The organism is Guyparkeria sp. (assembly GCF_046545975.1).
Classification (GTDB): domain Bacteria; phylum Pseudomonadota; class Gammaproteobacteria; order Halothiobacillales; family Halothiobacillaceae; genus Guyparkeria.
Map to the genome: position 1 here is coordinate 1 of NZ_JBKGYT010000001.1, position 54,924 is coordinate 54,924.

At 66.7% G+C, this 54,924-nt stretch carries 56 protein-coding genes and 1 pseudogene (1 of these 57 only partly in view); 30 read left to right on the plus strand and 27 right to left on the minus strand.

Annotated features, from left to right (window positions below; translation table 11 throughout):
• Window positions 1-119: 119 nt before the first annotated feature.
• The gene (locus ACLFMY_RS00005) at window positions 120-845 is read left to right on the plus strand and encodes a YdiY family protein (RefSeq protein WP_410762455.1); all 726 of its coding nucleotides are present in this window, start codon (window positions 120-122) and stop codon (window positions 843-845) included.
• Window positions 846-926: 81 nt separating this feature from the next.
• On the opposite strand, the gene ACLFMY_RS00010 is transcribed toward ACLFMY_RS00005, so the two are convergent.
• From ACLFMY_RS00010 to hemH, 9 genes are all read right to left on the minus strand, one after another.
• Window positions 927-1,316, minus strand: a complete 390-nt coding sequence (locus tag ACLFMY_RS00010; RefSeq protein ID WP_410762456.1) for a RidA family protein — start codon at window positions 1,314-1,316, stop codon at window positions 927-929.
• A 25-nt stretch (window positions 1,317-1,341) separates the two neighbouring features.
• Window positions 1,342-3,528: a RelA/SpoT family protein gene (locus tag ACLFMY_RS00015; protein WP_410762457.1), complete on the minus strand. Its 2,187-nt coding sequence runs from the start codon at window positions 3,526-3,528 to the stop codon at window positions 1,342-1,344.
• 25 nt (window positions 3,529-3,553) lie between these two features.
• Window positions 3,554-3,871, minus strand: a complete 318-nt coding sequence (rpoZ, locus tag ACLFMY_RS00020; RefSeq protein WP_410762458.1) for a DNA-directed RNA polymerase subunit omega — start codon at window positions 3,869-3,871, stop codon at window positions 3,554-3,556.
• 133 nt (window positions 3,872-4,004) lie between these two features.
• A complete protein-coding gene (gmk, locus tag ACLFMY_RS00025) occupies window positions 4,005-4,643 on the minus strand; it encodes a guanylate kinase (RefSeq protein ID WP_410762459.1) in 639 nt (212 codons plus the stop codon).
• 29 nt (window positions 4,644-4,672) lie between these two features.
• Window positions 4,673-5,131 (minus strand): glycine zipper 2TM domain-containing protein, encoded by a 459-nt coding sequence (locus ACLFMY_RS00030; protein ID WP_410762460.1) that lies wholly within the window; start codon window positions 5,129-5,131, stop codon window positions 4,673-4,675.
• An 82-nt stretch (window positions 5,132-5,213) separates the two neighbouring features.
• Window positions 5,214-5,981 carry an exodeoxyribonuclease III gene (locus ACLFMY_RS00035; protein WP_410762461.1) on the minus strand — a complete coding sequence of 256 codons (768 nt, stop codon included), beginning with the start codon at window positions 5,979-5,981 and terminating at the stop codon, window positions 5,214-5,216.
• Window positions 5,982-6,172: 191 nt separating this feature from the next.
• Window positions 6,173-7,579 (minus strand): DegQ family serine endoprotease, encoded by a 1,407-nt coding sequence (locus ACLFMY_RS00040; RefSeq protein ID WP_410762462.1) that lies wholly within the window; start codon window positions 7,577-7,579, stop codon window positions 6,173-6,175.
• Window positions 7,580-7,717: 138 nt separating this feature from the next.
• A complete protein-coding gene (locus ACLFMY_RS00045) occupies window positions 7,718-8,494 on the minus strand; it encodes a competence/damage-inducible protein A (RefSeq protein ID WP_410762463.1) in 777 nt (258 codons plus the stop codon).
• 1 nt (window position 8,495) lies between these two features.
• Entirely contained in the window at window positions 8,496-9,608 is a 1,113-nt protein-coding gene (hemH, locus tag ACLFMY_RS00050; RefSeq protein WP_410762464.1) for a ferrochelatase, read from the minus strand.
• 211 nt (window positions 9,609-9,819) lie between these two features.
• On the opposite strand from hemH, the gene trxB reads away from it, so the two are divergent.
• From trxB to ACLFMY_RS00065, 3 genes are read left to right on the plus strand one after another with little or no spacing between them, the layout of a single operon-like run.
• Complete coding sequence (trxB, locus tag ACLFMY_RS00055; protein ID WP_410762465.1) at window positions 9,820-10,779, plus strand: thioredoxin-disulfide reductase; 960 nt, start codon at window positions 9,820-9,822, stop codon at window positions 10,777-10,779.
• A 57-nt stretch (window positions 10,780-10,836) separates the two neighbouring features.
• Complete coding sequence (locus ACLFMY_RS00060; RefSeq protein ID WP_410762466.1) at window positions 10,837-11,196, plus strand: hypothetical protein; 360 nt, start codon at window positions 10,837-10,839, stop codon at window positions 11,194-11,196.
• The gene (locus tag ACLFMY_RS00065; RefSeq protein WP_410762467.1) at window positions 11,196-12,101 is read left to right on the plus strand and encodes a hypothetical protein; all 906 of its coding nucleotides are present in this window, start codon (window positions 11,196-11,198) and stop codon (window positions 12,099-12,101) included. The genes ACLFMY_RS00060 and ACLFMY_RS00065 overlap by 1 nt, the downstream gene beginning before the upstream one ends.
• A gap of 14 nt (window positions 12,102-12,115) precedes the next feature.
• Here ACLFMY_RS00065 and yfbR read toward each other — a convergent pair whose 3' ends face one another.
• On the minus strand, window positions 12,116-12,730 hold the full coding sequence (gene yfbR / locus ACLFMY_RS00070; RefSeq protein ID WP_410762468.1) for a 5'-deoxynucleotidase: 615 nt from the start codon (window positions 12,728-12,730) through the stop codon (window positions 12,116-12,118).
• Between the two features lie 57 nt (window positions 12,731-12,787).
• Complete coding sequence (gene dgt / locus ACLFMY_RS00075) at window positions 12,788-14,224, minus strand: dGTP triphosphohydrolase (RefSeq protein ID WP_410762469.1); 1,437 nt, start codon at window positions 14,222-14,224, stop codon at window positions 12,788-12,790.
• Between the two features lie 238 nt (window positions 14,225-14,462).
• Between dgt and ACLFMY_RS00080 the strand changes: the two genes are divergently transcribed.
• Both ACLFMY_RS00080 and purH read left to right on the plus strand, forming a co-directional pair.
• The gene (locus ACLFMY_RS00080; protein WP_410762470.1) at window positions 14,463-15,320 is read left to right on the plus strand and encodes an NAD(P)-dependent oxidoreductase; all 858 of its coding nucleotides are present in this window, start codon (window positions 14,463-14,465) and stop codon (window positions 15,318-15,320) included.
• A gap of 121 nt (window positions 15,321-15,441) precedes the next feature.
• Entirely contained in the window at window positions 15,442-17,004 is a 1,563-nt protein-coding gene (gene purH, locus ACLFMY_RS00085) for a bifunctional phosphoribosylaminoimidazolecarboxamide formyltransferase/IMP cyclohydrolase (RefSeq protein ID WP_410762471.1), read from the plus strand.
• 64 nt (window positions 17,005-17,068) lie between these two features.
• On the opposite strand, the gene ACLFMY_RS00090 is transcribed toward purH, so the two are convergent.
• Both ACLFMY_RS00090 and ACLFMY_RS00095 read right to left on the minus strand, forming a co-directional pair.
• The gene (locus ACLFMY_RS00090) at window positions 17,069-17,248 is read right to left on the minus strand and encodes a hypothetical protein (RefSeq protein WP_410762472.1); all 180 of its coding nucleotides are present in this window, start codon (window positions 17,246-17,248) and stop codon (window positions 17,069-17,071) included.
• 5 nt (window positions 17,249-17,253) lie between these two features.
• The gene (locus ACLFMY_RS00095) at window positions 17,254-18,111 is read right to left on the minus strand and encodes a metallophosphoesterase (RefSeq protein WP_410762473.1); all 858 of its coding nucleotides are present in this window, start codon (window positions 18,109-18,111) and stop codon (window positions 17,254-17,256) included.
• A gap of 364 nt (window positions 18,112-18,475) precedes the next feature.
• On the opposite strand from ACLFMY_RS00095, the gene glnE reads away from it, so the two are divergent.
• Window positions 18,476-21,340 carry a bifunctional [glutamate--ammonia ligase]-adenylyl-L-tyrosine phosphorylase/[glutamate--ammonia-ligase] adenylyltransferase gene (gene glnE, locus ACLFMY_RS00100; RefSeq protein ID WP_410762474.1) on the plus strand — a complete coding sequence of 955 codons (2,865 nt, stop codon included), beginning with the start codon at window positions 18,476-18,478 and terminating at the stop codon, window positions 21,338-21,340.
• Between the two features lie 9 nt (window positions 21,341-21,349).
• Here glnE and xth read toward each other — a convergent pair whose 3' ends face one another.
• From xth to dnaA, 7 genes are all read right to left on the minus strand, one after another.
• On the minus strand, window positions 21,350-22,141 hold the full coding sequence (xth, locus tag ACLFMY_RS00105; protein ID WP_410762475.1) for an exodeoxyribonuclease III: 792 nt from the start codon (window positions 22,139-22,141) through the stop codon (window positions 21,350-21,352).
• Window positions 22,142-22,205: 64 nt separating this feature from the next.
• Window positions 22,206-23,153 (minus strand): GIDE domain-containing protein, encoded by a 948-nt coding sequence (locus ACLFMY_RS00110; protein WP_410762476.1) that lies wholly within the window; start codon window positions 23,151-23,153, stop codon window positions 22,206-22,208.
• A 31-nt stretch (window positions 23,154-23,184) separates the two neighbouring features.
• Window positions 23,185-23,757 (minus strand): LemA family protein, encoded by a 573-nt coding sequence (locus ACLFMY_RS00115; protein WP_410762477.1) that lies wholly within the window; start codon window positions 23,755-23,757, stop codon window positions 23,185-23,187.
• Between the two features lie 45 nt (window positions 23,758-23,802).
• Window positions 23,803-26,214, minus strand: a complete 2,412-nt coding sequence (gene gyrB, locus ACLFMY_RS00120; protein ID WP_410762478.1) for a DNA topoisomerase (ATP-hydrolyzing) subunit B — start codon at window positions 26,212-26,214, stop codon at window positions 23,803-23,805.
• 112 nt (window positions 26,215-26,326) lie between these two features.
• Window positions 26,327-27,403, minus strand: a complete 1,077-nt coding sequence (recF, locus tag ACLFMY_RS00125; RefSeq protein ID WP_410762479.1) for a DNA replication/repair protein RecF — start codon at window positions 27,401-27,403, stop codon at window positions 26,327-26,329.
• A 10-nt stretch (window positions 27,404-27,413) separates the two neighbouring features.
• Complete coding sequence (dnaN, locus tag ACLFMY_RS00130; RefSeq protein ID WP_410762480.1) at window positions 27,414-28,523, minus strand: DNA polymerase III subunit beta; 1,110 nt, start codon at window positions 28,521-28,523, stop codon at window positions 27,414-27,416.
• A gap of 262 nt (window positions 28,524-28,785) precedes the next feature.
• A complete protein-coding gene (gene dnaA / locus ACLFMY_RS00135) occupies window positions 28,786-30,186 on the minus strand; it encodes a chromosomal replication initiator protein DnaA (RefSeq protein ID WP_410762481.1) in 1,401 nt (466 codons plus the stop codon).
• Window positions 30,187-30,459: 273 nt separating this feature from the next.
• On the opposite strand from dnaA, the gene rpmH reads away from it, so the two are divergent.
• The 13 genes and pseudogenes from rpmH (at window position 30,460) to cmoB (ending at window position 41,753) form a co-directional block, all read left to right on the plus strand.
• A complete protein-coding gene (rpmH, locus tag ACLFMY_RS00140; protein WP_058574926.1) occupies window positions 30,460-30,594 on the plus strand; it encodes a 50S ribosomal protein L34 in 135 nt (44 codons plus the stop codon).
• A 4-nt stretch (window positions 30,595-30,598) separates the two neighbouring features.
• Window positions 30,599-31,021 carry a ribonuclease P protein component gene (rnpA, locus tag ACLFMY_RS00145; RefSeq protein ID WP_410762482.1) on the plus strand — a complete coding sequence of 141 codons (423 nt, stop codon included), beginning with the start codon at window positions 30,599-30,601 and terminating at the stop codon, window positions 31,019-31,021.
• Window positions 31,006-31,212 (plus strand): annotated as a pseudogene (yidD, locus tag ACLFMY_RS00150) (membrane protein insertion efficiency factor YidD); the annotation flags it as partial. The gene rnpA and the pseudogene yidD, both read left to right, overlap by 16 nt.
• 117 nt (window positions 31,213-31,329) lie before the next feature.
• Window positions 31,330-33,030, plus strand: a complete 1,701-nt coding sequence (gene yidC / locus ACLFMY_RS00155) for a membrane protein insertase YidC (RefSeq protein ID WP_410762483.1) — start codon at window positions 31,330-31,332, stop codon at window positions 33,028-33,030.
• Window positions 33,031-33,073: 43 nt separating this feature from the next.
• On the plus strand, window positions 33,074-34,423 hold the full coding sequence (mnmE, locus tag ACLFMY_RS00160) for a tRNA uridine-5-carboxymethylaminomethyl(34) synthesis GTPase MnmE (RefSeq protein WP_410762484.1): 1,350 nt from the start codon (window positions 33,074-33,076) through the stop codon (window positions 34,421-34,423).
• Between the two features lie 108 nt (window positions 34,424-34,531).
• Complete coding sequence (locus tag ACLFMY_RS00165; protein WP_410762485.1) at window positions 34,532-35,086, plus strand: PAS domain-containing protein; 555 nt, start codon at window positions 34,532-34,534, stop codon at window positions 35,084-35,086.
• Window positions 35,083-35,676, plus strand: a complete 594-nt coding sequence (locus ACLFMY_RS00170; protein ID WP_410762486.1) for a GNAT family N-acetyltransferase — start codon at window positions 35,083-35,085, stop codon at window positions 35,674-35,676. Before ACLFMY_RS00165 ends, ACLFMY_RS00170 begins: the two co-directional genes overlap by 4 nt.
• A gap of 84 nt (window positions 35,677-35,760) precedes the next feature.
• On the plus strand, window positions 35,761-36,498 hold the full coding sequence (locus ACLFMY_RS00175; RefSeq protein ID WP_410762487.1) for an EAL domain-containing protein: 738 nt from the start codon (window positions 35,761-35,763) through the stop codon (window positions 36,496-36,498).
• Window positions 36,499-36,550: 52 nt separating this feature from the next.
• Complete coding sequence (gene selD, locus ACLFMY_RS00180; RefSeq protein WP_410762515.1) at window positions 36,551-37,588, plus strand: selenide, water dikinase SelD; 1,038 nt, start codon at window positions 36,551-36,553, stop codon at window positions 37,586-37,588.
• Window positions 37,589-37,590: 2 nt separating this feature from the next.
• Window positions 37,591-38,721 (plus strand): tRNA 2-selenouridine(34) synthase MnmH, encoded by a 1,131-nt coding sequence (mnmH, locus tag ACLFMY_RS00185; RefSeq protein WP_410762488.1) that lies wholly within the window; start codon window positions 37,591-37,593, stop codon window positions 38,719-38,721.
• 103 nt (window positions 38,722-38,824) lie between these two features.
• Window positions 38,825-39,661 (plus strand): carboxy-S-adenosyl-L-methionine synthase CmoA, encoded by an 837-nt coding sequence (gene cmoA / locus ACLFMY_RS00190; RefSeq protein ID WP_410762489.1) that lies wholly within the window; start codon window positions 38,825-38,827, stop codon window positions 39,659-39,661.
• A gap of 56 nt (window positions 39,662-39,717) precedes the next feature.
• Window positions 39,718-40,755 carry a DUF2860 family protein gene (locus ACLFMY_RS00195; protein WP_410762490.1) on the plus strand — a complete coding sequence of 346 codons (1,038 nt, stop codon included), beginning with the start codon at window positions 39,718-39,720 and terminating at the stop codon, window positions 40,753-40,755.
• Between the two features lie 2 nt (window positions 40,756-40,757).
• Window positions 40,758-41,753 carry a tRNA 5-methoxyuridine(34)/uridine 5-oxyacetic acid(34) synthase CmoB gene (gene cmoB, locus ACLFMY_RS00200; RefSeq protein ID WP_410762491.1) on the plus strand — a complete coding sequence of 332 codons (996 nt, stop codon included), beginning with the start codon at window positions 40,758-40,760 and terminating at the stop codon, window positions 41,751-41,753.
• A gap of 20 nt (window positions 41,754-41,773) precedes the next feature.
• Here the strand turns inward: cmoB and ACLFMY_RS00205 are convergent, their stop codons facing one another.
• Window positions 41,774-43,279, minus strand: a complete 1,506-nt coding sequence (locus tag ACLFMY_RS00205; RefSeq protein ID WP_410762492.1) for a YifB family Mg chelatase-like AAA ATPase — start codon at window positions 43,277-43,279, stop codon at window positions 41,774-41,776.
• 68 nt (window positions 43,280-43,347) lie between these two features.
• Entirely contained in the window at window positions 43,348-43,641 is a 294-nt protein-coding gene (ubiK, locus tag ACLFMY_RS00210) for a ubiquinone biosynthesis accessory factor UbiK (protein WP_410762493.1), read from the minus strand.
• 355 nt (window positions 43,642-43,996) lie between these two features.
• Here ubiK and ACLFMY_RS00215 point away from each other — a divergent pair, with 355 nt between their 5' ends.
• The 3 genes from ACLFMY_RS00215 to ACLFMY_RS00225 are packed head-to-tail and all read left to right on the plus strand — an operon-like array spanning window position 43,997 to window position 46,376.
• Window positions 43,997-44,719, plus strand: coding sequence for a TorF family putative porin (locus ACLFMY_RS00215; protein ID WP_410762494.1), 723 nt, complete (start codon window positions 43,997-43,999; stop codon window positions 44,717-44,719).
• Window positions 44,720-44,777: 58 nt separating this feature from the next.
• A complete protein-coding gene (locus ACLFMY_RS00220; protein ID WP_410762495.1) occupies window positions 44,778-45,116 on the plus strand; it encodes a P-II family nitrogen regulator in 339 nt (112 codons plus the stop codon).
• Between the two features lie 15 nt (window positions 45,117-45,131).
• Window positions 45,132-46,376, plus strand: a complete 1,245-nt coding sequence (locus ACLFMY_RS00225; protein ID WP_410762496.1) for an ammonium transporter — start codon at window positions 45,132-45,134, stop codon at window positions 46,374-46,376.
• Between the two features lie 91 nt (window positions 46,377-46,467).
• Here the strand turns inward: ACLFMY_RS00225 and ACLFMY_RS00230 are convergent, their stop codons facing one another.
• The 4 genes from ACLFMY_RS00230 to ACLFMY_RS00245 all read right to left on the minus strand — a co-directional run bounded on the left by ACLFMY_RS00230 (window position 46,468) and on the right by ACLFMY_RS00245 (window position 50,601).
• Window positions 46,468-47,085 carry a YigZ family protein gene (locus tag ACLFMY_RS00230; RefSeq protein WP_410762497.1) on the minus strand — a complete coding sequence of 206 codons (618 nt, stop codon included), beginning with the start codon at window positions 47,083-47,085 and terminating at the stop codon, window positions 46,468-46,470.
• Window positions 47,086-47,148: 63 nt separating this feature from the next.
• Entirely contained in the window at window positions 47,149-47,703 is a 555-nt protein-coding gene (locus ACLFMY_RS00235; protein ID WP_410762498.1) for a DJ-1 family glyoxalase III, read from the minus strand.
• Between the two features lie 45 nt (window positions 47,704-47,748).
• Entirely contained in the window at window positions 47,749-49,089 is a 1,341-nt protein-coding gene (locus tag ACLFMY_RS00240; protein ID WP_410762499.1) for a S41 family peptidase, read from the minus strand.
• Between the two features lie 315 nt (window positions 49,090-49,404).
• On the minus strand, window positions 49,405-50,601 hold the full coding sequence (locus tag ACLFMY_RS00245) for a murein hydrolase activator EnvC family protein (protein ID WP_410762500.1): 1,197 nt from the start codon (window positions 50,599-50,601) through the stop codon (window positions 49,405-49,407).
• 172 nt (window positions 50,602-50,773) lie between these two features.
• On the opposite strand from ACLFMY_RS00245, the gene ACLFMY_RS00250 reads away from it, so the two are divergent.
• From ACLFMY_RS00250 to ACLFMY_RS00280, 7 genes are all read left to right on the plus strand, one after another.
• Window positions 50,774-51,103, plus strand: a complete 330-nt coding sequence (locus ACLFMY_RS00250; protein ID WP_410762501.1) for an ArsR/SmtB family transcription factor — start codon at window positions 50,774-50,776, stop codon at window positions 51,101-51,103.
• Between the two features lie 90 nt (window positions 51,104-51,193).
• On the plus strand, window positions 51,194-51,406 hold the full coding sequence (locus ACLFMY_RS00255; RefSeq protein ID WP_410762502.1) for a DUF2892 domain-containing protein: 213 nt from the start codon (window positions 51,194-51,196) through the stop codon (window positions 51,404-51,406).
• Between the two features lie 131 nt (window positions 51,407-51,537).
• Window positions 51,538-51,966: a rhodanese-like domain-containing protein gene (locus tag ACLFMY_RS00260; protein ID WP_410762503.1), complete on the plus strand. Its 429-nt coding sequence runs from the start codon at window positions 51,538-51,540 to the stop codon at window positions 51,964-51,966.
• Window positions 51,967-51,975: 9 nt separating this feature from the next.
• Entirely contained in the window at window positions 51,976-52,290 is a 315-nt protein-coding gene (grxC, locus tag ACLFMY_RS00265) for a glutaredoxin 3 (protein WP_410762504.1), read from the plus strand.
• A gap of 57 nt (window positions 52,291-52,347) precedes the next feature.
• Window positions 52,348-52,785 (plus strand): thioredoxin TrxC, encoded by a 438-nt coding sequence (gene trxC, locus ACLFMY_RS00270; protein WP_410762505.1) that lies wholly within the window; start codon window positions 52,348-52,350, stop codon window positions 52,783-52,785.
• A gap of 50 nt (window positions 52,786-52,835) precedes the next feature.
• A complete protein-coding gene (gene secB / locus ACLFMY_RS00275) occupies window positions 52,836-53,330 on the plus strand; it encodes a protein-export chaperone SecB (protein WP_410762506.1) in 495 nt (164 codons plus the stop codon).
• A 21-nt stretch (window positions 53,331-53,351) separates the two neighbouring features.
• Window positions 53,352-54,362, plus strand: a complete 1,011-nt coding sequence (locus ACLFMY_RS00280) for an NAD(P)H-dependent glycerol-3-phosphate dehydrogenase (protein WP_410762507.1) — start codon at window positions 53,352-53,354, stop codon at window positions 54,360-54,362.
• Between the two features lie 13 nt (window positions 54,363-54,375).
• Here the strand turns inward: ACLFMY_RS00280 and tsaA are convergent, their stop codons facing one another.
• Window positions 54,376-54,924, minus strand: the 3' portion of a protein-coding gene (gene tsaA / locus ACLFMY_RS00285; RefSeq protein ID WP_410762508.1) for a tRNA (N6-threonylcarbamoyladenosine(37)-N6)-methyltransferase TrmO. 153 nt of this gene lie beyond the right edge of the window; the window shows 549 of its 702 coding nt (coding positions 154-702); its start codon lies beyond the right edge, outside the window; the stop codon is at window positions 54,376-54,378.

A 54,924-nucleotide genomic window follows, 5' to 3' on the forward strand; every position in this document is an offset into this window, starting at 1 on the left:
TGCTTCCTGGCGATCGATGACCAGGGAACCTCTGTACGGATGCCATACCGCTCTGGCCTGGCGAGTCGCCCGTCGAGCGGGCGGCCGTGACCGTTTCACGCTCATCCCGGAGTTCAATCATGCAAGCGAGACACCTTCATGCCGTCATCCCGCTGGTGGCCGCGCCACTGGTCGTCGGCTCCGCCCTGGCGGAGGAAGCCGACGGACCCTGGAGCGGCTCGGCCGAGTTCGGCGCGGCCATGACCACCGGCAACAGCGACACCTCCAGCCTCAACGGCAAGCTGCGCCTCAAGCACGAGGCCATTCCCTGGGAGAACAAGTTCCGTCTCGAGGCCTACCAGGCGGACGAGGACGGCGAGGAGACGGCCAGCCGCGTGCTGGGCGAGCACGAGACCAACTACGCCCTGAGCGACCGGGACTACCTCTTCGGCGTGCTGCGCGGCACCTACGACGAGTTCTCCGGCTACGACTACCAGGCCAGCGCGGCGGCGGGCTACGGTCGGAAGATCTGGGTTTCCGAGAAGGGCTACTGGGATGCCGAGATCGGCCCGGGTGTCCGGGTCGCCGAGACCAACGACAACGTGCGCGAGACCAACGCGATCGCGCGACTGAGCAGTGGCTTCGAGTACCGGCTGTCGGACAACGCCCGCTTCAACCAGGACGTCACCGTGCTCTCCGGTTCCGACAACACCGAGATCGAATCGATCACGGGGGTCAGCGCCTCGATCACCGACACCCTGGCCATGAAGCTGGCCTACACCGTGCAGCACAACACCGACGTGCCGGCCGACACGGAAAACACCGACACCTACACCTCGGTGAACCTGGTCTACGACTTCCAGTAACGCGGTGCCCGGTGCCCCGAGACGCAAAAAGGCCCGGTCGGCAATCGCCACCGGGCCTTTCCTGGTCGCGGGCGGGGACGATCAGCCCGGCAGGACCATCACCCCGTCGATCTCCACCTCGGCGCCCTTGGGCAGGGCACGCACGCCCAGGGCCGCGCGGGCGGGATAGGGCTCGGCGAGGTACTCCTTCATCACCGCGTTGACCTTCTCGAAGTGGGCCAGGTCCGGCAGGTACACCTGCAGCTTGACCACGTCGGCGAGATCGCCCCCGGCGGCCCGGCAGACAGCGGTGAGGTTGTCGAACACGCGCCGCGTCTGCGCCTCGATGCCGCCCTCGACGAGTGTCATGGTCGCCGGATCGAGGGCGATCTGCCCCGAGAGGTAGACGGTGTCGCCGACCCGCACGGCCTGCGAGTAGGGGCCGATGGCGGCGGGGGCGTCGTCGGTGTGGATGATTTCACGTCGGCTCATGGGCGCTCCTGGAATACGGTTTGGTTCAGTGGCGTGTGACGCGATTCACGTCCCGCAGGCGCTTGATCGATCGCATGACGCGCGCCAGGTGTGTCCGGTCGGTCACGCGCACGGTGATGTCGATGATGGTGAGATTGACGTCGCGGTCGTCGAAGCGCACGTCGTCGATGTCCGAGCCGGCATCCGACACCGCCGCGGCGATCCGGGCCAGCCCCCCGCGCACGTTGTTCGCCTGGATGCTGATCTGGGACTGGTATTCGCCCGTGGGCTGCGCGTCCCAATCCACGGCCAGCCAGCGCTCGGGGTGTTCGCCGGCGTCACTGGCATTGGGACAGCCCTGCCGGTGCACGACGATACCGCGCCCGGTGGACAAAAACCCCACCACCGCGTCACCCGGCACGGGGTGGCAGCACTTGGCGAAGCTGACCACCAGGCCCTCGGTGCCGCTGATGATCACCGGGGCCTGCTGGCGCTCGTCCTCGCCCCACCGGACCTCGTCCGGATCGAGCTTGCCCGCCTCGACCTTCAGCAGCCGCACCACCAGCGGGGCCATGCGGTTGCCCAGGCCGATCTCGCGCAGCAGGTCGTTGAAGCTCTCCTGGTGGTACTCGCGCAGGATCGTGTCGATGCGCGCCTCGTCGAGTTCCTCGATATCGCAGCCCTCGGCGAGCATGGCCTTGGTGAGCAGGCGATGCCCCAGCCGTATCGCCTCGACATCCTGAAGGTTCTTGAGGTGGGCGCGGATGCTCGCCCGGGCCCGCGCGGTGACAACGAACGAGAGCCAGCTCGGGTTGGGCGCCGCGCCCGGGGCGGTGATCACCTCGACGGTCTGGCCGGATTCCAGCGGGGTGGACAGCGGGGCGAAGCGGCGGTCGATCTTGCAACCCACGCAGGTGTTGCCCACGTCGGTGTGGATCGCGTAGGCAAAATCCACCGCCGTGGCCCGGCGCGGCAGCTCGATGATCTCGCCCATGGGCGTGAAGACGTAGACCTCGTCGGGGAACAGGTCGACCTTGACCGACTCGAGGAACTCCTGCGGGTTGCCCGCCTTCTGCTGGATTTCCAGCAGGTCGCGCAGCCATTCGCGCGCCCGGGTCTGCGTGACCGAGCCCTGATCGCCCTGGGCCTTGTACAGCCAGTGGGCGGCGATACCCGATTCGGCGAACTGGTCCATCTCGTGGGTGCGGATCTGCACCTCCAGCGGTATGCCATGCGGGCCGAACAGGATGGTGTGCAGCGACTGGTAGCCGTTCGCCTTCGGGATGGCGATGTAGTCCTTGAAGCGCCCGGGAAGCGGCTTGTAGAGGTTATGAACGATGCCAACCGCCCGGTAGCAGTCGTCGACGGAATCGACCAGCACCCGTACCGCGAAGACGTCGAACACCTCCTTGAAGGAAAGGTGCTTGCTCTTCATCTTGCGATAGATGGAATAAGGGCGCTTCTCGCGCGCCAAGGTGTCCGCGGCCAGGTTCTCGTGCTCGAAGCGCTGCTCGAAGCGCTCCTGGATGCCGGCGACGATCTCCTTGCGGTTGCCGCGTGCCCGGCGCACCGCCTCACTCAGGATGCGATGGCGCAACGGATAGAGGGCGGCGAAGCCGAGGTCCTCGAGTTCGTGGCGGATGGCGTTCAGGCCGAGCCGGTTGGCGATCGGCGTGTAGATGTCCAGCGTCTCGCGCGCGATGCGCCGTCGCTTGTCCGGGCGCATGACACCCAGCGTGCGCATGTTGTGCAGGCGATCGGCGAGCTTGATCAGGATGACGCGGACATCCTCGATCATCGCCATCATCATCTTGCGGAAGTTGGCCGCCTGCGCCTCGGCCCTGGACTTGAAGCGGATCTGGTCGAGCTTGGAGACACCGTCGACGAGATGCGCGATTTCCTCGCCGAACTCCTCGACGATCTCGTCGTGGACGATGTCCGTGTCCTCGATGACGTCGTGCAGGATGGCCGCGACCACGGTGGCCTCGTCCATGCGCAGGTCGGCGAGGATGTGCGCCACCGCGATCGGGTGGCTGATGTAGGGTTCGCCGCTCTTGCGGGTCTGGCCGGCGTGGGCCCGGGCACCGAACTCGAAGGCGGTCCGGATGTGGGCGATGCCCTCGGGCTCGATGTACTCGGCCAAGTGGTCCGCCAGCGGGGCGAAGAACTCGTCCGTCAGGTCGGTCTCACTCCCGACCCGACCCGGTTCGGCTGCCGTCTGCTGGTCCGTCATCCCCGCGGCGACCCGGCCCCTCGGCTCAGGCTTCCTCGCGGCTGGCCGAGGCCGACGGGGCGCCGCTCTCGTCGGCAAACTGCGCCAGCTCGGCCCGGATCTCGGCCTCGGTGATCTCGGAACGCGACAGGGTGATCTGGTTCTCGATCTCGTCGATGCGCTGGCGGTCGATCTTGCCATCGCCCAATTCCCGCAGGGCGATGACCACCGGCTTTTCCTTGCCCATCGGCACCAGCGGCTCCGCGCCGTGCTCGATCTGGCGTGCCCGCTTGGCCGCGGTCAGTACCAGTTCGAAGCGGTTGGGGATACGGGCCAGGCAGTCTTCTACGGTTACGCGTGCCATCAGTAGTGAACCTCGGTAGTCAAATCAGCGGGGACGGCCCGACGATCCACGCGGGACGGTCGGGCCGTGCTCGAATCGGATGTCGTCCGGTCGGTCGCTCTCGAGTGGAAAAAAGCGCCGAATATCCGACAGTTTACGGCGTGGCGGGCTCACCCAGCAAATCGGCGAGCAGTTCGGGATGTCTTTGCCGCTGGCGATCGGTCTCCAGGGAGGCGGCGACGAAGATCGCCTCGAGCTCGTTCAGGGCCTGGTCGAAGTCGTCGTTGATGACGAGGTAGTCGTACCAGCCGCACTCGGCCATCTCGCGGCGCGCCTCGGCCAGGCGGCGCTCGATCACCTCGTCGTCGTCCTGGCCGCGACCGCGGAGGCGAGCCTCCAGCGCGGCGCTGCTCGGCGGCAGGATGAAGGCGAAGATCGCCTCGGGAAACAGTTTCTTGACCTGGGCGGCACCCTGCCAGTCGATCTCGAGGATCAGGTCGCGGCCGCGCTCAAGCTCCTCGGTGATCGCCGCCTTGCTGGTGCCGTAGTAGTTGTCGAAGACCTTGGCATGTTCGACGAACGCCTCCTGCGCCAGCATCACCTCGAACTGGGAGATGTCGACGAAGTGGTAATGCTCGCCGTTGACCTCGCCGTCGCGCCGGGGCCGAGTGGTGTGGGACACCGACAGGGCCAGTTCCGGGCGCCGCTCGCGCAGCGCCTTGATCAGGCTGGTCTTGCCCGCCCCGGAGGGCGCGGAAATCACGAAAAGTTGTCCACTCGGCGTTGCCGTCATCTTGCCTCCCATCTCCTAGCGTTCCCGAATCAGCGGGTCACCCGGGTCGTGCCGTCACGCGCCTCGACCACCCGCACCCGCTCGCCCGGGGAGAAGGCGATGTCCGCGGCCTGCACCACGCTGACCGTGCGGCCGTTGTCCAGGCGGACGGTGATCTCGTAGCCCGTCTGACGGGTGATGCCTTCTTCGGCCGCCGAGCCGGCCAGGCCACCGAGGACCACGCCGCCGACGGTCGCCAGCGACCGGCCGGTGCCACCACCCACCTGGCTGCCGAGTATGCCACCGCTGACCGCGCCGGCACCCGTGCCGATCGGCGTCTTGGTACCCTCGATCTGAACCGTGCGTACATCCTGGACCGTGCCGTAGTAGACCGTCTGCATCTGGCGGGCGGTATCCCGCGAGTAGGCGCCGCTGGACATGCTGCTCGCGCAGCCGGCCAGGAACACGGCACCACCCAGGGCAATGACGGCGAGGAATAGACGATTCATGGCGGTACCTCCTTCTGGCAACGGCCTGTAAGCACAAGTATAAGTCAGATAGCGCCGTCGCCCGAGGGTTCCCGGCCACGATTCAGCGGTAGTCGATGATCAGGGGGGCGTGGTCGGAGAACTTCTCCTCGCGGTAGACCTGCACCTCGGCCAGGCGGTCGCTCAGGTCGGGGGTCACGATCTGGTAGTCGATCCGCCAGCCGACGTTGTTCGCCCAGGCATTGGCGCGATTCGACCACCAGGTGTACTCGGCTTCCTCGGGCTTCAGGGTCCGGTGGGCATCGACGAAGCCGAGGTCGTCGAACACCCGATCCAGCCAGGCCCGTTCGTGCGGCAGGAAGCCCGAGTTCTTGCGGTTGGCTCGCCAGTTCTTCAGGTCGATCTCGCGGTGGGCGATATTCCAGTCCCCGCAGAGAATCAGCGAGCGTCCCTGCTCGCGGAATGTCTGCAACTGGGGCAGGAAGGCCTCGAGAAATCGGTCCTTGGAGGCCTGGCGGTGATCGCCGGCGGAACCCGACGGCAGGTAGAGCGAGGCCACGGTGAGGTCACCGAGATCGAAGGCGCAGTAGCGACCCTCGGCGTCGAACTCCGCCAGCCCCATCTCCGTGGTAACCGACCGCGGCTCGTGGCGACTGTAGATCGCCACGCCGCTGTAGCCCTTGCGCTCGGCGTCGACGTAGCGGCAGTGGTAACCCTCCGGCCAGAAGGTCGGGTCCTTCTCCAGCTGCCAGGCCTGCGCCTTGGTCTCCTGGATGCAGACGAGGTCCGCGTCGGCCGTGGCCAGCCAGTCGAAGAACCCCTTGCGCGCCGCCGCGCGGATGCCGTTGGCGTTGAAACTGATTACCCGCATGCGTTCGTCCAAATGGGTGAATTCTACCAAGGGAACCTCTGCCACGAGTGCCGGGCACCCGTCGGCGCCGTTGCCACCCTTGCATCTGCAAAAAAAACCCCGACGGGCGTCGGGGTCAGTGGTTCTTCCTTGAGGAGCCACTTGTTGAGATTGGTTAGCCGGCTAAAAGTTCCTTCCGCGACGCGTGATTCTCAGTCCAGGTCGACGGCGAGGAACAGCGGCCGGCCGCGACGCAGCAGCCGCACGGCGACCGGGCGATCGGCCGGCGCGGCCTCCAGCGCCTCGGCAAGATCGGCGGGATTGCGCATGGGCCGCCGGTTCACTTCCAGCAGCACGTCGCCCGCCTCGATGGCCCCGGCGAACGGCGAGCCCTCGTCGACCTGGTCGACCGCGAGTCCGTAGCGCACGCCCATCCGCGCCAGGTCGGCCTTCTCCAGTGGCTCGACGGAGAGTCCCAGCTGGGATGGGCGAGTGCCGGCCGTGTCATCCAGCTCCTCCGGCACCACCTCGATTTCCTTCTCCTCGCCCTCACGGATGATGGTCACCGTCGCCGGCTCGCCCACGGGGGCATCGCCCACCAGCATCGGCAGCTGCCCGGAACGCTTCACGGCCTTGCCGTTGAACTCGATGATGAGGTCGCCCGATTCGATGCCCGCCTTCTCCGCCGGCGTGTCCGGCTGGACCTGGGCCACCAGCGCCCCGCGGGTGTCGTCCAGGCCGAAGGACCGGGCCAGTTCTTCGGTGACCGGCTGGATCATCACGCCGAGATAGCCGCGCGTCACCTGCCCCTTGTCCTTGAGCTGTTCGGCGACGTTCATGGCGACATTCACCGGAATGGCGAACGAGATGCCCATGTAGCCGCCGGAACTGGTGTAGATCTGCGAATTGACCCCGATCACCTCGCCGTCGGCGTTGATCAGCGGCCCGCCGGAATTGCCCGGGTTGACCGGTGCATCGGTCTGGATGAAGGGCACGTAGCTCTCGTTCGGGAGGTCGCGCCCCATCGCGGACACGATGCCGTGGGTGGCCGAATGGTCCAGCCCGAAGGGTGCGCCGATGGCCAGCACCCATTCGCCCACTTCCACGTCGTCCGAATCACCGATATCCACGGTCGGCAGGCCCTCGGCATCGATCTTGAGCAGCGCGATGTCGGTGCGCTCGTCCTCGCCGACCAGTTCGGCCTCGTACTCCTTCTGGTCGCTGAGACGCACACTGATCTCGTCGGCCTGACCGACCACGTGGGCATTGGTCAGGATGTAGCCGTCCTCGCTGATGATGAAGCCCGATCCCAGCGACTGCGCCGGATGCGACCGCTGCTGGGGGTTCTGCGGCATCTGCTCGAAGAAGTCGCGGAACATGTCTCCCAGCGGGCCGGGCGGCAGGTCGGGCATCATCGGCACCGACGGACCGGAGGCCCGCCCCTTGGTGACCGTGTTGATGTTCACCACCGCGGGCGCGTTCTCCTTCGACAGCTCGACGAAATCCGGGTACTTCGCCTCGGCCGGACTCACGGCCAGCGCCCAGACGAACGCCGCCATCAGCAGGGCCGTCGCGTACCCAAGGGGTCGGGCAATCCTGGCAACCACTGTATCGATCATCGACAGCTCTCCTCTCGGAAGACGATTGGGGTTGTGGAATCCGCGCCACCTGAACCCGGTGACATCACCCTGGGGATCCCAGAAAAATGAGATAAAGACGCGCCGCGGAAGTTCAACCCCCGCAGGCACGTCAGGCCGTCATTGCGGGCGCTCCGGATACACCTCGAAGCCGCGCCCGGACAGTTCGCCGGTCAGCCAGCCGATCACCCGGTCGACTTCGGCGCGATCCCCCTTCAGGCCCAGTTCCAGCAGTCGGCGACTGCCACCGAGCACGGGCAGACTGAACAGACGCAGCCGGGGATGCTCGATGCACAGGAAGTCCATCAGGTCGATCAGCTCGCTCTCCGGGGTGTCCGCCAGCCACAGGGATCGCTCGGCATAGTCCGCGTCCCCGAGGTCGGCGAGCGGATGGTCGAGAATCCAGTCAAGCATGGCATGCGCCATCTCCGGAAACCCGGGCATGAAGAAATGCCCTTCCACCGAGAAGCCGGGCACGCGATTGAACGCATTGGGAATCAGCTCGGCCCCCTCGGGCAGGTCGGCCATCAGGATCCGCTTCGGGTAGGCCGCCTCGCCGAACTTGCCCTCGATCAGTTCGACCGCCCCCGGATGGCGCACCAGGGGGCGGTCGAAGGCACGGGCGGCACAGTCCCGGGTCAGGTCATCCGGGGTGGCACCGATGCCGCCGAAGCAGAACACCGTCGCCCCGTCCCGACGGCTGCGCCGGAGCAGGTCGACGATGGTCTCCTCCCGGTCCGGCAGGAACTGCGCCCAGGACGGGACCAGCCCGCGTGGGGCCAGGCGGTCGATCACCGCCTGCAGGTGACGGTCGCGACGACGCCCCGAAAGGATCTCGTCGCCGATGACCAGCACCCCGATGCCGGCAAGCGGCCCGCTGGAATGCGACGCGCTCATCTCACCGCTTCGCGCCGATCTTCAGCGCATTGTGGTGCACGCGTTCGCGCTCGCGCTGATCCTCGACCGCGTCGAAGTCCGAATGCTCCACCCAGCCCTGGGTGTGCTGGCGGACCAGGCGGGCCAGGCCGTCGAGGTGGTCGTCGCGATCGTTGAGCGCCGGGATGTAGTGATAGGTCTCGCCACCGGCCTCCTCGAAGTACTCGCGGTTCTCGTCGCCGATCTCCTCGATGGTCTCGAGGCAGTCGGCGGAGAAGCCCGGGCAGACCACGGCGACGTGCTTGACCCCCTGGCCGGGCAGGGCCTTGAGCGTTTCGTCGGTGTAGGGCTTGAGCCACTCCTCGGGACCGAAGCGCGACTGGAAGGTGACCATGTAGTCGTCCTCGGACAGCCCCAGGCGCTCGGCAACCAGACGCGAGGTGACGTAGCACTGGCAGTGATACGGGTCACCGTTGAGCAGGTAGCGCTTGGGCTCGCCGTGGTAGCTCATGATCAGCTTGTCCGGCTTGCCGTGCTCGTCGATGTGCTCCTGGATGCTCGCCGCGAGCGCGTCGAGGTAGCCCGGGTCGCGGTGGTACTGGTTGATGGTGCGCAGCTCCGGCACCCAGCGCCAGTGCATGAACTCGTCGAACACCGCGTCCAGCGTCGAGGCGGTGGTCGCCCCGGCGTACTGCGGGTAGAGCGGCAGCACCACTACGCGACGGGCACCGGCCTCGCGCAGCTCGTGCAGGGCCGAGGCCACCGACGGGTTGCCGTAGCGCATCCCGAGCGCCACGGTCACCGGGCCGGCCATCTGCTCGGAGAGCCGCTCCTGCAGGCCCTGCTGCTGCTGGCGGGCGATGGTCAGCAGCGGCGAGCCCTCGCCGTGGTGATCCCAGACCGAACGGTAGGCCTCGGCGGATTTCGCCGGGCGGGTGCGCAGCACGACGCCGTGCAGGATCGGCCACCACTTCCACTTGGGCAGCTCGATCACGCGCGGGTCGGAAAGAAACTGCTTCAGGTAGCGTCGCAGCGACGGCGTGTCCGGTGCGTCGGGCGTGCCCAGATTGAGGAGAAGGACCCCCAGTCGCTCCTGGCTGCCGTGACGGTAATCCGGTTCACCTTGATAGTTCATCTTATGGCCTCAAAATTTTTCGACGAGTATCCTACAGTCTGGTAGACGATCGTCGGCCGGAGAAGGCTCCCCGGGAAACCCACGCCGACCGACGGCCCGGGGCATTTTAGGCAATGCCCCGACCGCTTGCCGAGCCGACCGGCAGTTCGTCATGCCCGACCGTCTTTCCACCTGTTACGTACAATCGCAGACTCAAGGAGTTCTCGCCAGCATGTCCGAAAACAACACCCGCCACAGCAAACTGCTCATCCTGGGTTCCGGACCCGCCGGCTACAGTGCCGCCGTCTACGCGGCCCGTGCCAACCTGGATCCGGTCCTGATCACCGGGATGGAAATGGGTGGGCAGCTGACCACCACCACCGAGGTGGAGAACTGGCCCGGCGACCCGGAAGACCTGACCGGTCCGGCGCTGATGGAGCGGATGAAGGCACATGCCGAGAAGTTCGACACCGAGATCATCATCGATCACATCCACACCACCGACCTGGGCAAGCGTCCCTTCACCCTGCAGGGTGACTCGGCCACCTATACCTGCGATGCCCTGATCATCGCCACCGGCGCCTCGGCGAAGTATCTCGGGATCGAGTCGGAACAGGCCTTCCGCGGCAAGGGCGTGTCCGCCTGCGCCACCTGCGACGGCTTCTTCTACCGGAACCAGACCGTAGCCGTGGTCGGCGGCGGCAACACCGCCGTCGAGGAGGCGCTGTACCTGTCGAACATCGCCTCGAAGGTGCACGTCGTCCACCGCCGCGACCGCTTCCGCGCCGAGGACATCCTGATCGACCGCCTGATGAAGAAGGCCGAGGAAGGCACGGTCGAGATCCACTGGAACCACGAGGTCGACGAGGTGCTCGGCGACCAGATGGGCGTCAACGGCCTGCGGATCAAGGACAAGGACGGCGAGACCACCGACCTCGAGCTCCAGGGCGTGTTCATCGCCATCGGCCACTCGCCGAACACCGGCATCTTCGAGGGCCAGCTCGACATGGAGGGTGGCTACATCAAGGTCAACAGCGGCACCGAGGGCAACGCGATGGCGACCTCCGTCGACGGCGTCTTCGCCGCGGGCGACGTGATGGACCATGTCTACCGCCAGGCCATCACCTCCGCCGGCACGGGCTGCATGGCCGCGCTGGACGCCAAGGCCTATCTCGAGAAGCTCGACGGCTGATTCCGCTTGGCACGCCCGGCCGGGCGTGCCCACCCGACACGAGACAAGGGGACCGACATGGACCCAACCATCGCTGCCTACGTGGTGATCCTGGCATTGGCACTCGGGCTGACCGGGGCGCTGCGCGCCGAACGTGAACACTGCGGTCGGGGCATCCTGATCGTCACCACCCTGGCCGGATTTCTGGTGGTCGCCGCCGTGAGTGCGCTGCTCTCCGCCCAGAGTGCGCTGGAACTGGTGCTTTCCACCATCGCGGTGTTCTTCGGTGCCCAGTCGGCGGCCACCGCGTTCCTGCTGCTGCGCCAGGAGGTCCAGTCCGAGCCCGACGACGAGCCCGACGAGCAGGAACTGCTCGACGAGGATGAACAGGCCCGGGCGCTGCGCCATGCCCGCGGCACCCAAGGGGAGGAAGGCTGATGGGTATCGGACTGCTGATCGACAACGCCGGCTGGTTCGCGCTGGGTCTGGTCCTGATCGCCCTGTCGGCACTGACCCACCCGGAGCGACGGCGTTTCTGGATCTGGGCCCTGCCCGTCGCCCTGCTGATCGTCCTCGTCGGGGTGCTCTTCCCGGCCGTGAGCGGACAGATGGACGGCGTGGGCTGGAAGGCGTGGCTGGTGATCGCCGTGCTGGCATTCGGCGTGGCAGCGGCGCCCTGGTACCCCGGCAGCCGCGACCAGGAAACCCGCCTGATCGACCTGGTGCGCGGCGTCTCGATCGTCCTGATCGGCAGCGGCCTGACCCTGGCCCTGCTCGGGCTGATCGGCTGGGATCAGACCACCCTCTACGTCCGCGCCTGGGACCTGAGGCTGACGGCCCTGATCGGCATCTTCATCGGCGTGTGGAGCGCGGTGGCGGGTCTGATCCACTGGCTGCGGCTCAAGGGTTCCATCAAGGCCCAGCGACGCGGCTCGCGCAACCAGCAACTGGCCCAGTGGGCGGTACTGGCCATCATCCTGGTCCTGGGGACGATCGCGGTGATCTACCCGAAGGCCGCCACCGCGCCGCTGATCCTGATGATCGTGCTGGCCATCGAGTGGGCGGCGCTCGCGGCACTCCAGCAACGCCACGAGGATCTCGTCCACATCCAGGCACGGCACGTCGGCTGGCTGGGCGTGGCCATCGTCACCTTGGGCTACGTGCAGAGCAGTCTGCTGCTGCTGGTGATCGGCAGTCTGGTTGTAGCCGGCTCGGTCCACTTCATCAAGCGCCAGGGGGCCTTCTGCCAGATCAGCCGGCGCACCTTCTATACCGACGAGACCGAGGACGCGACCGCCGACAGAGAAGAGGAAGAGGCCGAGTCGGCACCGCCGTCAGGCTGATGCCGGGCGGGGCGTCAGTCGTGGCTGAGGTCGTCCAGGGTCAGTTCGAAGGCATCGACGAACCGCTCGCGGAAGTAGCCCACCGCGGGTAGGTCCTCCATTTCCTCGAGTTTCCCGTACAGGAACTCCTCGGCCCGCCGGAACTCCTGGTTGCCCGCGGCCCGCTCCTCGATGCACTTGAGGTACGCCGACAGCGAGTCGGCCGCCTTGACCAGCCGCAGCACCTCCGGCTCGATGCGCGCGCTCTCGATCACCTCGGCGAACGATTCCCGCAGCGATTCGGGCAGCAGCCGGACGATCTTGCGCTCGGCGTGCGCCTCGAGCGCCTTGTAGGAATCGCGGATGTCCTCGCGGAAGTACTTCACCGGCGTGGGCAGATCGCCGGTGATGATCTCCGAGGCGTCGTGATAGAGCGCCACGCTGACCACTCGGCCCACGTCGTTCGTCTCGCCGAACTGCTCGTTGCCGATCACCGCCAGGGCATGGGCGATCATCGCCACCTGCAGGCTGTGTTCCTGGACGTTCTCGCTCCGGGTATTGCGCATCAGCCCCCAGCGGTAGATGTACTTCATCCGCGAGAGGTAGGCGAAGAAGTGACTTTTCTCGGGGCTTTGATCGGATTCGCTCATCGGGCTCTCTGCAATCGTTTCGGGTAATCGGTCAACGGTCTCGAGCGGGCGGCTCGGTCAGGCCTGCGTGGTCGGGCAAAAGCCCACCTCGCGGAATTCCTCGTGGAGGCTCACGGCGAAGCCGTCGGTCATCCCCGAGATCATGTCGGTCAGCAACTGGGCCTCCCGGTAGCGCAGCGGCATGGGGTTGTCCGCTGACTCGAACACCCGGCGGTAGTTCTCGGAGATGCGCTGGTAGATGTAGCCGGCCAGCGGAGTGGCGCGCTCACTGGCCGGATCGTCCGGGTCGCTGCGCGCCGTGATCGCGTACCAGAAGGCATCCATCAGCCCGTGGATCACCGTCAGGCCGGTCAGCTCCACGCGCAGCACGGACTTGTGGCGGTAGGCGTGCTGCCAGTTGCAGGCCTTCAGCGCCGACAGCAGGCGCCCGCCGCGCGAGGCGGCCACCAGTTCCCGCTCGAACCGGCCCTCGGCCATGGCCGGCAGGGACTCGATGAATACCTCGCCGATCGCCTCCATCAGCGCCCCGATCGCGCGGATGCGGAAGGTCTGCATGGAAATGTCGTTGAGCTCGTCGGGGGAGAGCCGCTCGCGGCGGTAGGCCCGGTGCTCGGCCATCGCCGACTCGCAGACCGCGGTGACCACCGGGTCGTCCGGCGCCTCGTGGCGCAGGAAGGCGATGGTATCGGAAAACGACAGCAGCCCCTTCTTGACCGCGTCCTCGGCATCGAGGACCGAATAGGCGATGTCGTCGCAGGCCTCCATGATCCAGGTCAGCGGATGTCGCTGCCCGGCGACCAGCCCCGTGCCCGCCCAGACCTCCTCCATCAGCGCCGACTCGGACTGAAAGTACCCGTGTTTCTTGTGGGTGACCCGGTAGGCATCCAGCCGATCGCTGGCGGTGGGGTACTTCACCAGCGCCGCGAGGGTGGCCATGGTCAGGTTCAGACCGTAATCGTCGTTGATCAGCTGCAGCTTGGTGAGCAACCGCAGGGTCTGGGCATTGCCCTCGAAGCGCAGGAAATCCTCCTTCATCGCCGGCGTCAGGTCGCCGCTGCCATCGAGCACCTGGTGGCGATTGATGGCGAACCAGCGGGCGATCGCGTCCTCGCCCTGGTGGCCGAACGGCGGGTTGCCGAGGTCGTGGGCCAGCCCGATGGTTGCCAGCAGGGCGGGCACGTCGCGCAGGGCTTCGGGCAGGCCGGCGGCGACCCGGCGATTGAATACCAGGTCGATGCCCACCGACCGGGCCAGGTTGGCCACCTCGTGAGAATGGGTCAGCCGGGTGCGGACGCTGTCCGACCGGTCGAGGGGAAAGACCTGCGTCTTGTCGGCCATGCGCCGCACGGGCGTGGAAAACAGCACGCGGTCGTAGTCGCGCTCGATGGCGGTGCGCGGCTGGCTGCCCACGCCCGGAGCCGTCCTGCCGCTACCGGGCCGTCGGCGGTCCGGGTTCAGCCAGCGGCGCCAGTGCTCGTCCAGGTCCTGAATCATGTCTTCCTCGCGGGAGTCTCGGGGTTGCTTCGCGGTCTTCGGCCACCGCCGGAAATAGCCCGGCCCTTCTGCTAGCCTTCTGGGGTTCCCGGACCCCGACCGGGGGCGGCAGACGCGGTCTGCCCGGAACGATACGGAATAGAGAACCACAACCCTATACCCGCCGCAATCGATCGACCCGGCCCGGGGATACGGGCGGCGGTCACACCGATAGATATTCCAGCGAGGGCGAAACAACATGAACACGACGATCGGAGTCATCGGCCTGGGGCTGATGGGAGCGGCGATGGCGCGTCGACTGGCCGAGGCGGGCTGGTCGGTGCTGGGCTACAACCGGACACCCCGCGAGGTCGATGGCGTCGAGACGCTCTCGGAGCTTCCCGAGTTCGCACGGCGCGCCGAGACGCTGTGGCTCATGGTCAGCGACGAGGCGGCCTGCCGCGAGGTGATCGAGTCGCTGGGAGAGGAGGGCGTCCGCGGCCATGTCGTGATCAACAGCTCGACCATCGCCCCCGAAGAGTCCTCCGCGCTGGCCCGGCGCGTCTCGGCGCTGGGCGGGGAATATCTCGAAGCCCCGGTGCTCGGCTCGATCCCGCAGGCGACCACCGGCACGCTGCAACTGCTGCTGGGCGGCCCCGACGCCCTGGTCGCCCGCCACGACGACCTGCTGCGGGCACTGGGCACGCCGACGCACTTCGGCGAGATACGCAGCGGTGCGGCGGCCAAGCTGGCGTTCAACCAGCTGATCGGCTCGCTGACCGCCGCCTTCTCGATGAGCCTCGGGCTGGTGCAGCGCGAGGGGGTGGACGTGGACAAGTTCATGGACACCCTGCGCGAGTCGGCCCTCTACGCGCCGACCTTCGACAAGAAACTGGCCAACATGCTGGATCACTCCTTCGACAAGGCCAACTTCCCCTTGAAGCACCTGCTCAAGGACATCCGCCTGTTCACCCGCAGCGCGGCCGGCCAGGACATTGACACCCACCTGCTGATCGGGCTGCAGCACGTGCTCGAGGAAGGCGTCTGCGCCGGCCACGGCACCCACGACTACTCGTCCCTCTACGAGAGCATCGTCCGCCAGCGCCCGCTGCACTGAGCCACCCGGGAAGTCGCTCAACAAGCCGCCTGCCAGCGGGTACAATGACGGGTTTCCGGTCGGCACCGTTCGGCGGTCCGGCCCGCTTCCATCGAACCAATCGCAGGAAACCGGACATCTCATGAGCCATCATGCCGTCAAGCCCCGCCGTGCGCTGCTGAGCGTCTCCGACAAGACCGGGATCCTGGGCCTGGCCCAGGGTCTCCACGCCGCCGGAGTGGAGCTGCTCTCCACGGGTGGCACCGCCCGCCTGCTGCGCGAGAACGACGTGCCCGTGCACGAGGTCAGCGACGTCACCGGCTTCCCGGAGATCATGGCCGGGCGAGTCAAGACGCTCAACCCGCTGATCCACGGCGGCATTCTCGGCCGCCGGGGCACGGACGACGAGGTGATGGCCACCCACGGCATCACCCCGATCGATCTCGTGGTGGTCAATCTCTACCCCTTCGCCCGCACCGTGGCCGACCCGGACTGCGACCTGCCCACGGCGATCGAGAACATCGACATCGGCGGCCCGGCGATGGTCCGCGCGGCGGCCAAGAACCACAACGACGTGGCGATCGTGGTCAACCCGGCCGACTACGAGGTGGTGCTCGAGGAGATCAACGGCGAGGGCATCTCCATGGCCACGCGCCAGCGGCTCGCCTCGGCGGCCTTCAGCCACACCGCGCAGTACGACGGCATGATCGCCGACTACCTCGGCCGCCAGTTCGAGGACAGCGCCTTCGCGCCGACCTGGCACCTGCCGCTGAACAAGTCGATGGACCTGCGCTACGGCGAGAACCCGCACCAGAACGCGGCCTTCTACGTCGAACCGGACGCCGCCCCGGGCACGCTCGCCCGCGCCCGGATCGTGCAAGGCAAGCCCTTGTCCTTCAACAACCTCGCCGACGCCGATGCCGCGCTCGAGTGCGTCAAGCAGTTCGACCGGCCGGCCTGCGTGATCGTCAAGCACGCCAACCCCTGCGGCGTGGCCACCGGCGAGGACATCACCACCGCCTACGACCGGGCGTTCGCCACCGACCCGACCTCGGCCTTCGGCGGCATCATCGCCTTCAACCGGCCGCTGGACGCCCACACGGCGCGGACCATCGTCGAGCGACAGTTCGTCGAGGTGATCATCGCCCCCGAGATCGGCAACGAGGCGGCCTCCGAGCTGGCCGCCAAGCCCAACGTCCGGGCGCTGGCGATCGACGACTGGTCGGTCAAGCAGGCCCCGGGCATGGACTTCAAGCGCATCGGCGGCGGGTTGCTGGTGCAGGACTTCGACCACGGCGTGATCGGCGAAACCGACCTGAAGATCGTCACCAAGCGCACACCCGACGAGGCGGAGATCCAGGACCTGCTGTTCGCCTGGCAGGTCGCCAAGTTCGTCAAGTCCAACGCCATCGTCTACGCCAGCGGCCAGCAGACCATCGGCGTGGGCGCCGGCCAGATGAGCCGCGTCTACTCGGCCCGTATTGCCGGCATCAAGGCCGCCGATGCCAGCCTGCCGGTGGAGGGGTCGGTCATGGCATCGGACGCCTTCTTCCCGTTCCGCGACGGCATCGATGCCGCCGCCGAGGCGGGCATCCGGGCGGTGATCCAGCCGGGCGGCTCGATGCGCGACCAGGAAGTGATCGACGCGGCCGACGAACACGGCATCGCCATGGTGTTCACCGGCATGCGGCATTTCCGCCACTGAGCCGGCGAGCGTCGCCCCAAACGAACGAGGCCCCTCCTGGTGAGGGGCCTCGTTCGTTCCAGGATCAGGCGAAGGGGTCGAACGGCTCGTCGCGGCGCCGCCGGTGCCGCTTGAGTTCCAGTTGCAGTGACTTGATGGCCACCTCCTCGTCGACGGGCGCCGACTCCCGTCGCTCCAGTTCCGCGCGCGCCTGCTCGAGCAGTGCCCGCAACTCGTGATGGTCGAGTCCGTCGAGATCCAGCATGGCGTTCAACCCGTCGCGCCGATCACCGAATGGAAATGGTGACCGCGCCGCACGAAGCGCTGCGTGCGGACGCTGGGATCGTGGTAGTGCGAGCTGACCGCGAGGGTGTCGCCCACTTCCACCAGTGTCAGGCCCCGACCGGGCCGCTCGTCCCAGGCGCCGCTGTCGATCCAGAGCCGGTTGCCGGCGCGCAGCGGCTGATCGACAATGGTGTGACCGGCGATCACCCAGTCGATGCCGCGCACATGGCGTTCCAGCCGGCGACCGTCGAGCACCTCGGCAAGCTGTGACCGTCCCCAGAGCAGGGTATCGAGCTGCGGATCGCCCGCCTCGCCGCCCCAGTAGGTCAGTTTCTTGACGCGCTCGAGCCGGGCGATGTTCTGGTCCCAGTCCCACAGCGGGAGTTCGGCATGGACCACGCCCACGGCCGCTGGCCCGTTACCTACCTGGATCATCAGGGGCATCTGGCTGATCAGGTTCATCACCTCGGTGATCAGGTCGTCCCACTTGTCGTCCTTGAGCCTGTCATACGGTTCCAGCAGCCAGCCGGCGCCCATGGCCTTCAGATCCCCCCGCTGCCGTTCGCTCAGGCAGCGCTCGGCCAGTGGTACCCGATGGTTGGCGAGCACGCGCTCGTGGTTGCCCGCCACCGAAAAGAACCACGGCTCGCCGAGCAGGCGCAGCGTGCCCAGCGAATCCTCGCCGTAGTCGACCAAGTCGCCCACGGCGATCACCCGATCGTTCTCGGGGGAAAATTCGTGCTTTTCCAGGATCTTTTCCAGCAATGGGCGACTGCCGTGCAGGTCACCCACGATGAAATCCCGACCCCGGGGATTTTTCAGCAGCTGTTTAAATAACGTCATGATGCAAGACAACGCCTGCACTCGCCGGATCAGGTCCCGCGAGCGCGTTCAGTTCGGTCGATGGATCGTCCCGGGGCCATCGGCAGCAGGGCGAACGGCGGGACGAGGCTGGCTCGGGCAAAGGCTTGCCCGATTATTGCTCGATATGTTCGCTAAAAAATAACGTCAGGTCAACAGCTTGGCGCGCCAAAAGCCGGAAGCGTATCACCGGGACTAGGTCTCGCCCATGGGACGAAAAAACCGGTACCGCTTGCCGGGGTCCGTTCGGATTCGTGCAGACTTGATCCCGGGGACATAGGCAACCGGCCGGCGGTACACGTATGATCGAAGGCAACCCACAAGCATTCTCACAAGGTTGCTCCCCGTGTCCGAACTCGACGAGATCACCCCCGACAAGGCACTGTTCAGCCGGCTGACCTCGGCGGTGTCGCTGGACGATCGACAGCATGCCGATCTCGAACGTGCGCTGCGCTGCAGCCCGTTCATCCAGCAGAGCCTGGCGGCGGAGCCCGGTATTCTCGACTACGTGATCCGCGGGCTCGACGACCCGTTCCTCGGTGACGGGGTCGAGCAGCGACTGACCGATCTCTGCGGGGATCGCGACGCCCGCCATGCCCTCGACGCGACGGACTTCGGCCGGGAACTGCGCCGCTTCCGCCGCCGCGAGATGATCCTGATCGCCTGGCGGGACCTAGCCGGCATCGACCGCACCGACTCCACCCTGCGGGCCCTCTCCAGGCTGGCCGACTTCTGCGTGGCCGAATCGCTCGCCTACCACGAACACCACATGCACAAGCGATTCGGCCAGCCACGCGGTCCGGACGGCGAGCCCGTCGGACTGGTGGTGGTCGGCATGGGCAAGCTCGGCGGCGAGGAGCTGAACTATTCCTCCGATATCGACCTGATCTTCGCCTATGCCCACGAGGGCGAGACCGACGGGCGCAAGTCGATCAGCAATGCCGAGTATTTCGTCCGGCTGGGCCAGCGGATGATCCGCTCCCTGGACGAGGTCACGGGTCACGGCTTCGTCTTTCGCGTCGACATGCGGCTGCGGCCGAACGGCGACGAGGGGCCGCTGGCCATGAGCTTCGACGGGCTGGAGATCTATTACGCCACCCGTGGCCGCGAATGGGAACGTTATGCCTGGATCAAGGCACGCGTGATCGCCGGCGATTTCGAGGCCGGCCGCGAACTGATGGAGTTGCTGCGGCCGTTCGTCTTTCGCCGCTACCTCGACTTCGGCGCCTTCAGCCAGCTGCGGGAAATGAAGCGCATGATCGAGCGCGAGATGACCGGCGCGGCGATGAAGAACAACATCAAGCTCGGTCCCGGCGGGATCCGCGAGATCGAGTTCATCGCCCAGCTGTTCCAGTTGCTGCGCGGCGGCAGGGAACCCGACCTGCAATGCCGGCGACTGGTTCCGGTACTGCAATCGCTCGAGGCCATGGGTGAGCTCGAACCGGCCACCGTGGCGGATCTCACCGCCGGCTACGATTTCCTGCGTCGCAGCGAGAACCGGCTGCAGATGCTCTACGACCAGCAGACCCAGACCCTGCCGGACAACAAGTTCGACCAGATGCGCCTGGCCCTGGCGATGGGATTCGACGACTGGGGCGCCTTCTTGGCCGAACTCGACCGTCACCGGGTCCGGGTCCACGGCCACTTTTCGCAGGTGCTCCGCCTGCCCGACGAGGAGGACGAGAGCGCCGACCCGCTCGAGCGGGTATGGAACGGCACGGACGAGCCGGAAACCCGGGTGCGGATCCTTCGCGAGACCGGCTTCGACGAGGCCGAGGAGATCGACCGGCGGCTGGTGGCCTGGCGCGAGGAGCAAGACACGGCGTTGAGCGGCACGGTGGCCCAACGGCTCGACCAGCTCATGCCCGACCTGCTGCGCGATATCGCCGAGTACCACCACGAGGCCACCATCCTCTCGAGGATGCTCGACCTGCTCGCCGCCATCCTGCGGCGCAGCGTCTACGTGGCCCTGCTGATCGAGCAGCCGCAGGCCCGGCGCCAGCTGGTCCGACTGCTCGACGGCAGCCCGTGGATCGCGGAGCTGCTCACCCAGCACCCGATCCTCCTCGACGAGCTGATCGACCCGCAGACGCTCTATTCCCCGCCGGACAAGGAACAGCTGGCCCGCGAGCTGGGTGAACTGCTGGCGAAATGCCCGGACGACGAGGAACGCAGCCTCGACGAGCTGCGGCGCTTCAAGCAGCTGGCCACCCTGCGGGTCGCCGCCGCCGACGTGGTCGGGGCGCTGCCGGTGATGCGGGTGTCGGACCAGCTGACGTGGATCGCCGAGGTGATTCTCGAGGCGGTCTACGAGCGGGCCCGCTCACAGATCGAGGCACGCCACGGCCAGCCGCGCGCGGTGGACGAGTCGGGCGAGCCGTTCACGCCCGGGCTGGCGATCATCGGCTACGGCAAGCTCGGCGGGATCGAGCTGGGCTACGGGTCGGACCTCGATCTCGTCTTCCTGCACGATTCCACCGACCGCGAGGCGGTCACCGACGGCGACAAGACCATCGACAACAGCCTGTTCTTCGCCCGCCTGGCGCAGAAGATCATCCATACGCTCAGCATCCGCACGCCGGCGGGCGTGCTCTACGAGGTGGACACGCGGCTGCGGCCCGACGGCGTGGGCGGCCTGCTGGTCTCGTCGATCAACGCCTTCGCCCAGTACCAGGCCGAGCACGCCTGGGTCTGGGAGGTCCAGGCCATGTGCCGCGCCCGGTTCGTCGCGGGCACCGAGCGGGTCGGCGAGGCCTTCGCCTCGATCCGGCAGCAGTCGCTGGCGCAGCCGCGAGACGAGGCCGAGCTGCGCGAGTCGGTCGTCGGCATGCGCCGGAAGATGCGCGAGAACCAGGAAACGACCCCCCCGGGCCTGTTCCATCTCAAGCGCGACGTCGGCGGCATCACCGATATCGAGTTCCTGGTGCAGTACCTGCTGCTCAGGCATGCCGGGGAGCACCCGGAGATCCTGCGCTTCACGGACAACATCCGTCAGCTGGAATCGCTCCGCCGTGCGGGGGTGATCGACGAGACGATCTGCGAGGACCTGACCCACGCCTACCGGAGCCTCCGGGACGCGGGGCATCGCCAGGCACTCAAGGGACGCCGGTCGATCGTCAATGCCGCCGCCTACTCCCAGCAACGTGACATCGTCATCCGCCAGTGGCAGGACGTGCTGGGCGAGCCGCCACCCGGGGCGGTAACCGGCTGAGCCTCCCGGTCACGACCCGGGCGCGCCGTAGTCGAGTTCGAGCACCACGGGGGCGTGATCGGAGGGGCGCTCCCACCGCCGGGGTTCGACGTCGATGTGGCAGGCGCGTGCCCGGTCGCGCAGTTCGTCGCTGACGAGGATCAGGTCGATGCGCAGTCCGCGGTTGCGACGGAAGTTGGCGGCACGGTAGTCCCACCAGGAAAACGCGTTCTCCGGCTGGTCGAACAGCCGAAAGGCATCGATCAGGCCGGTCTCGAGAATGCGATCGAGCGCGTCGCGCTCCGGGGTACTGCAGAGGATGCGTTCGTGCCATGCCTCCGGGTCGTGCACGTCGGCGTCCGTGGGCGCGATGTTGAAGTCGCCCACCACCACCCGATGGCGGTAGCGACCGGCCTCGGCGGCCAGCCACCGGGCCAGTGCCTCCAGCCATTCGAGCTTGTAGCGATACTTCTCCGAACCGACCGCCTCGCCGTTGACCACGTAGAGATTGATCACCCGCAGGTCGCCGAAGGTGGCCGCGATCACGCGGCGTTGCGGATCCTCGAACTCCGGAATGTCGGTGACCACGTCGGTCGGTTCCGGCCAGTGCGCCGGATAGACCCAGGCCACGCCGTTGTAGGTCTTCTGCCCGTTGCTGAGGATCCGGTAGCCGGCCGCATCCAGGGCCGCGCGATCGACGGCCTCGTCGGTCTGCTTGAGCTCCTGGAGGCCGAGCAGGGTGGCAGGCTGTTCGGCGAGCCAGTCCAGTACCTGTGGCTGACGCACCTTCAGGGAATTGACGTTCCAAGTGACGATATTCATCGGGGCTTCCTGGTGAATCTCGGGGCGCGCCATTCTCTCAGAACTCGGGCCCTGGGGCATGACGTCAGAATGGACTGCGAGTGGTCTGGGCAATCAACCAGAAGACGAACAGGACGACGGCCGCTGCCATGAACAGGGCCGCCAGGCGGGACTTGCGGCGAATCAGCGCGTCCTGGTCGAGCCCGGAGATGATGTAGGGATCCCCGTTGCCCGGACGCCGGATCAGGTTGGCCGTATGGCTCCCCCCGTTGCCGACGGTGTCCACCTGGTGGACCTCCTTCTCCGCCTGGGAGCGCGCCAGGCGCATCGCCCACTGCCATTCCCGCTGGGAGATGTCGCCATCGCCGTCGAGGTCGAATCGCTGCCGCTGGGCAGCGTCGCGCTGCCATTCCGCGAGCAGTTCCCGGCGGCGGTGCTCGATCGCTGCGGCGACGGATTCGCCCGTGTTGCGATGCCCGCGGGTCTCCAGCCAGCCGAGCACGTAGACGGGAAAGTCGGGGAGCAGGAGGCGCTCGGTGTAGCGGTGGTCGTCGCCGCCGTATCCCGTGGCGCCCGAGCCGCCGTGCCAGGTTCGCGCGCCCCGTTCACGCCAGCGCCGACGACGATGCTCGACCACCCGGGCATGGTCCGGGTCGACGTATGCCTCGCCCGTGCCGTCGTCCACCAGGAACAGCGAATCGCTGCGGTTGCGCTCGGTGGTCACCCAACGGCGGTTTTTGCCGCTTCCCTCGCGCCGTTCGATGGTGACGTCGTACCAGAGGCAGGGCGTGAAGGTGAGCGGCGAACGCAGGGGCGAGCCGTTGAGCGGCCGTCCGGTGCCCTCGATCTCGTTGAACCCCTGGGCGGCGGATCGCAACCGCGACGTGGGGGTGTGGGCGATGATGCGCGCTCGGGCGACGTAGCGAAAGCCGAGGAAGACAAACAGGAGGGTGAGTCCCGCCGACCCGGCCCAGAGCAGGAGGAAGAACCCCCCGTCCAGCCCGGACAGCCAGTCGCGCAACGATTGGATCATCGACGGAGCCGACTCCGAAGCGACCGGCCGGTTACCGGAACAGGGCCTTCACGTCCACGTCCTGCGTGGTCTCACGCTCGAACTCCAGCAGGCGGAAGGCTCGGAAGCCGAACAGTTGCGCGATCATGACATCCGGGAACTGCTCGATGCGGATGTTGTTGGTGTTGACCGCGGCGTTGTAGAACTCGCGCCGGTCGGCGATCTCGTTCTCCAGCCCGGTGATGCGCTGCTGCAGATGCTGGAAGGTCTCGTTGGCCTTGAGCTCGGGGTAGGCCTCGGCCACCGCGAACAGATTGCCCAGACCGAGCCGGAGGCTCTGCTCGGCCCCGCCAAGGGCCGCGACGTCACCGCGCTGCTGCGCCTGGTTGACCGCCGCTCGGGCCTCCATGACCCGCTCGAGGGTGTCGCGCTCGTAGTGCATGTACTGGCGGGCGGTCTCGACCAGCTTCGGCAGCTCGTCGTTCCGCTGGCGCAGCAGCACGTCGATGTTCGACCAGGCCTGGGAGACGTTGTGCTTCAGGCGTACCAGCCCGTTGTAGATGACGATCCCCCAGATCAGGACCAGCACCAGCAGGAAAACGATGATCGACAGCGCGATACCCATGTGAATTCAGCCTCCATGCCGCCCGCCGCTGGCGGGTCGGTCGGTTCAGACGTCGATGTTCGAGGCCGACAGCGCAAACTTCTCGATGAAGTCGCGCCGCGGCTCGACCAGGTCCCCCATCAGGACGGTGAACACCGAGTCGGCGGCGACCGCGTCCTCGATCCTCACCTGCAGCAGCCGACGGGTGTCCGGGTTCATGGTCGTTTCCCAGAGCTGGTCCGGGTTCATCTCGCCCAGACCCTTGTAGCGCTGCACGGACAGCCCGCGGCGCCCTTCGGCCATCAGCCAGTCGATCGCCTGCTCGAAACGCTCGACCGGATGGCGACGCTCGCCGCGCACGACCTCGGCCCCCTCGTTGATCAGTCCGTCGAGGCGCTCGCCCAGATCACCCAGCATACGATATTCGCTGCCCTGGAAGAATGCCGCCGGGATGGTGGTTTCATGTGAAACCCCGTGCTGGCTGCGCTCGATGCGGAACACGTGGCCGTGCTCGCCTTCCTCCATCGACACGCCATACTCGACACCCGGGTCGGCGATGACGTTGAGCATGCCGTTGAAGTGGCCCAGCCAGCCGGCCAGGCGCGACTCGTCGTCCATCATCGACGGGTCGAGACGCGAGATCTGCATCAGCGCCTTAAGCGCGTTGATGTCGAAGCGGTTGGCCATGCGCTCGATCATCGCCTGGGCGGAGAGGTATTCGCGAGCCAGCGACTCGAGCCCCGGGCCGCTGATCGGCGGGGTGTTCTCGCCGAGCTCGATGCGGGCGCCGTCGACCGCCTGCTGCAGCAGGTACTGGTTCAGGGCCAGGTCGTCCTTGAGGTACTGCTCCTGCTTGCCCTTCTTGACCTTGTACAGCGGCGGCTGGGCGATGTAGACGTGGCCGCGCTCGACCAGCTCGCGCATCTGGCGATAGAAGAACGTCAAGAGCAGGGTGCGGATGTGACTGCCGTCGACGTCCGCGTCGGTCATGATGATGATGCGGTGGTAGCGCAGCTTGTCCGGGTCGAAGTCCTCGCGGCCGATCCCGCATCCGAGCGCGGTGATCAGGGTGCCCACCTCGGCCGAGGACAGCATCTTGTCGAAGCGCGCCTTCTCCACGTTGAGGATCTTGCCCTTGAGCGGCAGGATCGCCTGCGTACGACGGTCACGGCCCTGCTTGGCCGAGCCGCCCGCGGAGTCGCCCTCGACGAGATACAGTTCGGAGAGCGCCGGGTCCTTCTCCTGGCAGTCGGCCAGCTTGCCGGGTAGCCCGGCGATGTCGAGCGCACCCTTGCGGCGGGTCATCTCGCGGGCACGGCGGGCCGCCTCGCGGGCGCGCGCCGCCTCGATGATCTTGGAGGTGATCGCCTCGGCGTCCTGGGGGTTTTCCTCGAGGAAGTCGGCCAGGTGCTCGGCGGTCATCGACTCGACCGCGGTCTTCACCTCGGAGGAGACCAGTTTCTCCTTGGTCTGCGAGGAGAACTTCGGGTCGGGCACCTTGACCGAGATCACCGCCACCAGGCCCTCGCGCCAGTCCTCGCCGGTGGTGCTGACCTTGGCCTTCTTCAGGATCCCGTTGCGATCCATGTAGTCGTTGAGCGTGCGCGTCAGCGCGGTGCGGAAACCGGTCAGGTGCGTACCGCCGTCACGCTGCGGGATGTTGTTGGTGTAGCAGAACAGGTTTTCCTGGTAGGCGTCGTTCCACTGCAGCGCCAGCTCGATGCCCACCTCGTCGCGATCGCCCGAGAGGTAGATCACGTTCTTGTGGATCGGTGTCTTGTCCTTGTTCAGGTGCTCGACGAACGCGCGGATGCCGCCCTCGTAGTAGAACGTGTCCGAGCGGCCGCTCTGCTCCTCGGAGAGCGAGATGTGCACCCCGGAGTTGAGGAACGACAGCTCGCGCAGCCGCTTGGCAAGGATGTCGTAGTGGAAGGTGACGTCGGTGAAGATCGTCGGGCTGGGCAGGAACCGGATCTGGGTGCCGGTCCGCTCGGTCGGGCCGGCATCCTTGAGCGGGTACTGCGGCTCGCCCAGGTGGTACTCCTGCACCCAGCGGCGCCCGTTGCGCCAGATGGTCAGGTCCAGCCGGTCGGAAAGCGCGTTGACCACCGAGACACCGACACCGTGCAGGCCGCCGGACACCTTGTAGCTGTTCTGGTCGAACTTACCGCCGGCGTGCAGCACGGTCATGATGACCTCGGCGGCCGACCGCCCCTCTTCCTCGTGCAGGTCGGTGGGGATGCCGCGACCGTCGTCGGTGACCGACACCGAGCCGTCGGCGTGGATCACCACGTCGATCTTCGTGCAGTGACCGGCCAGGGATTCGTCGACCGCGTTGTCGACCACCTCGAACACCATGTGGTGCAGGCCGGTGCCGTCGTCGGTATCGCCGATGTACATGCCCGGCCGCTTGCGGACGGCGTCCAGCCCCTTGAGGACCTTGATGCTGCTGGAATCGTAACTGTTTTCGGCGCTCATCGTTTCATGTCCATTCCGGTTGCTCGGCAGCGTCCTGCCGAAAACGGGCTCGCAATATCCTGCGATCCCGTTGCCGCACGGTACGGCTGTTCAGTGCTGTAAAACCTTCTGATCATACCATTTTCCGCACCTGGCCGTCGGCCAGCGCGAAGCGCGCGTCGATACGGCCCTCGTCGTCGAGCGCATCGGCGGCAATGACGCTGATGAAGGCCTGGTGGCCGCTTGTGGTGAGGAAGTCGAGCACCCGTCGCCGGTTGTCGTGATCGAGCTCCGAGGCCAGGTCGTCGAACAGGATGACGGCCGTCTCCCCCCGGGCCTTCTGCCACAGATCGAGCACGGCGAGGTGCAGCAGGGTCACGAGCATCTTGATCTGGCCCCGGGAGGCGACATGCCGTGCCTCCTGGTCGTCGATGGCGATCTTCAGGTCCGCGCGGTGCGGACCGAACAGCGTCGACTGCATCTCCGTCTCTCGTTCCCGTCCCTGCTCGATGGCCGTGGCGAGATCGAGATCCTGACGGTAGCCCGGGAGGTACCGCAACGACAGGACCCCCTGCGGAAACAATGCCGGGGCCAGTGCTTCGACGCGCTCGATCAGATGCCGCAACACTTCCCGACGGGCGGACTCGAGCCGGTCGGCGTTGCGGATGTAAAGGGCCTCCCAAATCGCTTCCCGTTTCCTCCGCCTCAGAAGTGCATTGCGCTGCCTGAGCACCTTGAGGAACTCGCGATGCCGGTCGAAGAACTCGGGCAGGGCGTAGAAGCCGACGCGGTCGAGGAAACGTCGCCTGTGGTCGGGCGAGCCCAGCACGAGGTCGTCCGACTGCGGATGAAGCGCGAGCACCGGCAGCAGCCGGGCCAGTTCACTCAGGCGGGTGACGTTCTCCCCGTCGATGCGCAGGTGAAGCGCCTTGCGGTCTCGTTGCAGGGCGATGCGGTGTTCGCGCTGGCCCGGCGCGCCTTCCTGGACGCGCGCCCGGACCAACAGGTCGCCGGTGCCGTGCCGGATCAGTTCCGCGGGCTGATTGCCACGAAACGACCGGCCCAGGCTCAGCGTATGGATCGCCTCGAGCAGGCTGGTCTTGCCGGAACCGTTCGGGCCGCTGATCAGGTTGATCCCGCCGGCGGGTTCCAGATCGACGGATTGCAGGTTGCGCAGCCGTTCGACGTGGAGTTCGGTGAGCCGTGTCACGGAAACCGGCTTAGATCTTCATCGGCATCAGGACGTAACGCGTCCGGATCAGGTCGGCCGTGGTCGGCTGGACCAGTGCGCTGGATTCCGGCGTCTCGAATTCCATGCGGACCTGCGGGTCGTCGATGTTGGCCAGGATGGCGAGCATGTAGCCGATGTTGAACGCGATCTTGAGGCTGTCGCCCTGGTAGTCCACCGGGATCTCCTCGCGGGAGGATTCCTGATCGCTGTTGATGGCCTCGATGGCCAGCTGGTCGGTCTCCAGCAGGTAATGGGCGCCGGCGAACCGGTCGGTGTTCAGGACGGCGGCGCGCTGCAGGACCTGTCGAAGCGAGTCGCGGTCGGCGATCACCACCTTGCTGTTGTTCTTCGGGATGACCCGGTCGTAGTCCGGGAAGCGCCCGTCGATGAGCTTGCTCACCATCCGCTGCCGGGCGAGCTCGAGCTCGATCTGCTGGTTGCTCACCAGCAGATCGATGGGGCTGTCATCGTCGCGGTCGAGCGCACGCATTAGCTCCATGACCATCTTGCGCGGCACGATGATGCGCAGGGTGTCCGCGACCGACTGCTCGCTGTCGGTTTCCGCCAGGGCGAGGCGGTGACCGTCGGTCGCCACGCAGCGGATGTGGTCCGGGGCGACCTCCAGGAGCAGACCGTTGAGGAAGTATCGCACGTCCTGCTGCGCCATGGAGAACTGCGTCTTCTCCAGGAGCAGTCGCAGGTGGTTTTGCGGAAGGACGACCCGGTGTTCCTCCGCGGTGGCTTCCATCCGGGGAAACTCGTCGGCAGGCAGGCAACCGAGCCGGAAGACGCTCTGCCCGGAGCGAAGGATGAGAAAGCCGTCTTCCTGGCGGAGCTCGATGGGTGCCTCCGAGCCGATGGCCCGCACGATGTCATGCAGTTTCCGCGCGCTGACCGTGGTGCGCCCGGGCTGTTGAACCTCGATGGGCGTGCCGCTCTCGAGCTGGATCTCCAGATCGGTGGCCGTGATCTGGAGCGCGTGGTCGGAAGCCTCCAGCAGCAGATTGCCGAGGATGGGCATCGTCTGGCGTTTTTCCACGCCGCCAATGACCCGGTTGATCGCATCGAGCAGGTCCTGTCGGTTGACGGTCAGTTGCATGGCATGCGCTTCCTCTTATTCAGTAACAGATGTTTTTTTCTGTTGATGATGATGAATGTGAAGGGGGACAAAAGCTCTGGATAACCCATCGAACGGCCATTTTTTCAACAGGTTATGAAAATCATATCTCGGCTGGACGCCTCGGGAGGTCCTGTGGAACGTTTGGGACGGATTGTGGATAACGCATTTCCCGTCATTCCGTCCACAGTTTTCCCAGCGGCTGTCCCGGCATCTTGCCGAGGTTATACCCGGATCCGGACCGCTACACGTTGAGCGTGTGTCTCAGCAGGTTGTAGTCGTCGCTGATCTTGCTGTCGCTCTCCCGAAGTTCCTCGATCTTGCGTACCGCGTGCAGCACCGTGGTGTGATCGCGTCCGCCGAAGGACTCGCCGATCTCCGGCAGCGAATGGCTGGTCAGTTCCTTGGCCAGCGCCATCGCGATCTGGCGGGGGCGGGCGATCGAGCGCGTGCGGCGTGCCCCGGTCAGGTCCTGGATCTTGATGTTGTAGTACTTGGCGACGGTGCGCTGGATATTGTCGAGCGTGATCATCTTGGCGTGGGCCGAGATCATGTCCTTGAGCGCATCCTTGGTGGATTCGATCGTGATCGGCCGCTTGGAGAACTGCGTGGTCACGATCACGCGCCGCAACGCCCCCTCGAGTTCGCGGATGTTGGCCTGGATGCGCCGGGCGATGAAGAAGGCGACGTCCGAGTCGAGATCGATGCCGGACTGTTCGGCCTTGCTGTGCAGGATGGCCACCCGGGTCTCCATGTCCGGCGGCTCGACGGCGACCGTCAGGCCCCAGCCGAACCGCGACTTCAGGCGTTCCTCGAGTCCCTCGATCTCCTTCGGGTAGCGATCGCAGGTCATCACGATCTGCTTGCCCTGCTCGATCAGCGCGTTGAAGGTGTGGAAGAACTCCTCCTGGCTGCGCGGCTTGGTGGCGAAGAACTGGATGTCGTCGATCAGCAGCGCGTCGATGCCGCGGTAGAAGTTCTTGAACTGCTCGGTATTGTTGTTGCGGATCGCGGTGATCATTTCCTGCACGTAGCGTTCGCTGTGCAGGTAGATCACGCGCTTGTCGGCCTGCTGGTCGATGATCTCGTTGCCGACCGCATGCATCAGGTGGGTCTTGCCCAGGCCCACGCCGCCGTAGATCAGCAGCGGGTTGTAGCTGGCGCCGGCGTTGGCGGCCACCTGCTGGGAGGCGGCACAGGCGAGCTGGTTGGACTTGCCCTGGACGAAGGTGGCGAAGGTGAATCCCCGATTGAGGTTGTGGCCGAATTCCTGGTTGTCGTCCGGCTCGTCCGGCTCCGCGGGCGCCGGAGCGGGCGTGGTCTTCCTTGCCGGCTGCCCGGCCGGCCGCGGGGATTCGGCCGGTTTTGGCGGGGCGGACTTGCGCATGGTGCTACCCGCCTCGCCGATGCGCAGCGAGACATCAAGGTCCGGGCGACCGGACACCTCGCGGGCGTGCAGGCGAATGCGCTCGAGCAGCTTCTGCTCGATCCAGTCGACGGCGAACCGGTTCGGTGCCCACAGCAGCCACTGGGAGTCGCTGCGCTCCTCGGCCTGCAGCGGGAATATCCACATCGTCAGCTGGTCGTTCGGCAGCTCCTGGGACAGGCGATCAATACATTGTTGCCACATCGGAAAGTGCTGCATGACGACGGTTGTTCTCCCTGGTCCACGGGTCGGTTCGACAAACGGCGATCATAACATTCCACAGGATGCTCCGGCATCTTATCCACAAGTTGATCGATGTCGGATCCCCAGCCTTTTCGGGCCGGGCCTGGTGCATCCATCACCGGTCGGACTTGACAGCGAGGGCGCTTTTGGCACAGTATTCGGCCCCTTTTTCAAGCGGATACGGGCGTCAGGGGATGCCCGTGTCGGCTTTGCCGTTACCATTCCGAACAAACCATCTGGTAGAGCGTCATGAAAAGAACATTTCAGCCGAGCAACCTGCGTCGCAAGCGCACTCACGGTTTCCGTGCCCGCATGAAGACCCGTGGTGGTCGCGCGATCATCAACGCCCGTCGTGCCAAGGGCCGCAAGCGTCTTTCTGCCTGAGATCGTGACCTCGGTCACGTCGTCGGAGACCGCGGCAGGTTCCCGTGCCGACGACGGGGGTGACGAGCCCCGTTGGGCTCGCTTTCCCCGTACTGCGCGCCTGCTGACCGGACGTGATTACCAGACGGTGATGCGTGGCGGGTTCCGGGTGCACACGGCCAACCTGATGCTGGTGGTGTCGGCCCGTTCCGAGGGGCAGGCGCGCCTCGGTCTGGCGGTGAGCCGGCGCCGGGTGCGACGGGCCCACGAGCGGAATCGCATCAAGCGTGTCGCCCGGGAAGAGTTCCGGTTGATGCGGACGGACCTCGCTCCCATGGACGTGGTCGTCCTGGCGAAACCGGGTGCCGACGAGGTGTCGATGGACGAGCTTCATCGGCAGATGCGTCACGCACTGAAAAAGGCGAGTCGGAAATGCGCGCAGTCCTGATAGCGCTGGTCAAGGCCTACCGTTTGCTGATCAGCCCCCTTCTGCCGCCGTCGTGCCGCTTTTATCCCACCTGTTCCGAGTACGCCATCGAGGCCTTCGAGAGGCACGGGGCATTGCGGGGCGGCTGGCTCACGCTCAGGCGCGTGGGTCGTTGCCACCCCTTCTGCGAGGGGGGCATCGATCCCGTTCCGGGCAGCGAAAGGGTATCGGACACGGCATGCCGATGCTCCACCGAATCCGTTTCACGTGAAACCGACCCCACCTCCGGGGGCGGTTCCCATGTCGTCCAATCGCGAGACTGACCTCCCATGGAACAACGTCGCCTGATCCTGATCATCGCCCTGGGCTTTGTCCTCATCCTGCTCTGGCAGGCGTGGCTGGGGGATAACCGGTCCGAGACGGACGGCCAGCGGTCCTCCACCACGTCGGACCAGGTGGCCGATGATCGGCCGACGGGGGACGGTCCGGATGCGAGCGAGGAACGCCCCGACGGAGCCACGGTGCCGGAAGGGTCGGGCGATACACCTGCCGGCGCCTCCGATGATTCGCTGGTAGCCGTCGAAACGGACGTCCTCTCGCTCGCCATCGACCCGGCTGGTGGCACCCTGGTCCGGGCCGATCTTCTCGAGTACCCGGTCGAACTCGATCAACCCGATCAGCCGGTGCGCCTGCTGGAAGACAGCCAGGGTTTCACCTACATCGCGCAGTCCGGTCTGCTGGGCCGTAACGATGCCCCGGCCCCGGATCACCACGCACGCTTTGATGTCGAGGAAGCGTCATACCGGCTGGCGGACGGCGAGTCGGTGCTCGAGGTGCCGCTCGTCTGGGAAGAGGACGGGGTGCGCGTCACCAAGACCTACCTGTTCAAGCGCGGCTCGTATGCTGTCGACGTGCGCTACACCGTCGAGAACACCACCGAGGCCGAGTGGCGCGGTCAGCAGTACCGGCAGCTGACACGTTCGGGCTCCACCCCGGGCATGCAGCTGATGTATACCTACACCGGTGGCGTCTACGCGGGCACCCCGACCGGCGGTGGTGACCGTCTGAACTACGAGAAGATCGAATTTGACGAGATGGGCGAGGTCCGTCTCGACAAGAACCTGCAGGATGGCTGGGCCGGGATCATCCAGCACTACTTCATGAGTGCCTGGGTGCCCGCGGACCCCGAGCAGGTCAACCAGTACTACACCCTCAAGAGCGACCGTGACGGTTTCCCCGTGTATTCGCTGGGCCTGTTGTCGCCCACGACCACCGTGGGGCCGGGATCGACCGAGACGCTGGAGTCGATCCTCTACGTGGGGCCGAAGATCCAGTCGAACCTCGAGTCGCTCGCCACGGGCATGCACCTGGCGGTGGACTTCGGCATCCTGACCTTCATCTCCGAGCCGATCTTCTGGCTGCTCGACCTCTTCCACGACTGGGTGGATAACTGGGGCTGGGCCATCGTGCTGGTCACCCTGGTGATCAAGCTCATTTTCCTGTGGCCGTCGGCGGTGAGCTACCGCTCGATGGCGCGCATGCGGGCGGTCACGCCGAAGATGCAGGCCCTCAAGGAACGGTTCTCCGACGACAAGCAGCGCCTCTCCCAGGAGATGATGAAGCTTTACCAGAAGGAGAAGATCAATCCGCTGGGCGGCTGTCTGCCGATCCTGATCCAGATCCCCGTGTTCATCGCGCTCTACTGGGTCCTGGTGGAATCCGTCGAACTGCGACAGGCGCCGTGGATCCTCTGGATCGACGACCTCACCCAGCGGGATCCGTACTTCATCCTGCCGCTGCTGATGGGCCTGTCGATGTGGGCGCAGCAGAGGCTCAACCCCGCCCCGGTCGATCCGATGCAGAAGAAGATCTTCCAGTGGCTGCCGGTGGTGTTCACGGTGTTCTTCGCCTTCTTCCCGGCGGGCCTGGTGCTGTACTGGTTCGTCAACAACCTGCTCTCCATCATCCAGCAGACGATCATCACCCGCCGTGTCGAGCGGCAGATGGCCGCCCGCAAGGGGTCGAGCTGACCGAGTTTGATGTTTCCCGTGAAACATCGGGCGGGTGCCCGACGTGACTGAACCCAAGGTAGACACGATCTGTGCCGTGGCCACGGCCGCCGGCCGGGCCGGCGTCGGGGTGGTCCGGCTCTCCGGGCCGGATGCCAGGCCGATCATCGGACAGCTGTCCGGCCTCGATCCGTCTCCCCGTCACGCCCATTACGCCACGCTCCGGCGTTCCGCCGACGGCAGCGTGCTCGATGACGGCATCGTGCTCTTCTTCCCCGGGCCGCATTCCTACACCGGCGAGGACGTGGTGGAGTGGCAGGGGCACGGCAACCCCGTGCTGCTCGACGAGGCCGTCCGCGAGATGATCCACGCCGGCGCCCGCATGGCCCGTCCGGGCGAGTTCACGGAGCGCGCCTTTCTCAACGGGCGCATGGATCTCGCCCAGGCCGAGGCGGTCGCCGACCTGATCGAGGCCGGTTCCGCCCAGGCGGCCAACGCGGCTCGTCGCTCGCTCACCGGCGTGTTTTCCCGCCGGATCGACACCTTCGTCGATCATCTCGTGCAGCTGCGCATGTACATCGAGGCGGCGCTGGACTTTCCCGAGGAGGAGATCGACTTTCTCTCGGATACCCGCCTGCGCGATCAGCTGGACGCCCTGCGTGCCGAGCTTGCCGACCTGTTGGCGCGAACCGGGGAAGGCGTCCGGCTGCGGGAGGGGATGCAGCTGGTGATCGTCGGCCAGCCGAACGCCGGCAAGTCCAGTCTCCTCAACCAGATGGCCGGCGAATCCCGTGCCATCGTCACCGAGATCGCCGGAACGACCCGTGACGTCCTGCGGGCCGAGATCAATATCGACGGCCTGCCGGTGCACGTGATCGACACCGCCGGGCTGCGCGACAGCGACGACCCCATCGAGCAGGAGGGCATCCGACGCGCCTGGGCCGAGATCGAGCAGGCCGACCTGGTGCTGCTTCTGATCGACGGCACGCGCGGGCGGACGACGGCGGACGAGCAGACGCTCGCGCGTCTCCCGGACAAGCCCCTGCTGACCGTGATCAACAAGATCGACCTGACCGGCGAGCCACCGTCCGAGTCGGCCGAAGACGGCGTGTTGCGCCTTTCCGCACGCAGCGGCGAGGGGGTCGACGCGCTGCGTCGCGAACTGCGGCACATGGCCGGCGTGACCGAGCGCAGCGAAGACCCGTTCATCGCGAGACGGCGACACCTCGATGCCCTGGAGCAGGCGCAATCCAGTCTCGACGAGGCCCGGCAGGCGCTGGTGGTGCTGGGCGCCGGCGAACTCGCCGCGGAGAGCCTGCGCCAGGCCCAGGAATCCATGGAGATCATCACCGGGCGTTTCACGGCGGACGACCTCCTGGGTGAGATCTTCGGCAGTTTCTGCATCGGCAAGTGACGTCCACGACGGTCCGGGTGGGGATTGGTGCAGCGGCCTGCTCGGTTGAAAACCGTGTTCGGTCGGGCTTTAATACAAGATGGTTTTCACCTTGGGAGGGCTGTCCTCATGCTGTCGATGGGATATGAGCCGCCGATCGATATTCGGCAGGTGACTGGCAACGTGGTCGGCCTCGGTACCCACCGGGCGCTGCAGTCCAAGACCGATCTCCACGGGATCATCACCCAGGCCAGCCGTTCCTTGGCGGAGATCTCCGGGTTTTCCGTCGACGAACTGATCGGGCAGCCGCACAACATCCTCCGTCATCCGGACATGCCGGATACCGTCTACTACCTGATGTGGAAGGCGATCCAGAACGACGAGGAGTTCTTCGGCGTGGTGAAGAATCGCTGCAAGAACGGCGACCACTACTGGGTGCTCACGCGGGTAGCCCCGATCGTCCGCAACGGCGAGAAGGTGGGCTACACCTCGGCCCGTTTCCTGCCGCGGGCCGAACTGGTGCCGGACTGGGAAAAACTCTTTGCGGACATGCGGCACGCCGAACAGTCGGCCCAGTACGCCGACGAGCGCCGGTTCAAGCCGGCCGTCGACGTCATCAATCGCTTCGTTCACCGCCACGGCTATGACACGCTGCAACAGATGGTGCTCTCTGCACGGGCATGACCTCTCGACGGGCTGACCTCCCGGCCTTCACCGCTCACTCGGCGCATTACCCCTGGTTTCGCCTCGAGCGGGTAACGGGATCGCAGCTTCCGCTGGTGGCCTCACTGGCCGAATCGATCTGGTGGAAATGCTATCCGCCCGTCATCGGTGCCGAGCAGGTGCACTACATGCTGGGCCGCGGCTACGGGCTTCCGGCCTTGCGCGGCCAGGCCCGTGCGGGGGCGCGCTTCCGGCTCCTGCGGGCCGGTGGGCAGCCGATCGGCTTTCTCGCCTGGCAAGCCGCGGAAGACGAGGCGTTTCTCGACAAGCTGTACCTGGAGCCGGAATACCACGGGCTCGGCCTGGGACGGATGATGCTGGCCGAGGTGGCCCGGGAAGCGGCCGCTACCGGCCTCGCCGCGGTGTCGCTGCGCGTCAACCGTGGCAATGGGCCGGCCATCCGCGCCTATCGCCGGGCGGGTTTCGAGGTGATCGCCGAGGACGTCAAGCCCATCGGTGGCGGGTTCGTCATGGACGACTACCTCATGCGGCTGAATCTCGAGCACCAGCGTTTGATAGAATCCCTCGACGATCGACCGCCACCGTGCTAGATGCGAAACCCCGGAGGTATTGGGATGCAGGGCGATGTCTCGAATTCGAATCCGCCCGAGGTGTTTCCTGACGGGGTGAGGCAGGTGACCTGCCGGGATTGTCTCGCCGAGGCGAGCGCGGGACTCGGTTTCTCCTTCTCCATGGCCTTCCAGCCGATCGTCGATACCCACCGTGGCGAGGTCTACGCCTACGAGGCCCTCGTTCGGGGGCCGGGTGGGGAATCCGCAGGCAGCGTGCTTTCGCGGGTCGACGAGTCGAACCGCTACTACTTCGATCAGGCGGCCCGCGTGACCGCCATTCGGCTGGCCTCGGAATTGGGGATCCAGACGAATCTGAGCATCAACTTCATGCCCAACGCGATCTACAAGCCGCAGTCCTGCATCCGGGCGACCATGGAGGCGGCAAGGATCTACGGCTTCGACCCACGGCGGCTGATCTTCGAGGTCACCGAGGCCGAGAAGATCGCCGACCGGCCGCATCTCCGGCGGATCTTCGACGAGTACCGCGAACAGGGACTGATGCGGGCGATCGACGACTACGGCGAGGGATTCGCCGGGCTCAACCACCTGATCGAGCTCGAGCCGGACCTGGTCAAGATCGACCTGAACCTCGTCCGGGGCGTCGATCGGCACCGCAGTCGCCAGGCGGTGATCCGCTCGACCGCGCTGCTGTGCGAGGAAATGGGCATCCGCCTGATCGCCGAGGGTGTCGAGACCCGCGAGGAATACGAAACCCTCAGGGACATGGGGCTGTCCCTGTTCCAGGGCTACTGGTTTGCCCGCCCCGGCTTCGAAAGCCTTCCGCAACCAACCATGCCGTGACCATCATGCCGAGGGTATGCCATTGACTACCGAGAAACGTGAATCCACCACCATCCGCCTTACCCAGTACAGCCACGGGGCGGGTTGCGGCTGCAAGATCGCCCCTGCGCTGCTCGACGACATGCTCGCCTCGACGCTCACGCCGATCGAGCCCGATGCGCGGCTTATCGTGGGCAACGACTCGCGTGACGATGCCGCCGTGTTCGACCTCGGTGACGGCACGGGCGTGATCAGCACCACGGATTTCTTCATGCCGATCGTCGACGATCCGTTCACCTTCGGACGGATCGCCGCGACCAACGCGATCAGCGATGTCTACGCCATGGGCGGCCAGCCCATGCTCGCGATCGCGATCCTCGGCTGGCCCATCGACCGGCTGGGTCCGGAGGTCGCCGCCGCGGTCATCGACGGCGGTCGTAGCGCCTGCCACGAGGCCGGCATCACCCTCGCCGGCGGGCACTCCATCGATGCCCCGGAACCGATCTTCGGCCTGGCCGTGACCGGCCGGGTCGAACTTGACCAGCTTAAGTGCAACGACCGTGCCCGGGAAGGCGACCTGCTGTTCCTGACCAAGCCGCTGGGGGTGGGAATACTGACCACCGCCCAGAAGAACGGCGTGCTCGACGAGGCGCACGCGCACCTGGCGCCCGAGAGCATGATGCGTCTTAACCGCATCGGCCGTGACCTGGCCGCCATCGAGGCGGTGACCGCCATGACCGACGTCACCGGCTTCGGCCTCGGCGGGCACCTGCTGGAGCTGTGCCGCGGCAGCGATCTTCGCGCGGAGGTCGACGTCGACGCCCTGCCGCTGATCGAGGCGGTGGCCGACTACTTCGCCCGGGGCCAGATGCCCGGAGGGACCGGCCGCAACTACGCGAGCTACGGCCACGATCTCGGCGAACTCAGCGAGCGCGCCCGTGCCGTGGTCTGCGATCCCCAGACCTCGGGCGGGTTGCTGGTGGCCGTACGGCCCGAGGCGGCCGACCGGGTCGCTGCCCTGCTCGAGACCGAGGGGCTGCATTCGCGGCCGATCGGTGCGCTCGCCGCCCACGCCGAGGGTCCGCGCGTGACCTTCCGCGAGCGACGGTGACGATGGCCGGTACGCGTGATCTGCCCCTGGTCACCGACCTGGCCGCGATCTTCCTCGAGGGTCGTCCGCTGATGGACGTGCGCGCTCCGGTGGAATTCGGCCAAGGCGCCTTTCCCGGCACGCACAACCTGCCGCTGCTGACCGACGAGGAACGCCACCAGGTCGGCATCCGCTACAAGGAGGCCGGCCAGGACGCGGCCGTCGAGCTGGGCTACCGGCTGGTCGACGAGGCGGAAAAGGCGCAGCGGATCGCGCAGTGGCAGGCATTCGCCCGGGCGCACCCCGACGGGGCGCTGTACTGCCTTCGCGGCGGGTTGCGCTCGCAGCTGACCCAGCAGATGCTCTTCGAGGCCACCGGCATCGCCTATCCGCGCGTCGCCGGGGGGTACAAGGCCCTGCGGCGGTTCCTGCTCAATACGCTGGAGGAGGTCTCGCCCACCGCGCCGCTGATCATGCTCGGCGGCCGGACCGGCGTGGGCAAGACGCCGTTCCTGTTCCGCTTCGATCGATATATCGATCTCGAAGGCCGCGCCCGCCACAAGGGATCGGCATTCGGGCGGGAGCCCGTGCCGCAGCCGACACCCATCGACTTCGAGAACCAAGTGGCGATCGACCTGCTCCGTCTGCACCATCACGCGCCGGACGCACCGATCCTGGTCGAGGACGAGGGAAAGATGGTCGGCGCCCGCCAGGTGCCGCCGGCGCTGTTCGAGCGCATGGGGCGCTCTCCGCTGGTGGTCATCGAGCGGCCGATCGAGGAGCGCGTCGAGCAGAGCCTGAAGGACTACATCATCGACCTGGAGGCCGGTTACCGGGACGTGCTCGCCGCGGGGAGTGCCGATGCCGAGCCCCACGTGCGAGCGCACATCCTGGGCGCGATCGACCGGGTCGCCAGGCGGCTGGGCGGCGTGCGCCACCGGCGCGTGCGGGGGATGGCCGAATCGGCACTGGATGCCTGGTACCGGCACGGCGACCGCGAAGGCCTGCGCGATCTGATCCGGGTGATGCTGGTCGAGTACTACGACCCGATGTACGACTACCAGTTGCGGCACAAGCGCGACCGGATCCGTTTCACCGGCTCGCCGGACGAGGTCGCCGAGTGGCTGGAGGCGCGGGGCCTGCGCCCACGCTGACCGCCCGGGTCGCAGTCGCCGGGGGCATTCGCTTGCGTCGGGGTGTGTCGGCGCGCCTCACGCGGTAGACTTGGCGCCCGTCGAAATCCAGCAGAACCAGACGATGACCGCACCTCCCGATTCCAAGGCAGGCGACGGCCGGGACGACCTGTTCCGGACGCCGCAACCGCCCGCCGCTTTCCGCTTCGACGAGGCAGTGGCGGCCGTGTTTCCGGACATGATCTCGCGGTCCGTGCCCGGCTACCGTTTCAACCTGGAACTGGTCGCGGCCATTGCCCGCCGCCACGTTCAACCGCACACGCGGGTCTACGACCTGGGCTGTTCGCTGGGCGCCATGACGCTCTCCATCCGCTCGGCGCTGGCCTCGCTTGCCGAACCGCCGGCGGGCGTCGAGATGGTCGGCGTGGACAGCTCCCCGGCCATGATCGAGCGCGCCCGCAGCCAGCTGGCCGCCTTCCAGTCGCCGTACCGCACCGAGCTGGTCTGCGGCGACCTGCAGCAGGCGGCGGTGAAGAACGCCTCGCTGGTGGTGCTGGGCTACACGCTGCAGTTCGTCCCGCTGGAGGAGCGCGCCGCGGTGGTCGGGCGCATCCGGGCCGGGCTGGTGCCCGGGGGGGTGCTGGTGCTGGCCGAGAAGGTCCACGAGCCGGATGCGACAGCCGAGCGGTTGATGACCGAGCTTCACCACGACTTCAAGCGTGCCAACGGCTATTCTGAACTCGAGATCGCCCACAAGCGCCAGGCGCTGGAGAACGTCCTGCGCACGGAGACCGTCGACGACCACGAGTCGCGCCTGCACGGGGCCGGGTTCGATCGTGTCGTCATGCTCTCGCGCCACTACGGGTTCTGCCTGTGGTTGGCACAGGTGGGCGAAAAAACAACGGTGCCGCCTGCAACCGGTCCAGCCACGCCGGCGTCAGCGGAACCCTCCGACGGCTGAGAAGACATATGTCCTGCGGGCGCGCCATCTGCGCCCAGTCGACAGGGAAACGGTTGATGACTGACAACAGCAGAACGATCCAACGTACTTCGTGTCGCCTGGCCGGACGGATGCTCGCGGCATCGGCGCTGTTCCTGGCGGGGGCGGCCATGGGCCAGGCGGGGCCGATCGCCGGGGAGACGGGGTGGTCGGGGCAGATCACCCCGCTGGTGGGCGTGATATCGAGCCGGTCGAACCTGGCGGTCTCCAGCGGCCAGAAGGAGATCGACTCGCTCTACCGCCTGTCATCGCGCGAGTACCGCCCGGTCGGCGGGGCCCTGGGACGGGTCGACTACACCATCACCCCCGGCAGGCTCGCCCTGTACGCGGGCACGCCGCGCACGGCATTCCAGGACGGCGAGATTTCGCTGGAGGCCGGTGCCCGCTATCGTCTGGGAAACGCGGGGGTCTTCAGTGCGGGCGTGATCCCGGCCAGCGTCGCCGGTAACGAGGTGTGGTCGGATCCCTTCCTCGCCGGCGAGCGACGCACCGCGACCGATGCGAGCCGTCGCGGTCTTCACCTGGGGATGGCCGCCATCGGCGGCACCGGGCTGTCGGTGGACTACCACCTGTTCCGCCACGACATCGACGAGGAACGTTCCGGCGAGGCCCTCGGCCTGTCGGCCGCCGATCGCGCCCTGCTCGACCGGGATGCCACCGAGCACCGGTTCGATTTGGCCTATCGCCTGCCGGTCGTGTCAGGGGTGACGCTCACCCCCGGACTGCAGTACCGCCGCATGGATGCCGACGGCGGGGCCAACCGCGGCTGGCTGCTGCGCCCGCAGATGACCGCGCAATGGCAGGTCGACCGGCTGAGCCTCTCCCTGACGGGCTTCTACGGCGTGGACCGCTACGACCTGCGCCAGCCGGTCTACGACGAGTACCGGGACGCCGAGCAGGTGGGCGTGGTCGCGGGCGTTCGCTATTCCGAGCCCTTCGGCTGGTCGAACTGGTCGGTGGATGCCCGGGGTGTCTGGTCCGAGTCCGACTCGGACATCCGCTTCTACGACCAGCAGACGGGCGTGTTCGCCGTCGGTCTGGGTTACCGGTTCTGACGATGGCCACCGGACCCCGGGAACCCGAGGTGCGTCTCGGGGCGGAACGGCTCGCCGCCCGCAATGCCGTGACCCTCCCCCGTTTCGGGCTGCCGCTCGACGAGTGGATCGCCCGTGACTGGCTGGCCATCAACCACGGCGACTGGCCTCGCTGGCTGGCCGCGCTCGGGCGGTTGCCGGAGCGCCCCGCCGATGCCGTCAACCACCTCGACCAGGCGGCGGTTACCGTGACCGCCCCGTCCGGCACGCCAACGGGGCTGGAAGATGTGCTGCGGGCGCTGATTCCCTGGCGCAAGGGGCCCTACGATCTGCTCGGCGTGCGCATCGATACCGAGTGGCGCTCGGATCTGAAATGGGACCGGCTGATCGACCACATCCAGCCACTGGCCGGTCGGCGCGTGCTGGACGTGGGCTGCGGCAACGGCTACCACCTCTGGCGCATGCTCGGTGCCGGTGCGGATGCCGCCCTGGGCATCGACCCCACCTGGGTGTTCGCCGCGCAGTTCCACGCCGTGGCGCAGCTGCTCGACGAGACCCGCGCCGGCATCGTGCCGACCCCGCTGGAGCGCTTTCCCCACCGGCCGGTGTTCGATAGCGTCTTCTCCATGGGCGTGCTCTATCACCGCCGGGATCCCTTTACCCACCTCTCCGAGCTCAAGGCCTGCCTGCGCCCCGGCGGCGAGCTGATCCTGGAGACGCTGGTGGTCGAGGGCGACGAGCGCACGATCCTCACTCCCGAGGACCGTTATGCCGGCATGCGCAACGTCTGGTTCCTGCCCAGCCCGGCGGTGGTCGAGCGCTGGCTCTCGCGGATGGGATTCGTCGAGCCGAGGCTGGTCGACGTGTCGGTGACCACCGAGGCCGAGCAGCACCGCACCGAGTGGTTCGGCGACCGCCAGTCGCTGGTCGACTTCCTCGACCCGCAGGAGCCCTCCCTGACCCGCGAAGGCCTGCCGGCGCCGCGACGGGCGATATTCACCGCCCGTCGCCCGGGCTGATCCCGCCCCGTTCCCGGCCATCAGCCGGAGGTCCAGAACCAGCGGTCCAGGTTCCGGTAGCCGATCGCCTCGCCCAGGGCGGTGGCATCTATCTCGTCTCGCTGGTCGTAGTCGGCGATGCTGCGGGCGAGTTTCAGTATTCGTTCGCGGGCACGGCCCGACAGCCCCAGTTTCTCGATCGCCCGGTTGAGCATCGTCCGCTCGGCGGCAGCGAGCGGCACGTGGTCCGCCACGCCGCGGGCGTCCAGTCGGGCATTGATTCTCCCCTGACGATGCAGCATGCGTTCGCGCGCCGCGATCACGCGGGAGCGTACCGTGGCGCTGTCCTCGCCATCCCGATCCGTCCGGTCCAGGTCCGTGGCCGGAACGCGCGGGACTTCCAGATGGATGTCGATGCGGTCGAGCAGTGGGCCCGAAATCTTTGCCCGGTAGCGCTGAGCGGCGCGCGAGTGGATCTCGGTCCCCTGCGGCGAGGGGTTCATGGCCGCGATCAGCTGGAAGTCGGCGGGAAAGGTGGCCTGTCTCGCGGCCCGCGAGATCATCACTTCCCGGGATTCCATCGGCTCGCGGAGCGCTTCGAGCACGCGTCGGTCGAATTCCGGCAGTTCGTCGAGAAACAGCGTGCCGTGGTGCGCCAGCGAGATTTCTCCCGGCCCCGGTTGTGACCCGCCGCCGATCAGCGCGACGGCCGAGGCCGAATGATGCGGCGCGCGGAACGGGCGACGCCCGAAGCGATCCGGATCGAATCCCCCGGGAGTCACGGCGGCCACCTCGGCCGCGGCCAGGGCCTCCTCTTCGGTCATTGGCGGCAGTATCCCGGCCAGCCGGCGCGCCAGCATGCTCTTGCCTGCCCCTGGCGGACCGACGAGCAACAGGTTGTGGCCGCCCGCCGCGGCGATCGCCAGGGCCCGCTTGGCCCGCGGCTGGCCACGCACGTCGGCCAGATCCCCGTCGGCGGCCGGGTCGATGCCGGACGGCGGCTCGTGTCTCAGTGCCTCGAGTTCCCGTTCCCCGGCCAGGAAGCCGACCAGTTCGGTGAGGTGAGCCACGGTATGGCCCCGCACGCCGGGGATCAGCTGCGCCTCCCGCCGACCTTCCGCGGGCAGCACAAGATCGCGGCCGGCATCCCGGACGGCGCGGGCGGCCGACAGCGCACCCCGGATGGCGCGGACGGAGCCGTCGAGGGACAGTTCTCCCAGGCACTCGATCCGTCCCAGCCGATCACGCGCCGTCGGCGACAACTGGCCGGTGGCGGCGAGGATGGCCACGGCGATGGCCAGGTCGAAGCGGGCGCCTTCCTTGGGCAGGTCCGCGGGGGCGAGGTTGACGGTCAGCCGTCGAGGCGGGAACTCGAAGCCGGAGGAAAGGATGGCGGCGCGCACGCGGTCGCGGCTTTCGCGCACGGCCGTCTCCGGCAGGCCGACCAGGGTGAAGGCCGGCAGGCCGGCGGAGACGTGTGCCTCGACGGTCACCAGCGGCGCGCTGATGCCGAGCAGGGCACGGCTGTGGATCTTGGCGATGGGCATGTCCGTATGCCTCGCAAGGGAATAGTAAACGGGGCGTCGTCCCGGCATGCCGGGCGAGGGGCCGGTCCTCAGCTGGAGAGGTCACCTTCCTCGGGGTAGTGCTTGTGCGGGTGTCGACCCTCGAGTTGCGCTTCCAGGTCGCTTACCCGCTGGTCGAGGGCCTCGAGTTTGGCCCGCGTGCGGGCGAGCACCTGCGTCTGGACGTCGAATTCTTCGCGGGTGACCAGGTCCATGCGGGAAAAGCCGTTGCTCACGGCCTGCCGTACGGTCTTCTCGAACTCATGCTTTCCCTCACGCAGGCTTTCGGGCATGGCCTGCTCGATGCGCTGGGAGATCTCTTCGATCGTGTTGGTGATGGACATCTCGCTACCTCTGCCTGGTGGGCTGCTACGGGTGGTCCGCGTCGACCCGTCCTTCGAACCTCGGGGCCGATCGAAACCTGATTGTTGGGGATACCCGGCGAGGATGCAACTTCAAGGCTGCCTCCGGCCGCGCGGGTGACATGGAGGCGGGGAGTGATCCGGCGGACGCAGCTGCACCAACGTGGAGCAGGTCGGCGGAAACCGGGCCCCGTTTTGGGGCCCGGCGCCGCGGGGTGATTCGAGCGGCGGACCGAGAAGCAATCCAAGTACCTGTAACGCAAGGCAAAATCCAATGTGGCACGACCGATGCAGAAGAGGGACTGAACCCGAATGTTCACCTGATGGAGCAAGACAAATGAAAAAGACCCTCATCGCAACCAGCATCGCCTCCGCCGTCAGCCTGTCGGCCCTCGCCCTGCCCTCCGTGGCCGCGGCCGAGGTCTCGGCCAACGTCGGCGTGGTGTCCAACTACTTCTTCCGTGGCGTCACGCAGACCGACGACAGCGCGGCCGTCCAGGGCGGCCTCGACTACGAGCATGAGTCCGGCTTCTACGCAGGGACCTGGGCGTCCACCGTCGATTTCGGCGATGGCACCAGCTACGAAGCCGACCTGTACGCCGGTTACGGCGGCAGCCTCGGCGATCTCGGCTACGACGTCGGCTACATCTACTACGCCTACCCCGACGGGGACGACCTCGACTTCGGCGAGATCTATGGTTCGTTGAGCTATAGCTACTTCACCGCGGGTCTTGCCTACACGGTCAACTCCCAGGCCTCGGGAGACATCGCCGCCTTCGATACGGGCGACATGTACTACTACGCCGGCGTCGACGTGCCCTTCGGCGATTCCGGCTTCAGTGGCAGCCTGACCTACGGTTACTACTCCTTCGAGAACGACAGCTCGACCAATGAGCTGGATTATGGCCACTGGAGTGCAGGGGTTTCGAAGGACGTGGGAGACTTTGGTTCGTTCGGCCTGAACCTGGAGCTGGCTGATATCGACGAAGAGAACGCTGTCTTTGGCGATGACAATTCCGACGATCTGAAGCTCTGGATCAGCTGGTCCAAGTCCTTCTGATCCCGCCCGAATCACGGACAACCGGGCCGGCCAACGGCCCGTATCCGAGGAGAGAGACATGAAACTGATTACGGCAATCATCAAGCCCTTCAAGCTCGACGACGTGCGCGAGGCACTGGGTACGGTGGGCGTGAAGGGCATCACCATGACCGAGGTCAAGGGTTTCGGGCGGCAGAAGGGTCATACCGAGCTCTACCGGGGCGCCGAGTACGTGGTCGACTTCCTGCCCAAGGTCAAGCTGGAAATGGTCGTCGACGACAATCTCGCCGAGCAGGTGATCGAGGTGGTCACCAACGCGGCCAGTACCGGCAAGATCGGTGACGGCAAGATCTTCGTCTCGCCGATCGAGGAAGCCATTCGCATCCGGACCGGCGAGACCGGTACGGACGCCCTTTAAGCGGAGGAATTCACCGTGGAAACTCAAGTCATCGAACTGGGCTATGCCCTCGATACGTTCTACTTCCTGATCGCCGGTGCCTTCGTCATGTGGATGGCGGCGGGCTTCACCATGCTCGAGGCCGGGCTGGTGCGCACCAAGAGCACCGTCGAGATCTTGACCAAGAACATCGCGCTGTTCTCGATCGCCAGCATCATGTACATGATCGTCGGCTACAACATCATGTACGGCGACGGCGTCTCCAGCCTGATTCCCGGCCTGTCGTTCTTCATCGGCGGCGACAACACGGCGGCAGAGGTCGCCGCGAGTGATGGAGACATCTACTACTCCAACATGGCCGACTTCTTCTTCCAGGTCGTGTTCGTGGCCACCGCCATGTCGATCGTCTCGGGCGTGGTCGCCGAGCGGATGAAGCTGTGGGCCTTCCTCGCCTTCACCGTGGTGCTCACCGCCCTGATCTACCCGATCCAGGGCTACTGGAGCTGGGGCGGCGGTATCCTGAGCGATCTGGGCTACTCCGACTACGCCGGCTCGGGCATCGTCCACTTCACCGGTGCGGTCGCCGCCCTGGCAGGTGTGCTGCTGCTCGGCCCGCGCAAGGGCAAGTTCGGCCCGAACGGCCAGGTCAATGCGCTGCCGGGCGCCAACCTGCCGCTGGCGACACTGGGCACGTTCATCCTGTGGCTGGGCTGGTTCGGCTTCAACGGCGGCTCGGAACTCAAGGTCTCCGACGTCGGCTCGGCCAACGCGGTGGCCCAGGTGTTCACCAACACCAACCTGGCCGCTGCCGGCGGCGTGATCGCGGCGATGATCGCTTCGCGCCTGACCTTCGGCAAGGTGGATCTGACCATGGTGCTCAATGGCGCCCTGGCGGGTCTGGTGGCCATCACCGCCGACCCGGCTTCCCCGTCGGCTCTGCTGGCGACCATCATCGGCGCGATCGGCGGCGTGATCGTGGTCTTCTCCATCGTCGGCTTCGAGAAGATCCGCATCGACGACCCGGTCGGCGCCCTGTCGGTGCACGGCGTGGCCGGTATCTGGGGTGTGCTCGCGGTCCTGCTGTCGAACGACGAGGCGACCCTCGGCGGCCAGCTCGCCGGCCTGGCCCTCATCGGCGGTTTCGTCTTCGTCGCCAGCCTGGTGATCTGGCTGATCCTCAAGGCGGTCATGGGGCTGCGGATCGACGAGGACCAGGAAGAGGAAGGCGTCGACTCGGTCGAGTGCGGCATGGAGGCCTACCCCGAGTTCACCAACAAATAGGGACGAACCGACAGGGAGATGACGGCACAGGGGATGTGCCGAGAAGGATCGAGGCCCGGGCGACAGCCCGGGCCTTTTTCGTGACTTCCGTTCAGTCGGCGTCAGCCGGATCGATCTGCGTGATGGACTGCGCGCCGAGGAAGGCCTCGAATGCCTCCACCTGTTCCTCCGGAACGTTGACCCGGGCGGTGACCCCTTGCCCGTAATCGATCGACAGCAGGGTGGCCCCGTGGCCGTCGGCCCAGTGACGCAGCGGTTGCTCGGCGGCGAAATCGAATCGCAGCCGGTAGGACCGCTGGGGCTGGTGTTCGGTCAGGGGGAGGTTGGCGAGCGCCAGCTGGGTGGCTCCCGAATACGCCCGGACCAGCCCGCCGGCACCGAGTTTCACGCCACCGAAATAGCGGGTTACCACCACGATCACGTCCCCGATGCCCTTGTGCCGGATCACGTTGAGGATGGGCTTGCCCGCGGTGCCGCCGGGCTCGCCCGCATCGCTCATTGCAGCGCTGGCGGCAGTCTCCGGGTTGCCGACGAGATAGGCCCAGCAGTGGTGGCGCGCATCCGGGTAATCGGCCCGAGCCTGCTCGACGAACGCCATGGCTTCGGCGCGGCTGGACACCGCGCCGGCACGTGCGATGAAGCGGCTCTTCCTGACCTCGAGCTCGCGCTCGATCGTTTCGGCGGGAGTGAAGAAGGTGGCGTCTGACATCGCTTGCAACGTGAAGCGCCTGCCGGGGTGGGCAGGCGCGAATGAAACGGCTGGTGTCGCGGTTCAGCGGGCCAGGTTGGAGTCGACGCGATCGCGCACTTCCCTGCCGGCAAGCTGTTCGACCACGGCCAGGGCGAAGTCGATGGCCACGCCCGGGCCACGCCCGGTCACCACGTTGCCGTCGACCACCACCGGCTCGTCGACCACCTCGACCCCGGCGGTTTCCTCGGCCGACAGGGCGCCCGGGAAGTGGGTGATCCGCCGTCCCTTGAGCAGGCCGGCGGTGGCGAGTACCTTGGGCGCCGCGCAGATCGCGGCGATCAGGCGCCTTTCCGCGGACTGCTCCTGCAGGCGGGCGATGAGGCGCTTGTCCGCCGCGAGGTTGTTCGCCCCGGGCTGGCCGCCCGGCAGGATGATTGCGTCGAATACCGGTTCACTGCCCAGCAGGGTGAGGTTGGTGTCGGTGATGACCGTGATGCCGCGCGCCCCGGTGGCCTTGTCCTCGTGCAGGCTGGCAACCGTCAGGTCGATGTCCGCACGACGGAGGATGTCGACGGTCGTGATGGCCTCGAGATCCTCGAATCCCGGGGCCAGGAGGATAAGTGCCTTGCATGCCATGGGGCGTTCCCTCCGGGTTCGGTTGAAGTGTGCCGGCGGTCGTGCTCAGCGAGGCGTATTCTTGCTGACGACCACCATGCCCTTGAGCAGGTTGAGCGACTCGTAGAGCTGGAAGTCACGCAGGACCAGCGGCTCTTTTTCCTCGTCATCGTCTTCGCCTTCGCCTTCCTCGGCCTCACGGATCACGTCCATCATCTCCGAATCGCCATTGCCCAAGTGGCCGCTGAGGCTGGACTCCGAGATCGAGAAGGCCTCCTCGATGCTGCTGACCTTGAGCTGGTGGACGGTCACGTCCGGCTCGATGCCTTCGGCCTGGATCGAGCGGCCGTCGGGCGTGTAGTAACGGGCGGTGGTCAGACGCAGCGCTCCGCCGTCGGACAGCGGCATGATCGACTGCACCGAACCCTTGCCGAAGGTCTTCTCGCCGACGATCAGGGCGCGGCTGCTGTCCTGCAGCGCCCCGGCGACGATCTCGGAGGCGGAGGCCGAGCCGCCATTGACCATCACCACCATCGGTGCCCCGTCGAGCCGGTCGCCCGCACTGGCCTCGAAGCTCATCTTCGCGTCAGCGATGCGACCCTTGGTGTAGACGATCTGCCCTTCCTCGAGGAAGGCGTCGGCCATCTCCACGGAGCCCTCCAGCACCCCGCCGGGGTTGTTGCGCAGATCGAGCACGAGTCCCTTGAGCGCTTCGCCGTCGTTTTCCTCGACCAGCTTGTCGAGCGCTTCGAGCATCTGCTCGACGGTTCGCGACTGGAACTGCGAGACACGGATGTAGCCCATGCCCGGCTCGAGCAGTTCGTGCCGTACCGACTCGGTCTTGATGATGGCCCGGGTGATGGTGAATTCCAGCGGCTTGTCCTCGCCCTCGCGAGCGATAGTCAGCTCGATGTCGGTGTCCGGCTTGCCGCGCATCTTCTTGACGGCCTTCTCGAGATCCAGGTCCTGGGTGAGCTCGCCGTCGATGCGGATGATCTTGTCGCCCGCCTCCAGTCCGGCCTCCTTGGCCGGGGTGTCGTCGATTGGCGCGATGACCGTCAGCACCCCGTCCTTCATGCCCACCTGGATGCCCAGGCCGCCGAACTCTCCGGAGGTGGATTCGCGCAGACTCTTGAACTCTTCGTCGTCCAGGTAGCCCGAGTGCGGATCGAGTTCGGAGATCATGCCCCGGATGGATTTCTCGATCAGTTCCGACTCGCTGATGTCGTCGACGTAGTCAGAGCGGACGCGGTCGAGCACGTCGGAGTACGTGCGCAGCTGGTCGAGCGGGACGTCGACTTCGTCTGCCCCCGGGCGCTCGGCAACCGCGTTGATGGCAATGGCGATGGCAAAACCGAAGAAGGCGGCGATGCCCAGGGTCGAGGCTTTGCGGATCCAGGTGGTCATGATGTTCTCTCTAGACGTGTGCGGCATATCCGGCCCGTCGGCCGTCTGTTCGGACAGCTGGTGCTGTCCGCGTGGGTCCAGGAACCCCACTCGTCGCCAGACGAGCACTCTCCCGATATTCGGGTCGTTTCGACTGATTGCAAGGCCCGGAGCCGGAGCATGTCCGTGACCCGGTCACCGGTCGGCACGGCCTGCCCCGGCCTGTTACAGGTCGGGGCCACGGGTACCCGTTCCCTGAAAGAATAGGGTACCACCGTCGGATTGGCGATCTCCAACGGCGACCCGGATCGGGAAGACCGGCGCCGCCCGGACAGATCAGCCACCGGCGACTTTCCGCCAGGCTGGCCAGCGTCCTGGGTTGACGGGGCGGTTGTTGTGACGCACCTCAACGTACAGGCCGGATTGACCGGCGTCCATGACTCCGGATTCGCAGAGTTGGTCTCCCCGGGCGACGCGATCGCCCTTGCTGACGCCAACAGTCTGACAGTGAGCGTACAGCGAAAGATAGTTGTCGCCATGGCGGAGCATCACGAGCTTGCCCCATCCCTTGAGAGCCCCAGCGTAGACCACCGTTCCCGAATCGACCGCACGGACCGGCTGTCCGCTCTCGGCCCGGAAGGCGATGCCCTCGTGGCGCAGGCGGCCGTTGGGCAATGATTCACCGAAGGCCCGCATCACCTCGCCCTCGACGGGAATGTTCCCCGACGGGGCGGGGGTCTTCTCGCCATCGCTGCCGGCCTTTTCCCGGGCCTTTTCGGCGCGCTCGCGGGCCTCCCTCTCAGCCCTGGCGTCCTTTTCCGCCTGGGCGGCGCGAACCTCGCGGTCGAGTCGTTCCTTGCGTTTCAGCAGAGAGCGGAGGTCGGCCTGCTGCCGGTCGAGCGCCTCGCCGAGGCTGGCGAGCAGTGTCTCCTGCCGGTCGAGGTTCTCCGCGACCTGGCGGTAGTTCGATTCGAGCGCCTCGCCGGCCTCGCGCAGTTTCTCGTCGTTCGCCTGCATTTCCCGGCGATTCTCCTCCAGGGCCGCCTGCTGCCTGACCAGCGATTCGCGTGCCCGCTGGATGGGTTCGATCATGGTCTTGAGATACTGGAGGTCGCGACGGGCCTGCAGGGAATCGCCCTCGGCGAGCAGGGCCTGCAGGGCTCCGCCGCGGGTCAGTGGGTAGGCGGCGTGCAGCCGCGACTCCAGCTCGGCCTGCCGTTCGGCCAGCCCGTCCCTGAGCTCCGCCTCCCGGATGTCCAGCGCTTCCCGCCGTTCCTCGAACTCGGCGCGGCGCTCGTCGAGGTCTCGCGCCTGACTCTCGAGCTCGGCCAGTGCCTCCTCGTGGCGCTCGAGTTCCTTGCGGGCCTTTTCGCGCTCGGCTCGCGTGGTCTCGATCGTCTCGCGCTTGGATTCGATTTCCTCCTCGATCTGCGCCGCCCAGGCGGGCGCCGCCCCCGCCAGGCAGAATCCGGCAGCGGCCGTCCAGAGGATGGCTACGAGAGTCGGCCGTGTGGTGGGCGGGAATGAAAACAAGGCTGTCCCTGGCCGGTGGCGATGCGATGACCCTGGCCGGGAAGATCGCAACAAAATGGACGAAAAGCGGTAGTATACGGAATCAGAAGGAATTTCGCCGAGCGGCGGGCGGCTGTCAGGCTGCCGGTTCGAGCGAGGACCGACGCCTTTTTCATCTACTTGGGTCAAGGCCATGAATCTGGAAACCGAGGAATACCCCGCCACCCGACTGATGGGTCGCTCCGAGGACATCGAGCGCGCTTCCCGCTCGCTCAAGGCCATGTCGCATCCGTTGCGCCTGAAGATCCTGTGCGTGCTCGGCGACGGCGAGCTCAGCGTCCAGCAGATCGTCGAGGCCGTGGGAACCACCCAGAGCAACATCTCGCAGCATCTCGCCATCCTGCGCGACAAGGGAATCCTGGCGTCCCGCAAGGACGCCAACCGTGTCTTCTACCGGGTATCGGATGCCCGCACACTGCGCCTGATCAGCATGATGCAGGAAGTCTTTTGCCCATTAACCTAGCCTATTATAAAATGCTTATATAGCTGTGGAACGCCCGCCTCACGGTGGGCGTTTTGCCACCTGTTTTTCCGCTTACCTGGGGTACTTGCCATGACAACCGACCGCTACGTTCGCATCATCGCCGGCCTGATGATCCTGATCACCCTGGCCCTGGCGCACCTGACCGGCCAGGCCAACCTGGGGCAGCTGTCCTGGCTGTGGCTGACCGCCTTCATCGGCCTGAACCTGTTCCAGAGCGGCATCACCCGTTTCTGCCCGCTGGACTCGATCCTCGCCAAGATGGGCGTGCGTCGCGCCACCTGACGGCCTTCCGCGGCCGCGTATCGCGGCCCTTCCCCGGCGTCCTGCCGATCAGGGCGCCGGCGGCGCCTTGAATTTTTCTGCACACCCCGCCATTGTATGGCGCACTTTCCCGTGCTTATTGAGAAGGCTCCATGGAATCCTTTTTCGACTTCCTCGTGCGTCACTGGGCCCTGTCCCTGGCGGCTCTCGTTCTCATCGTGCTGCTCATCGGCAACGAACTCTCCCGGCGCCTGCAGAAGTTCGAGACGATCGAACCGTCCGACGTCGCCCGCAAGGCCGGCCGTGAGGGCGTGGCACTGATCGACGTGCGCGAGCCCAACGAATGGAAGGAAGGCCACATCAAGGGTGCGCGTCATGTTCCGCTGGGCAAGCTCGAAGGGAAGCTGGGTGAACTCAAGGGGGAGGCCCCGAAGGAGGTGGTCATCTACTGTCGCTCCGGCAACCGCTCGGCCACGGCGGCGAACCTCCTGGTCAAGAACGGCTTCGAGAACGTCAGTCACCTGGGAGGCGGCATCATCGCCTGGGAGTCGCAGAACTACCCCGTCAGCAAGGGCAAGTAGGCGACACGCGTGGAAGGGTCGTCCCGTCAGCCGTCGATCGTCGTCTACCAGAGCCCGCTCTGCCCCTTCTGTCACTTCGCCAAGCGCCTGCTGAAGAAGCGCGGGCTGTCGTTCGACTCGATCAACGTGCAGCTTTCCCAGGCGAAGAAGGAAGAGATGATCCAGCGCAGCAAGCGGCTGACGGTCCCGCAGATATTCATCGGCGAGACACATGTCGGCGGTTACGATGAGCTTGCCGCCCTGGACCGCGAGGACCGCCTGATGCGTCTGGTGGAGGCCGAGGCACGTCGGGCCGAGGGCGACCCTCCTGTCGAGGGGGCGTGACGCGCCTGTCCGTGGCGCTATCATGGGGGTCTGTATCCGGTGAGGGAGAATCCGGCGATGAGCGAATCCAGACACGTGGTCTGCCCCGCCTGCGGGGCCGTCAACCGGGTGCCGGTCGACCGGCTGGGCAGCGGAACCTGCGGGCGCTGCCGACAGCCCCTCTTCCCCGGCCAGCCGGTAATCCTCGACGAGGCCGGTTTCGAGCGGCACGTCGGTCGCAATGACCTCCCGGTGCTGGTCGACTTCTGGGCCGAGTGGTGCGGTCCCTGCAAGATGATGGCGCCCGTGTTCGACCAGTTGGCCCGCGACTACGGCGGGCGGCTGGTCGTGGCCAAGCTGGAGACCGAGCGGGCCCCCGGCGTTTCCACGCGGTTGGGCATTCGCAGCATTCCGACGCTGGTTCTTTTCTCCGGTGGTCGCGAGGTCGACCGCCTTTCCGGCGCGATGCCGGCCGCCCAGCTCAGGCAGTGGCTGGCCGGGCACGGCATCCGCTGAATCCCAACGAACAACGAATAAACGAACAACGAACACAAGGAACGCAGACCATGGCAGAGGGTGAACAGAACGCGGCCGGCAACGGCCAGGACGAACAGCAGTTCTTCGTGCAGAAGATCTATCTCAAGGACCTGTCCTTCGAGTCGCCGCAGGCGCCGGACATCTTCACGCGCAACGACTGGACGCCCGAGGTCAACGTGCAGGTCGGCAACAACGCCACCCGCCTCGCCGACACCGCCTTCGAGACGGAACTCACCATCACGGTCACCGCCACGCACGAGGAAAAGACCATCTACCTCGCCGAGGTGCAGTACGCCGGCGTGTTCACCATCAAGGGCTTCGACGATGCCACGCGTCGCCAGCTGCTCGGCGCCTACTGCCCCACCCTGATGTTCCCGTACATCCGCGAGACGGTCAGTGATCTGGTGATGAAGGGCGGCTTCCCGCAGATGGTCCTCCAGCCGATCAACTTCGACGCCCTCTACCAGCAGCACATGCAGGAACAGGCGGCGCAGGCCGAAGGCGCCGAAACGCGCCCCCAGTAGGCACGTTCGAGCAGCCGTCCGATGACCCAGACGGGACACAAGCGGATCGCGGTCCTCGGCGCCGGCTCCTGGGGAACGGCGCTGGCCGCCCTGCTGGCGGCGAACGGCGCCGAGGTGCGCCTCTGGGCGCGTGACTGCGACCAGGCCGCCGGTATCGACGCCGATCACCAGAACGCCCGCTACCTCCCCGGCGTGACCCTTCCCGTGGGCCTGCGCGCGACCTGTGACCTGTCGTGGGCCGTCGAGGGGGCCGAGCAGGTCTGGCTGGTCCTGCCGACCAAGATCCTGGGCGGCTTCCTCGCCGAGCACGCTTCCGAACTGCCGCGCTCGGCGATCTTCGTCAGTGCCTCGAAGGGGTTCGAGCCGGGGTCTGGCGCCCGCATCGACGAGCTGGTCGAGCGGGCGCTGGGCGATGTCGCCTTCGCGGTGGTCTCCGGTCCGACCTTCGCCATCGAGGTGGCGCACGGCAAGCCGGCGGCCATCGCGGTGGGCAGTCGGGACGCGGCCGTGGCCGAATCCGTGGCCGCCGCCCTGCGCAACGACCACATCCGCTGCTATCCCAACGACGACGTCATCGGCATCGAGCTTGCCGGCGGGCTGAAGAACGTGCTGGCCATCGCCGCCGGCGTGTCCGACGGTCTCGGTTTCGGCGCCAACACCCGGGCGGCACTGATCACCCGTGGTCTGGCGGAGATCATGCGCCTGGGCGAGGCCATGGGCGCGCGGCCGGAGACCTTCTTCGGCCTAGCCGGTCTGGGCGACCTGGTGCTCACCTGCACCGACGATCATTCCCGCAATCGCCAGTTCGGCCTGCGGCTCGCCCGCGGCGAGTCCAAGGACGAGGCCGTCGCCGCGATCGGCCAGGCCGTGGAAGGCATCGGCGCCGCCCGCGAGGGCCATCGCCTCGCGCAGGACCGCGGCCTGGACATGCCGATCACCGAGGCCGTCTACCGCGTCCTGTTCGAGGACCTGCCGGCCCGTCAGGCGGTCACCGAACTGCTCTCGCGCGAGCCGCGCTCCCGCGAGTCGTGATTCCCGGCGCGTCTCAGTCGCCGACCGGGACGATCTCCCGGATCTCCGCCCGGTGCTCCTGCACCACGAAACGCACGTCGATGTCCTCGATGCGCATGCCGTAGACCCGATCCGGATCGTCGTGAAAGGCCGGCCGGGGGTCCTGTGCCAGGCTTTGCTCGATCAGGGCGACCGTGTCCGAATCGAGTCGCTCGAGCCAGGGCTCGGCGGCCCCCCAGACCACCGCGAGCCGCTCCGGCGGTGCGCTCGCCCAGCCACCCCGGCTGTCGGGCGGGCAATCTGCGTAGGGCACATGCGGCTTGACGTCCAGTACCGGCGTGCCGTCGAGCAGGTCGAGCCCGCCAAGATGCAGCCGCACCCGCCCGTCGCTCTCGGTCACGTCCAGCAGGCGCACCACCGACAGGCCGATCGGGTTGGGACGCACCGGCGCGCGCGAGGCGAACACCCCCACCCGCCGGTTGCCGCCCAGCCGCGGCGGGCGAACGGCGGAACTGTCACCGGGCCGCATCCGGCGCTTGGCGTGGAACACCCAGACGAGCCAGAGGTGCGAGAAGGTCTCGAT

Excerpts from the sequence above, each read along its gene's own strand:
- ACLFMY_RS00250 (WP_410762501.1), top strand. The coding sequence starts at position 50,774 with ATGAATCTGGAAACCGAGGAATACCCCGCCACCCGACTGATGGGTCGC.
- secB (WP_410762506.1), top strand. The coding sequence starts at position 52,836 with ATGGCAGAGGGTGAACAGAACGCGGCCGGCAACGGCCAGGACGAACAG.
- ACLFMY_RS00170 (WP_410762486.1), top strand. The coding sequence starts at position 35,083 with ATGACCTCTCGACGGGCTGACCTCCCGGCCTTCACCGCTCACTCGGCG.
- ACLFMY_RS00115 (WP_410762477.1), bottom strand. The coding sequence starts at position 23,757 with ATGGGTATCGCGCTGTCGATCATCGTTTTCCTGCTGGTGCTGGTCCTG.
- ACLFMY_RS00045 (WP_410762463.1), bottom strand. The coding sequence starts at position 8,494 with ATGAGCGCGTCGCATTCCAGCGGGCCGCTTGCCGGCATCGGGGTGCTG.
- ACLFMY_RS00240 (WP_410762499.1), bottom strand. The coding sequence starts at position 49,089 with ATGACCACCTGGATCCGCAAAGCCTCGACCCTGGGCATCGCCGCCTTC.
- ACLFMY_RS00095 (WP_410762473.1), bottom strand. The coding sequence starts at position 18,111 with ATGACGTTATTTAAACAGCTGCTGAAAAATCCCCGGGGTCGGGATTTC.
- hemH (WP_410762464.1), bottom strand. The coding sequence starts at position 9,608 with ATGAACTATCAAGGTGAACCGGATTACCGTCACGGCAGCCAGGAGCGA.
- ACLFMY_RS00230 (WP_410762497.1), bottom strand. The coding sequence starts at position 47,085 with ATGTCAGACGCCACCTTCTTCACTCCCGCCGAAACGATCGAGCGCGAG.
- mnmH (WP_410762488.1), top strand. The coding sequence starts at position 37,591 with ATGGCCGGTACGCGTGATCTGCCCCTGGTCACCGACCTGGCCGCGATC.
- ACLFMY_RS00005 (WP_410762455.1), top strand. The coding sequence starts at position 120 with ATGCAAGCGAGACACCTTCATGCCGTCATCCCGCTGGTGGCCGCGCCA.
- rpmH (WP_058574926.1), top strand. The coding sequence starts at position 30,460 with ATGAAAAGAACATTTCAGCCGAGCAACCTGCGTCGCAAGCGCACTCAC.
- ACLFMY_RS00215 (WP_410762494.1), top strand. The coding sequence starts at position 43,997 with ATGAAAAAGACCCTCATCGCAACCAGCATCGCCTCCGCCGTCAGCCTG.
- ACLFMY_RS00235 (WP_410762498.1), bottom strand. The coding sequence starts at position 47,703 with ATGGCATGCAAGGCACTTATCCTCCTGGCCCCGGGATTCGAGGATCTC.
- ACLFMY_RS00060 (WP_410762466.1), top strand. The coding sequence starts at position 10,837 with ATGGACCCAACCATCGCTGCCTACGTGGTGATCCTGGCATTGGCACTC.
- cmoA (WP_410762489.1), top strand. The coding sequence starts at position 38,825 with ATGACCGCACCTCCCGATTCCAAGGCAGGCGACGGCCGGGACGACCTG.
- ACLFMY_RS00030 (WP_410762460.1), bottom strand. The coding sequence starts at position 5,131 with ATGAATCGTCTATTCCTCGCCGTCATTGCCCTGGGTGGTGCCGTGTTC.
- ACLFMY_RS00090 (WP_410762472.1), bottom strand. The coding sequence starts at position 17,248 with ATGCTGGATCTCGACGGACTCGACCATCACGAGTTGCGGGCACTGCTC.
- cmoB (WP_410762491.1), top strand. The coding sequence starts at position 40,758 with ATGGCCACCGGACCCCGGGAACCCGAGGTGCGTCTCGGGGCGGAACGG.
- gmk (WP_410762459.1), bottom strand. The coding sequence starts at position 4,643 with ATGACGGCAACGCCGAGTGGACAACTTTTCGTGATTTCCGCGCCCTCC.
- ACLFMY_RS00195 (WP_410762490.1), top strand. The coding sequence starts at position 39,718 with ATGACTGACAACAGCAGAACGATCCAACGTACTTCGTGTCGCCTGGCC.
- dnaA (WP_410762481.1), bottom strand. The coding sequence starts at position 30,186 with ATGCAGCACTTTCCGATGTGGCAACAATGTATTGATCGCCTGTCCCAG.
- purH (WP_410762471.1), top strand. The coding sequence starts at position 15,442 with ATGAGCCATCATGCCGTCAAGCCCCGCCGTGCGCTGCTGAGCGTCTCC.
- ACLFMY_RS00065 (WP_410762467.1), top strand. The coding sequence starts at position 11,196 with ATGGGTATCGGACTGCTGATCGACAACGCCGGCTGGTTCGCGCTGGGT.
- gyrB (WP_410762478.1), bottom strand. The coding sequence starts at position 26,214 with ATGAGCGCCGAAAACAGTTACGATTCCAGCAGCATCAAGGTCCTCAAG.
- yidC (WP_410762483.1), top strand. The coding sequence starts at position 31,330 with ATGGAACAACGTCGCCTGATCCTGATCATCGCCCTGGGCTTTGTCCTC.
- xth (WP_410762475.1), bottom strand. The coding sequence starts at position 22,141 with ATGAATATCGTCACTTGGAACGTCAATTCCCTGAAGGTGCGTCAGCCA.
- ACLFMY_RS00015 (WP_410762457.1), bottom strand. The coding sequence starts at position 3,528 with ATGACGGACCAGCAGACGGCAGCCGAACCGGGTCGGGTCGGGAGTGAG.
- ubiK (WP_410762493.1), bottom strand. The coding sequence starts at position 43,641 with ATGTCCATCACCAACACGATCGAAGAGATCTCCCAGCGCATCGAGCAG.
- ACLFMY_RS00280 (WP_410762507.1), top strand. The coding sequence starts at position 53,352 with ATGACCCAGACGGGACACAAGCGGATCGCGGTCCTCGGCGCCGGCTCC.
- ACLFMY_RS00260 (WP_410762503.1), top strand. The coding sequence starts at position 51,538 with ATGGAATCCTTTTTCGACTTCCTCGTGCGTCACTGGGCCCTGTCCCTG.
- trxB (WP_410762465.1), top strand. The coding sequence starts at position 9,820 with ATGTCCGAAAACAACACCCGCCACAGCAAACTGCTCATCCTGGGTTCC.
- dgt (WP_410762469.1), bottom strand. The coding sequence starts at position 14,224 with ATGATTCAGGACCTGGACGAGCACTGGCGCCGCTGGCTGAACCCGGAC.
- ACLFMY_RS00040 (WP_410762462.1), bottom strand. The coding sequence starts at position 7,579 with ATGATCGATACAGTGGTTGCCAGGATTGCCCGACCCCTTGGGTACGCG.
- yfbR (WP_410762468.1), bottom strand. The coding sequence starts at position 12,730 with ATGAGCGAATCCGATCAAAGCCCCGAGAAAAGTCACTTCTTCGCCTAC.
- rpoZ (WP_410762458.1), bottom strand. The coding sequence starts at position 3,871 with ATGGCACGCGTAACCGTAGAAGACTGCCTGGCCCGTATCCCCAACCGC.
- dnaN (WP_410762480.1), bottom strand. The coding sequence starts at position 28,523 with ATGCAACTGACCGTCAACCGACAGGACCTGCTCGATGCGATCAACCGG.
- ACLFMY_RS00010 (WP_410762456.1), bottom strand. The coding sequence starts at position 1,316 with ATGAGCCGACGTGAAATCATCCACACCGACGACGCCCCCGCCGCCATC.
- ACLFMY_RS00165 (WP_410762485.1), top strand. The coding sequence starts at position 34,532 with ATGCTGTCGATGGGATATGAGCCGCCGATCGATATTCGGCAGGTGACT.
- ACLFMY_RS00205 (WP_410762492.1), bottom strand. The coding sequence starts at position 43,279 with ATGCCCATCGCCAAGATCCACAGCCGTGCCCTGCTCGGCATCAGCGCG.
- ACLFMY_RS00110 (WP_410762476.1), bottom strand. The coding sequence starts at position 23,153 with ATGATCCAATCGTTGCGCGACTGGCTGTCCGGGCTGGACGGGGGGTTC.
- ACLFMY_RS00080 (WP_410762470.1), top strand. The coding sequence starts at position 14,463 with ATGAACACGACGATCGGAGTCATCGGCCTGGGGCTGATGGGAGCGGCG.
- ACLFMY_RS00035 (WP_410762461.1), bottom strand. The coding sequence starts at position 5,981 with ATGCGGGTAATCAGTTTCAACGCCAACGGCATCCGCGCGGCGGCGCGC.
- ACLFMY_RS00255 (WP_410762502.1), top strand. The coding sequence starts at position 51,194 with ATGACAACCGACCGCTACGTTCGCATCATCGCCGGCCTGATGATCCTG.
- trxC (WP_410762505.1), top strand. The coding sequence starts at position 52,348 with ATGAGCGAATCCAGACACGTGGTCTGCCCCGCCTGCGGGGCCGTCAAC.
- ACLFMY_RS00220 (WP_410762495.1), top strand. The coding sequence starts at position 44,778 with ATGAAACTGATTACGGCAATCATCAAGCCCTTCAAGCTCGACGACGTG.